The following is a 43,205-nucleotide window of genomic DNA, read 5'->3' on the forward strand; positions in this document are numbered from 1 at the left end:
TGGCCTGTTCTCGTCGCTGCCCTCGACGCTGCACCCCGGCGGCTCGCCGCCCGGCCGGAGCTCGGAAGCGGGGTAGCGGCCGAGCCGCCCCGTCAGGGGCGGCCGGCCGCAAGGCCGGGCGGGAGTCCCCCGCCTTCAGGCGGGGCGCCTTCAATCGGTGTGCTGCTTCTCCCCGAGTACGCCTGTGGCGGGGTTCAGGTGGCGCCTGGCCAACCACACCGCGGAGGCCGAGCCGAGCGCCGTCAGCGCCATCACCACGGTCGGCAGGGGCAGGCTCAGCCCCAGCACCACGCATCCGGCCAGGCCCCCCAGGGCCACCAGCAGCGGCGGGCGGTCCTCGTCGGCGCCCAGGAGCAGGCCCGAGGCGTTGGCCAGCAGGTGGTAGGCGAGCAGGGCGAAGGCGGCGATCCCCACCGCCGTCGCGGGCTCCAGGACCGCGACCGCCGCACCCGCGGCCACCGCCGTGGCCGCCCAGGAGCGCGTCGGGCCCTCCAGCGCCGCGGGCAGCGCGCCCTCCTCCGCCAGGGCCCCGATCGCGCGGGCCGCCGAGGAGATCAGCACCGCTCCGGCTCCCAGGCTCGCCACCGCCGCCGCGGCGGCGACCGCGGCCGCTCCCAGGCCGGGGCGGCCCGATGCCGTGACGGCGTCGACGATGGGGGTCCCGAACCCGGCCTGGTAGGGCCCCAGCACGGCGACGGCCCAGGCTCCGGCGGTCAGGTACAGCAGGGCCACCCCCGCCAGGGCGAACGCGGGGACCACCGGGACCGCGCCCTGGCGGGGCCGCGGGGCGGCCTCGGCGATGCGCACCGTCCCGGCGAAGGCGAGGAAGAGCGTTCCGGCCGCCCCCAGGGCGCCGAAGGAGCCGGGCCAGGCGCCGTCGAGCTGCAGCCGGTCGGGGTCGGCCGAGCCCGCGGTCCAGGCGGCGGCGACCAGGCCGGCCACCGCGAGGACCCCCATGGCCAGGGCCAGGCGTGCGGCCCAGCGGCGCAACCGCCGCCCGCCCCACGCCAGGGCGGCGGCCACGGCCAATGCGGCCATGGCGGCCGAGCGCCCCCGTTCGGGCGCCAGGTTGTCGGCCAGGGCCAGTGCCGTGGCGGCCGCCGCGGCGGTGGCGCCCACGGCCCAAGCCCAGGCGGCGATGGATCCCCAGGGGTCGCCGAGCCGTTCGCGGGCGTAGACGCGCGCGCCGCCGGTGCCCGGGTGGGCGGCGGCCAGGCGCGAGGTCGACACCGCGGTGCACAGGGCGACGGCGGCGGCCAGGGGCACCGCGGCCGTCAGCCAGGCCCCCGCCTCGTCCGCGGCGGGTGCGAGCACGGTGAAGACGCCGACGCCGGCCAGTGCGGCCGCGCCGGTGAGGGCCGTGGAGGCACCCTGCGTGCCGGTTCGGGTGGTCATGAGCGCTGAGTCTGCATCAGATTGATCACGGTGCGGTGGAGAAAACGGGGACAGAGGGCGTCCACATCCGGCCGCGCAGTGGCCGTCCCGGCCGGTCGGGGCGGGGGCGGGTGCTCGGTCGCCGGGCGGTGCAGGGCCGGGCGTCCGGGGCCGGTGGGAGGGGCTGCGGGCGGCCGTCCGGAGCGGTCCGGCGGGGTGCCGGGGCCGCGTCCGGGGGGACCGTTCCGGTGGCGAAGGCCACAGGCCGTTGCGCCGGATTGGACACGTGCCCGTAGCCGTTGGTTCCCGTGCCGGGCGCGGGGCCCGGTCCGGTGCGGGCGCACGGCCGCGGTCCGATGGCGCCCCGTGCCCGGGGCTGTCGGTCGGCTCGCGGAGTGGTCCAGGTGGTCCAGCGGCGGGCGGCAGCCGTGGGCCGCGGCGGGGCACGGCATCATGAATGCGCCCGGCGCCGTGGGGCCGGGCGCTTGTCGGTGTGGTCTCACGGGCGCCAGGGGGCCCCGGTGTTGTCGGAGATGTCCTCGGCGGCGACCTGCCTGAGCTGGCGGGCCAGGTCGGCCAGAGCGCGCGAGACGGCCAGCTCCTCGCCGATCTCCGGTACGTCGGAGTCGGACGGGTGCTTGCGGGCCATCCCCCGGCCGTGCAGGTCGGTGCCGTCCTCGGCGTGCAGTCCGGCGTCGGCCCAGGTGCGGGCCTGCTCGCCCTCGCTCTCCTCGGAGAGCATGATCTCGATGTTCCAGCGCTTCATGGTGTGCATGAAGGCCACCCCCCAGTGTCCTTCCCCGTGTCCTTGTCCGCCCCGGCGGGGCCCGCCTTCACCCGGCGGGCTCCCCGTCGTCGCGGGCGCCCTCGATGTGGGCGTCGGGGCCGGGGTAGACGAGCACGTCCTGGTCCTCGTCCACCCACCGGACCTGGTAGGGCGGAGCCCCCTCCGCCCCTCGGACCTCGGTGACGACCCCCGTCTTGCGGCCGGTGTCCTCGCGCCGGCCCTCAACGACCAGCAGGTCTCCGACGTGTGCTCTCATCGGGTCTCCCAGGTTGCGAGATGTCCGATTAACCCCATCTTCCTTGGAGCGGCGCGCTATTGCAATGCCCGGTCCGGCGCCGACCGGGCCGGTGCGACCTGCGGGTACTCCCGTGCACACGGGGACGCGGGCGCGTTCGGGGGCCGTGTCGGCCGCGCGGGCGGAGTGACGGATGCCTCGTCGACGCCCCGGGCCGGGGGCTGGGGCGCGGGCGGCGCGGGACGGGCCGCCCGCGCCCCGTCGGCGTCGTGCGCGCCCGCGTCGTGTCCTCGTCCGACACTCGGGGGGACGCGTTGGGGGCGGGACGGCGCCCTCGGCCCGTCCCGCCCCCGGCGGCCCGCACACCCTCGGGGCTCACTCCACCCCGGCGCCCAGGGTGCGGCCGCCGTCCAGGGTGATGGTCTGCCCGGTGACCCACGATGCGTCCTCGGAGGCCAGGAAGGCGATGGCGGCGCCCACGTCGGCGGGCACCCCCAGGCGCCCCAGCGGGTAGCCCTTGGTGACCTCCTCCTCGTTGCCGGCGAAGAGGGCCTGGGCGAAGTCGGTCTTGACGACCGCGGGGGCCACGGCGTTCACCCGCACCGCGGGGGCGAGCTCGTAGGCGAACTGGCGGGTCAGGTTGATCAGCGCCGCCTTGCTGGCGCCGTAGGCGGCGATGCCGGGCGAGGGGTGCTGTCCGGCCAGGGAGGCGACGTTGACCACCGCGCCGCCGTGCTCCTTCATCCACGCCGCGTGCGCGGCCGCGGTCCAGGAGGCGGCGGCGGTGACGTTGACCTCGAAGATCTTGGCCATGGTGGCGGGCTCGACGTTGACCAGGGCGTCGAAGACCGGGTTGATGCCGGTGTTGTTGACCAGCACGTCCAGCGACCCGAAGGCCTCCAGGGCGCGGGCCACCGCGTGGTCGCGGTGCGCGGGGTCGTGGGCCTTGCCGGGCACGGCGATCGCGTGCTCGGGGCCGCCGAGCCCGGCCGCGGCCTTCTCCAGCGGCTCGGGGTTGCGGGCCGTGATGACCACGCGGCCGCCCTCTTCGACGATGCGGCGGGCGGCGGCCAGCCCGATGCCGCGGCTGGCGCCGGTGACGACGGCGGTCTTGCCGGTGAATCGCTGCACGTGGGGGTCCTTTCGCACGGCGGGGCCGCGGGGCGCGGCCGGGTCCGCACCAACACTACCGACCGCTCGGTTTGTGACGCGCACCTCCCCCGCCCCCCACCGCTCTGCGGGGCCGTGTCCGCCCTGGTGGTAGCGTCGTCGCGTGTCAGAGCACTACTTCGCCCCCTCCCCGGGCGCGGCGAGCCGCCCCGGAAGCGTCGACCTGGTCCTGCCCGACCTGCACCTGCGGCTGGACACCGACAGCGGGGTCTTCTCCCCCGGCAGGGTCGACCTGGGCACCCGGGTGCTGCTGGAGTCGGTGCCCGCCCCGCCGGCCACCGGGCGCCTGCTGGACCTGGGCTGCGGCTACGGCCCGGTGTCGCTGGCCATGGCCGCCCGCGCGCCGGGCGCCCGCGTGCTGGGGGTCGACGTGAACGCGCGCGCCGTGGAGCTGGCCGCGCGCAACGCCCGCACCGCCGGGCTCGACAACGCCGGGTTCCTCCGGGTCGGGGCGGACGGCACCGCCGCCGACCCCCAGGGCGCCGACGCGGTCTCCGGCGCGGCGCCCGGCCCCGCCCCCGGCGCCGAGCAGGGCCCCTTCGACGCCCTGTGGTCCAACCCGCCCATCCGCATCGGCAAGCCCGCCCTGCACGCCCTGCTGACGTGCTGGCTGTCCCGCCTGGCCCCGGGCGCCTCGGCCCACCTGGTGGTCCAGCGCAACCTGGGCGGCGACTCGCTGCACCGCTGGCTGGAGCAGCAGGGCTGGCCCACCGCCCGCGCCGCCTCCCGGGCCGGATACCGCGTGCTGCGCGTCGACCGCCCCTGAGGCCGGGCCCCACCGCACGGACACCGCCCCGGCACCGCCCCTCCGGCGCGGCCGCCCTCCGACCGGCACCCGCGAGCGGCTATCCTTGCGCCTACCGCACACCCGGGGGCCCACCGGCCGCACCGGACCGCACGACTTCGACGAGGAAACCCGAGCACAGGTGAGCACGCAGCTCCGCCCCACCGACGTCAAGCGCCTCAACCGCCTCTGGCGCCGTCGCACCGAGGGCCGCCTGGCCCTGATCGCCGAGTCCGTCACCCAGCCCTTCAACCTGGGCTCGATCCTGCGCACCGCCGCGGTGTTCGGCGTGGAGGCGGCCTGGCTGGCGGGCAACACCGCCGACCCCTCCCACCCCCAGGTCGGCAAGACCGCCCTGGGCTCGGAGAAGAAGATGCGCCTGGAGCGCACCCGCACCGGAGCCGAGGCGGCGCGCGCCGCCCGCGAGGCCGGGTTCCGCGTCGTCGCCCTGGAGCTGGCCGAGGGCGCCATGGCGCTGCACGAGGCCCCTTTGGAGGGCGACGTGTGCATCGCCCTGGGCGCCGAGGACCACGGCTGCTCCCCCGCCCTGCTGGCCGCCGCCGACGCCGCCGCCTACATCCCGCAGGTGGGCCGGGTGGGCTCGCTCAACGTGGCGGTCGCCGCCTCCATCGCCCTGGCCGAGGCCCGCCGCCGGGAGTGGGCCGCCACCGGCCCCGGCGCCACCGCCGGGCCCAACGCCCAGGCGCCCTCCGCCCGCGACTGAGGCACGGCCCGGCGCACCGGGCGCCCGCCGGCCCCCGCGCAGGTGAAGCCTTCGCAAAATCGGCCGCCCCGCCCCGGTTCAACCGCCCGTGCCAGGGAATTTCTCCGACCCCCTGTTCGTATCCTCGTAGTACACGCGACCGATCAGAGAGAGGACACGTGGACCCGTCCCGAAGTACCGGCAGCGCCCTGCCCCTGACAGGGCGCTGCACCCCCGAATCCGAGGAACCGCCATCACCATCGGGCGCGCGCACCGAGGGCTTTAGCTCCGAGGCGGTGCGTGGCGCCCTGCTCGGCCCCCTCCCCCGCACCCGTGTGGAGCGTGCGCGGTGAGCATCCTGCTGAGCATCCTCCTCGGAGTGCTGGTGATCATGGTGATCACCCTGGCGACGGGATACTTCGTCGCCCAAGAGTTCGGCTACATGGCCGTGGACCGCTCCCGCCTCAAGGCCCGCGCCGCCCAGGGCGACACCGGAGCCAAGCGGGCCCTGGGCATCACCGGCCGCACCTCCTTCATGCTCTCCGGCGCGCAGCTGGGCATCACCGTCACCGGCCTGCTGGTCGGGTCGGTGGCCGAGCCGCTGCTCGGCGCCGGGCTGGGCGAGGCGCTGGGGCTGGCCGGGGTGCCGGCCGGGACCGGCCTGGCGGTCGGCACGGCGGTGGCCCTGCTGTTCTCCACCGTGGTGCAGATGGTCTTCGGCGAGCTGTTCCCCAAGAACCTGGCGATCGCCCGGCCCGAGCCGGTGGCCCGCTGGCTGGCCCTGTCGACCGGCATCTACCTGCGCCTGTTCGGGTGGGTCATCCGCCTGTTCGACCAGGCGGCGGTGGTGCTGCTCAAGGCCGTGCGCATCGAGCCGGTCGAGGACGTGCAGCACGCGGCCACCCCGGCCGACCTGGAGCGGATCGTGGAGGAGTCGCGCGAGAGCGGCGACCTTCCGGCCGAGCTGTCCACGCTGCTGGACCGCACGCTGGACTTCCACGACCGCACCGCCGAGCACGCCATGATCCCCCGCCCGCACGTGAACACCGTCGCCTCCGGCGACCCGGTCAGCCGGGTGGTGGAGCTGATGGCCATGGGCCACTCGCGGTTCCCCGTGATGGGCGGCGACGTCGACGACATCACCGGGGTGGTGTGCCTGCGCGACGTGCTCGCGCTGGGCGGCGCCGACCTGGAGGCGGTGCTCGTCAAGGACGTGGCCCGGCCCGCGGTGCTGGTCCCGGCCTCGCTGCCGCTGCCCGACGTGGTCGACCGGCTGCGCGACGCCGGCGAGGAGTTCGCCTGCGTCGTCGACGAGTACGGCGGCCTGGCCGGGGTGATCACCACCGAGGACCTGGCCGAGGAGCTGGTGGGCGAGATCGCCGACGAGCACGACCCCGAGGACGACGGCGCCGCCCGCGTGGGCGAGGACGGCAGCTGGCTGCTGCCCGGCGCCGAGCACGTCGACGAGGTCGAGCGGCTGCTCGGCCACGACCTGCCGGGCGGGGACTACGAGACCATCGGCGGCCTGGTCATCGCCGAGCTGCGGCGCCTGCCCGAGCCGGGCGACGCGGTCGAGGTGGAGCTGCCGCGCCACCCGGGCGCCGAGGACGGCGAGCCCGAGCGGCGGGTCCGCCTGACCGTGGAGGGCGTGGACCGGCACGTGCCCGAGACGGTCCGCCTGGAGCTGGTGGAGGGCGCGCCCGCCGCCGGTGCCGGGCACCGCGGGGAGGTGAGCGCATGAGCGACATGAACCCGCTGCTGGCCCTGGCGCTGACGGTGGTCATCATCGCGCTCAGCGCGTTCTTCGTGGCCATCGAGTTCGCCCTGGTGGCCGCGCGCCGCTACCGGCTGGAGGAGCAGGCCGAGACCAGCCTGTCGGCGCGGGCGGCGCTGCGCAGCGCCCGGGACCTGTCCCTGCTGCTGGCCGGGTCCCAGCTGGGCATCACGCTGTGCACGCTGGCGCTGGGCGCCATCTCCAAGCCGGCGGTCAAGCACCTGCTGGAGCCGCTGTTCCACGGGTGGATGCCCGACGCGGTGGCCTACACGGCGGCCTACGTGCTCTCCCTGGTCGCGGTGACCTTCCTGCACCTGGTGGTGGGCGAGATGGCGCCCAAGTCCTGGGCGATCTCGCACCCGGAGAAGTCGGCGACGCTGCTGGCGGTCCCGATGCGGGCGTTCATGTGGCTCACCCGCCCGGCGCTGGTGCTGCTCAACGGGATGGCCAACAAGTGCCTGCACCTGGTGGGGGTCTCGGCGGTGGACGAGGTCGCCGCCGGGCACGGCCCGGACGACCTGCGCGAGCTGGTGGACCACTCGGCCAAGGCCGGCGCCCTGGACGAGGAGCGGCGCGAGCAGCTGGCCACCGCCCTGGAGGTCAACTCCCGTCCGCTGGACGAGGTGATGACCCCGCTGGCCGAGATGGCGGCCGTGGGGCCGCGGGCCGGGATCGAGGAGGTCAAGCGGGTCTCCCGGGAGTCGGGCCACCTGCGGCTGGTGGTGCTGGAGGGCGGGCGCCCGCTGGGCGTGGTGCACGTGCGCGACGCGCTGACCAGCCCCGAGCGCACCACCGCGGCGGACCTGATGCGGCCGGTGCCCACGCTGGCGGCGTCCACGCCGATCTACGCGGCGCTGGGCATCATGCGCGAAACCCGCAGCCACCTGGTGCTGGTCGAGGGCGCCGACGCCGCCCCGGGGCCGGCCGAGGCCAAGCGGCCGCGGCCGCGCCTGGTCGGGCTGGTGACGATGCAGGACATGCTGGACCGGCTGCTGCTCCTGGAGCCGCGCGCCTGACCGGGGCGCGGTGATGCGGCGGCGACGGCCGGAGGCAGGCGAAGGGCGGCCGGGGCGAGGCCCCGGCCGCCCTTCGCCATGTGCGGGGGTCAGCCGTCCTCGGGGGTCTCCTGGGTCTCTGCGGACCGCTCGGCCCGGTCCCCTGCCTCCTCGCCCCCGATACAGCGCCTCCAGGGCCCATCGGCGGTGAGCCAGCGAGGGACGAGGCGAAGGGGGAAGGGCACCTCGGTCTCGAACACGTCGGTGTCGAGGACCTCCTGGACGTCCCGGTAGGCACCGTGATCAAGGCGCATCTCGAAAACGGCGGTCCTCTCGGCCGAGGGCGCGATGATCCAGTAGGACTCGATGCCGGACTCGGCGTACTCGGCCCGTTTGCGGTGCGTGTCGCGGATGGTGCTCTCAGGGGAGAGCACTTCGACCGCCAACAGCGGCGGGCGCGCCAGGTAGGGCCCGGTCACGTCGCCGTCCCGGATCACCGCGAGGTCGGGCCGTCGGTGGCGACTCGGGTCGCCGTGGATGTTCACACCCGGGCGGGTGAGGACCTCGAACCCGTCAGGGGCCGCGCGCCCCAGATGCCCAAGCAGGCGCGCTACGACGCGCGCGTGGTCGAAGCCGGGGGTGGGGCTCACGTCGAGCCGCCCGTCGTCCAGCTCGTGGATGCCGTCCTCGTCCGGCATCCTGGCCAAGTCGTCCACGGTGAGCCAGCCCCGGCCCGTGCGCTCGGCACCCATGGTGGCCGCCACCTCCTCCAGCATCGTCCATGGAGACCAGTATTCGCACGCGCGTACGACCGTGTGGCGTCTTCCTCTGAATTCGGCGGCCTTTGCGCGCGGCCACCGCCCGGTCAGTGGGAGGATTCATCCGGATTTCCGACTCTGAGGGAGGAACCGGACGTGATTTCGGCACGGCACGGGGACCGGATGTGGGCGGTGGCCATCGCCGCCGGGCTGTGGGGCACCTCGGCGCTGATGCGCGAACCGCTCTCGGCCGTGCTGCCCGCGCCCACCATCGTCTTCTACGAGCACGCGGTCATCGCGCTGTGCCTGAGCCCCTGGATCCTCCCTGCCTTCCGGGCGCTGGCCGCCGCAGGGCGGCGCACCGTGCTGGCCATGGCGGTGGTCGGCGGCGGGTCCTCGGCGGGCGCCACCACCCTGTTCACTCTGGCGTTCACCACCGGCGACCCCATCACCCCGCAGGTGCTGCAGAAGATGCAGCCGCTGTTCGCCATCGTGCTGGCGGTGCTGGTGCTGGGCGAACGGCTGCGCCCGCGCTTCGCGCTCTACGCCGTTCCCGCCCTGGCCGGGGCGTGGCTGCTGGCCTTCCCCGACCCGCTGGCGGTGTCGGTGTCCAACGCCAAGGGGACCGCGCTGGCCCTGGGGGCGGCGCTGCTGTGGGCCTGCGGCACCGTGCTGGGCCGACTGGCCGGGGCGGCGCTGGCCCCCGTGCACGTGACCACGGTGCGCTTCACCATCGCCCTGCCGGTCGCCCTGGCGATCTGCGGCGCCACCGGCTCCTCTTTGGCCGTGGGCGCCGCCCAGGTGCCGCTGCTGCTGGCGCTCGCGCTCATCCCCGGCCTGGCGGCGCTGTCGCTGTACTACTGGGGTCTGGGCCGCACCGCCGCCAGCCGGGCCACCCTGGCCGAGCTGTCCTTCCCCCTGGTCTCGGCGGTGGTGGGTGTGGCGCTGCTGGGCGCCGAGCCGGCCTGGTCGCAGTGGGCGGGCATGGCCGTCGTGCTGGCGGCGGTCACCGCGATGGCGCTGGCCCGGGGCTCGGCCGCCCCGACGGGGGTGCGCGCCCCCGAACCCGCCCGGCAGCCCGCCGCGCCCTCGGCCTCCTGACCCCTCGCCGCGGGGGGCTGCCCCCCCCGGGACCGGCGAGGGGGCGGGGGCGCGCCCGCCCCGGCCCCCACGCCTCCGCCGCGCCTCAGGCGCCGGCGGCGGTGACCGTCACCTCGATGTTGCCGCGGGTGGCCTTGGAGTAGGGGCACACCTGGTGGGCGGCGTCGGCGAGCTTCTGCGCGCCGGCCCGGTCCTGGCCCGGGATGGTGACCGTGAGCTGCACGGCCAGGCCGAAGCCGTCGTCGCCGCTGCCGATGGCCACCTCCGAGTCGATCGTGGAGCCGTCCACGTTGACCTTGGCCTCGCGGGCGACCTTCTTCAGGGCGCCGTGGAAGCAGGCGGCGTAGCCCACGGCGAAGAGCTGCTCGGGGTTGGTGCCCGGGCCGTCGTCGCCGCCCAGGCCCTTGGGCACCGACAGCTCCACGTCCACGCGCCCGTCGTCGGTCTTCCCGGCGCCCTTGCGGCCCTCGCCGGTGACACTGGCCTTGGCGGTGTACAGCACGTTCATGCTCGATCCTCCTGTGGTGGCGGTTGGCACGCCGACACCGCGCCCTGGGGCGGCGCGTCGGCGCCGAGCGAGGAGGTGAGCCGGTCCAGCAGGGCGCGCAGGGTGCGCGCCTCCTGCCCGTCCAGCCCGGTGGCGCACATCACCCGCCCGGGGATGCGCTCGGCCCGCTCGCGCATGGCGGCGCCCCGCTCGGTGGGCACGGCGCGGACCACCCGCTCGTCGGAGCCCGAGCGCTCCCTGCTCACCAGGCCGGCCGCCTCCAGGCGGCGCAGCAGCGGCGAGAGGGTGCCCGAGTCCAGGCGCAGGGCGGCGCCCAGCTCCTTGACCGGGACTCCGCCGCGCTCCCACAGCACGAGCATCACCAGGTACTGCGGGTAGGTCAGGCCCAGGTCGGCCAGCAGGTCCCGGTACAGGCCGGTCAGGGCCCGCGACGCCGCGTACACGGCGAAGCAGAGCTGGGCGTCCAGCGACAGCGGGTCGCGCGGCTGGTCGTCGGGCATGGTCGGGACCGTCCTCCTCGTTCGGATGCGAATCTACCCATTAAGTTGTGCACAATCAAGTTGTGCGTGACCTTTTTTCGCGGGCCGCCGCCCCCGGCCCCGGGGGCGGCGGGTAGGCGGCGGCGAACAGGTCCGGGATGCGGTCCACGTGCCGAAGGAAGCGGCTGCCCTCGAACCCGGCGTCCGGCTCGTTGCTCAGCTGCATCGACACCATGCCCGCGATCAGCGAGGCCAGCAGGTCCAGCCCCTCCTCCCCGGCGGCCCCCGCGCCCAGCTCGCCCCGCTCCACCGCCGCGCGCACCCGCTCCCCCCAGTCCCGCCGCAGCTCCAGCGCGGGGGCGTAGGCCTGCTCCGTGGGGACGAAGCCCGGCACCGTGCGCCAGAACATGAGCTGGGCCAGCACCGGGTTCTCGGCCGACCAGCGCGCACCGGCCCGCAGCACCGGCGCGAACCCGGCCAGCCCCGGCGGCGCCTGCTCGGCCGCCCGCCGGGCCGTGCGCAGGTAGCGCCGCTGGCCGATGCCGAACAGCGCGTCGTAGAGGGCCGCGCGCGAGTCGAAGTACTTGTACAGCGACGGCGGCTGCACCCCCAGCCGCCGGGCGACCCGCGACATGCTCAGCCCCGCCGCGCCGTGCTCGGCCATCTCCTCCACGGCCAGCCGCAGGATCTCGGCCTTGGTCTCGGCGCGGCGCCGGGAGCGCCGGTCGGCGCCGCCCGCCTCGATGTCATCGGCGAAGGACGTCACGGCGGCAGCTTACTATGGTAGATAGCATTAGCTATAGCTATTAGCCTTAGCTGAAAGGGGGGGCAGGAATGACCGTCCACGTCCACGGACCGGAGCAGGGGAACGGCGCCGCCGGACCGCCCGCCTGGGGCCCACGCGAGCACCTGGAGGCCGTCCTGGTCATCGGCGCGCGCCACAACAACCTCAAAGGCGTGCACGCCCGCGTCCCCAAGGGCGCCGTCACCGCCGTCACCGGGGTGTCCGGGTCGGGCAAGTCCTCCCTCGTGCACGGCGTGATCGCCGCCGAGGCCGGGCGCCGCCTCAACGAGACCTTCCCCGGCTTCCTGCGCAACCGCCTGCCCAAGCACACCCGCCCCGCCGCCGACGCCGTGCGCGGGCTCCCCCCGGCCGTGGTCGTCGACCAGGGCGCCCCCGGGGCCAACTCCCGCTCCACCGTCGGCACCATGACCGGCGTGCACGCCGCCCTGCGCGTGCTCTACTCCCGCTGCGCCACCCCCTCCGCCGGGGAGTCCACCGCCTACTCGTTCAACGACCCCGCCGGGATGTGCCCCGAGTGCCAGGGCCTGGGACGCACCGTGCGCGTCGACCCCGACCGCGTACTCGACCCGGCCCTGTCGCTCAACCAGGGCGCCATCCTGGCCCCCATCGCCGCCGTGGGAACCGCCACCTGGCAGATCTACGCCGAGTCCGGCCTGTTCGACCCCGACAAGCCGGTCGGCGACTTCACCGCCGAGGAGCGCGCGCTGCTGCTCCAAGGCGGCGGCTTCCGCGTCACGCGCCGCGGCCCCAACGGGACCTACCGCAACACCTACGAGGGCCTGGTGCCCATGCTGGAGCGGCGCTACCTCAACCGCGACCTGTCCCGCCTGCGCGGGCGCGACCGCGAGGCCGCCCGCGCCGCCGTCCGCGAGGGGCGGTGCCCCGAGTGCGGCGGCACCCGCCTCAACGCCGCAGCCCGCGCCTCCCGCCTGGCGGGCATGGGCATCGCCGACATGTGCGCCCTGGAGGTGCCCGACCTGGCCGAGGTCCTGGGCGCACTCACCGACCCGGTGGCCGCCGCCGTGGCCGGCGAGGCGCTGGAATCCCTGCGCCGCATCGACCGCGTGGGCCTGGGCTACCTGCGCCTGGACCGGGAGTCGGGCACCCTGTCGGGCGGGGAGGCCCAGCGCCTCAAGGTGGTGCGCCACCTGGGCGCGGGGCTGGCCGGGATGGCCTACGTGTTCGACGAGCCCTCCCGGGGCCTGCACCCGCGCGACGTGCACCGACTGATCGGGCTGCTCTACGAGCTCCGCGAAGAGGGCAACACCGTGCTGGTCGTCGAGCACGACCGGCAGGTGGTGCGCGCCGCCGACCACGTCATCGACATGGGCCCCGGCGCCGGGGCCTCAGGCGGGCGCGTGGTGTTCGCCGGACCGCCCGCGGAGCTGGAGGACGCCCCCACCGCCACCGGCAAGGCGCTGCGCGCGCCCGCCCCGCTCAAGCGCGACGTGCGCACCCCCGCGGGCGCCTACCCCATCGAGGACGCGCGCCTGAACAACCTGGACGGGGTGAGCACCGACCTGCCCGCCGGGGTGCTGACCGCCGTCACCGGCGTGGCCGGGTCGGGCAAGTCGTCGCTGGTGCGCGAGCTGGCCCGGCTCCACCCCGAAGCGGTGGTCGTGGACCAGTCCCCCATCCCCGCCTCGCCCCGCGCCACCGTGGCCACCCACCTGCGGGTGATGGACCGCATCCGGCGCCTGTTCGCCGACGCCTCGGGGGCCGACCCCGCCCTGTTCAGCGCCAACTCGGCGGGCGCCTGCCCCCGCTGCAAGGGGCGCGGCACCGTCAGCACGGACCTGGCGTTCATGGACCCGGTGGTCTCGGTGTGCGAGGCGTGCGGCGGCCTGCGGTTCCGCCCCGAGGCGCTGGAGCACCGGCTCGCCGGGCGCACCGTCGCGCAGATGCTCGGCGCCACTGCGGCCGAGGCGGCGCCGCTCCTGGACGACACGGGCGTGCGGCGCCGCCTGGCGAAGCTGGAGGAGGTCGGGCTGGACCACCTGACGCTGGGCCGGGAGCTGGCGACCCTGTCCGGGGGCGAGCGCCAGCGGCTCAAGCTGGCCCGGCACCTGGGCGAGTCGGGGGCGCTGTACGTGTTCGACGAGCCCACCGCCGGGCTGCACCCGGCCGACGTGGACGGCCTGGCCGCCCTGCTGGACCGGCTGGTGGACGCGGGCAACACCGTCGTGGTGGTCGAACACGACCTGGACCTGGTGCGCCGCGCGGACCACGTGATCGATATGGGCCCCGGGGGCGGCCGCCACGGGGGCCGCGTGGTGTTCGAGGGCCCACCCGCCGCACTCGCGCGAGCGGAGGGGTCCTTCACCGCCGAGTTCCTGCGCAGGGAGGACGAGGAGGCGGGGGCGGTCGGGTAACCCGCACAGAGGACCGCCGGGCACGGCCGCACCGCCGCTCCCTCGTTGATCTCGGGGAAAGCGCCCCTACAAGCGGCCCGGAAGCGTCGTTTCTCCCGAGATCAACGCCGAGCACACCCGCCTGTCCGTACGCCTTCTACGCGGCGTCGGCGCCGTCGCCGGGGTAGCGGGCCAGCTCGCCGCTGCGGACCTTGCGCACCTCCATGTCCACTGCGATGCGCACATCCGGATCGCGGTCCCACTCCACGGTCAGGCCCTGTTCGGTGAGCACGGCGACCACCTCGTCGCCGAGCGCCGTCATCGACTCGTCCGTGCCGTCGGGGGTGTCGTAGGCCAGGTACAGCGGGCGCCGCCTGGTGTCCTGCTGGTGGTAGAAGACGTAGCCCCGCGCCTCCCCCTCGCCGTCGTGGTCCTCGTCGCGGATCTCGCCGAGGCCGCACCGCCGGCAGCACGAGAAGTCCTCGCGCGCGACGATCGCCCGCTCGTTGAGTTCGTCGAACGCGCGGGTCAGGCGGTCGCCGTCGCTCTCGCCCTCCAGGCCCTCCTGCCACGCCAGGTGGGCGGCGAACTCCCGGGTGAGCAGCTCAACGAGCCAGGCCCGCAGGTCGTCCTTGCCGACCCCTTCCAGCTCCTCGTACTCGCCCGCCTTCACCTCGATGGGCAGGTCGATCATCAGACTCCCGTCGATGACGTCCTCGACGATCTCGTCGAAGGTTCCGTCGGCCAGGGCGACAGGGGTGGCGAGTTGGCCGTAGAGGTCGCCGAGGACCTCGCTGCCGTCCAGTTCGGCGAGTCGGTCGTTCATCGGGTGCTCCAGGAGGGTTCGGAGTCGGGGAGTCGGTCCGGGGAGAGGGGGCGGGCCGTCCGCGGCCCGGGGTCGCCCCGCGCATGTGACGCGACGCACCGGAAACCGGTTCCCGCCCGCACCCCCGGCTTCTCCGGCGTACCACGGAGTTCCCGGACGGATCCCGGCCGACGCCGGGTACCCCCTACCCCTCCGCCTGGCCCTGCAGGAGCTTGTCGGCCAGGCCGCGCAGCGTGACCAGCTCCTCCTTGGTCAGCGCGCCGCCCAGGGACTCGGCGATCGCGGCGGCGTGCCTCGGGCCGATGCTGCGCAGCACCGCCCGGCCCCGGTCGGTCAGCCGCACCCGGGTGCCGCGCCGGTCCTCGGGGTCGGGGCCGCGCTCGACCAGCCCGTCGCCGTCCATGCGCTCCACCAGGCGGCTGATGGAGGACTGGTCCAGCAGCACCCTGTCGTTCAGCTCGCACAGCCGCGCCCCGCCGTACGGGCAGCGGGCCAGGGTCAGCAGCACGTCGTACTCGCGCATGCTGACCTCCGCGCCGCGGAAGTCGGCCTGAAAGCGCCGCATGAGCGCCACGTGCGCCCGTGCCAGCGACTCCCAGGCCTGCTCGGCGGTCTTGTCTGCGGCCACGCCCCCCACCTTCCTGCTCCAGCGGGCCCATGCCCTCGCGCACCCCCGATCCTCCCATCACCGCGCGGGGGCGCAGAAGCCGCACCGCCCGGGCGGGCCGCCGACATGGGCCGTGGCCACCACCGGGAATGAAAACGGTTATCATTCGCTTATTAGGAGCGCACCCGATCCGAGGAGGTCCGCCATGGCGCGCAGCGACGCCCGCCCCATCGTCAAGCTCCGCTCGACGGCCGGGACCGGCTACACCTACGTCACCCGCAAGAACCGCCGCAACACGCCCGACCGCCTCGTCCTGCGCAAGTACGACCCGGTCGCCCGGCGGCACACCGAGTTCCGCGAGGACCGCTGAGCGGCCCCGGACTCCCAGCGCCCCGAAGAGCCCCGGCGCCCCGCGGCGCCGCACCGACGAGAGAGGCACACCAGTGAAACCCGGAATCCACCCCGAGTACCGGCCCGTCGTCTTCCGCGACAAGGCGGGGGACATGGCCTTCCTGACCCGCTCGACCATCACCTCCGACCAGGTCGTCACCTGGGAGGACGGCAACACCTACCCGGTGGTCGACGTGGAGATCTCCAGCGCGAGCCACCCCTTCTACACCGGCAAGGGGCGCGTGGTCGACACCGCCGGGCGGGTCGAGCGCTTCAAGCAGCGCTACGGCCGCTCCTGACACGGGCCGTACCGCCCGTACCGCATCCGACCGCCCCGCCCCGCCGCCGGGCCGACCGGCGCCGACCGGCGGGGCCCACACGACACGAAAGGCCGACCGCTTCCCATGGCCGTGCCCAAGCGCAAGATGTCCCGCTCCAACACCCGCAAGCGCCGCTCGCAGTGGCGGGCCTCCGTGCCGGACCTGATCGAGGTCACCGTCAGCGGCCGCACCGCCCTGGTGCCGCGCCGCCAGGCCGCGGCCTACCGGCGAGGGCTCATCCCCCTGCCCTGACCTCGCCCCGGGCCGGCGGCAGCCCCGGATGACCGGCGGAACACCGCCCCATGGACGCCGACGGTGACGCCCACCCCCGTGTGGGCCCACCGTCGGCGCCGCCGTTGTGCCGAGAGCAGCACCCAGTGGACGCCATGGGCATGGCGTCCACTGTGCTTTGCGGGGGCGAGGTGGAGGGTGGTCGGTGCGGCGGAGCCGCTCCGCTGTGTTCGGAGGGATGTGATCTCATCACCCCCGGCTTTATACCGTAGATCTATGCCATGGGGTTCGCGAAGCGCTGGCGAAACTCATCGCGCCTCCGCTCCAAGCGCGCTTGAACGCCGCCCCTGTCACCTCTCAGGAGAGCCCGGCACTGAGTTTCTCCAGTGATCGGCGTCACTCCCCCTCAAGGTCCCACACGAGCACACGGCGGTCATGCCCCGCCGAGACGGCGACCGTGCGCCCGTCCAGGTCAGCGATACGGAAGGCGTTGACCTCGCCCTTGTGCCCGGGGGTGAGCGGCCCGTTGAGGAGCCGCCGCTCATCCAGCGACCACACGCACACCCGGCCCTCCCCCGAACCGGTCACCGCCACCGGGCGGCCGTTCGCGACGCCGACGTCCATGCGGGTGATGGGGTCCTCCGCCTCTTCGTCCTCCTCGCCGAACCCGATCGACCCCCTGTCGACCGGCCCGTCCCACTCCCACTCCCCGGTGTCGGGGTCGCCCAGGACCAGCCGGTCCTCTCCCGCGACCACGATCCGCGTCCGGCCGTCCAGCGTCGCCAGACCGAGGTCCCGCACGGGGACGGGGCACCTGAAGTCGGTGAAGACGCTCCGGGTCTCGACGTCCCACACCAGCACGTCGCCGTCCCAGTCGCCGATGACCACGCTCGGGCGGCCGTCCACTGTTCCGGCCGCGATCCCCGAGACGGTGTCCCGGGATCCGGGGAGTGGGACCGGCTCGGCGTCCGGACGCTCCACATCCCACATGTGCGCGGAGGCGCCGCAGGCGATGAAGTGCGGCCGGCCGTCCAGCCGCACGGTCATCGTCTTCCCCGTCCCGCCGTCGTCGTTCCTCGCGTGCGCGCGGACCGCGCCGGTGGCCAGGTCCCACTGCGCGAAGGGCTCCTCGTAGTTGCCCCCGCCGATCACGATCCTGCCGTCCACCACCGCCGCGCAGACGGAGTAGAGCCGGTACCCGTCGTCGTCCTCGGCGGGAAGGTGCCCGGTCATCGCGCGGAAGTCCTCGGGGCGGTAGGGCAGGTCCAACCGGTGTTCCGTCCACCGGTCCGCGGCCGGGTCCCATGTGCACCCCCCGCTTCCGTCGCCCGCGCACAGCAGGAGGCGGCCGTCGACGGTGACGAGGTCGAAGTCGTCGATCACCCCGGAGGGGATCCGACTGGAGAGGAGGAGTTCTGTCATGGGCACGGAGCGTAGGAGGAAGGTGCGACACGCGGCTCCGCCGGGGCGTCGCCTCAGATCGCCTTCCACTTCTGCAGCAGGTGGAAGGCCCCCCACCCGGGCAGGACCGGGAACCAGAAGGTCAGCACCCGGAACAGCAGCACCGCGGGCAGCCCGACGGCCACCGGCAGGCCCGCCACCGTCGACAGGCCGGTCAGCAGGGCCGCCTCCACCGCGCCCAGGCCGCCGGGGGTCGGGGCGGCCGAGCCCACCGCGTTGCCGGCCAGGAACACCACCGCCACCGCCGCCAGGTCGGCCTGCCCGCCGAAGGCCAGCACGGAGAAGTACAGGCTCAGCACGAACCCCGCCGTCAGCATCAGGGTGCCGCCCACCCCCATGGCCAGCCGCCGGGGCCGCTGCAGCAGGTCGAGCAGCTGCGGCACGACGCCTTGGAAATAGGGCCGCACCCGCTCCATGACCAGCCCGCGCAGCCGCGGGACCAGCAGCACCGCCGCCACCCCGGCGGCCAGCACCAGCACCACGCCGACCAGCGTCGGAGACGGGGAGAAGTCGGTGAACCGGTTGGTGCCGGTGCCCGTGAGGTAGGCGCTGATCAGCAGCAGCGGCACGTGCGTGAGCAGGCCGACCGCCTGGGACAGGCCCACGGCCGAGATCGCCAGCCCCGCCGAGGCGCCCCGGCAGGTGATGTAGCGGGTGTTGATCGCCAGCGACCCCAGCCCCGCGGGGGCGGCGATGCGGATGAACGACCCGGCGTACTGCACCAGCACGGTGGTCCACAGGTTCAGCCGGATCGGGACGAAGCCCATGAGCGCCAGGGCGGCGGCGAGCATGCAGGAGGTCGCGGCGGCGAAGGCCGCCGCCGCCCACCCCGCGTCGGCCGCGGTGACGGTGGTCAGGTCGACCCCGGCGAGCTGGTTGGCCAGGACCAGGCCCACCACGGTGGCCGCGCCGACGCTGACCACGGTGCGCGGGCGCATCCGCTCCAGCCGGGCCGGGCGGGCCGGGGCCTCGGGGGCGAGCCCGGTGATGCGCGAGCGCAGCTCACCGAGCACCCCGGGGTGGTCGCGCAGGCGTCTTCGCAGGCCGTGCGGCATGCCGGCGGGCTGCAGCAGCGGGAGGGCCGCCGCGACCGCCTCCAGGCCCAGCACCGCCACCGCCGCCCGCACCGACCGCTCGGCGCCGGTGCGCAGCGCCAGCACGGTCAGCAGCGCGGCGGTGTCCAGGGAGGTCTTCAGCGGCGCGGCGGCCACCGCTCCCCCGCTCAGGCCGGTGAAGGCGGGGCGACCGCCGGTCCGCCACCCCACGGTGTCCCCGTCGATGGCCCCGTGGGCGATGCGGTTGCGCTGCAGCAGCGCCAGCTCCCGCCACACCCCTTCCAGGGCCGCGTCGGTCAGCTCCTCGTCGGGCACCTCGTCCAGGGTGCGCACGGGGGCGTACTCGCGGATCAGCACCGCCGACCCTGCGCCCAGGTCGCCGATGCCCAGCACGTCGGGCGCGCACGCCCCGGCCTCGCGGGCCGCCCACCCCATCACCGCGGCGTGCTCCAGGCGGCGGGCCAGGCCCAGGCGCACCGGCGGGGCCACCGGGCCGCGCAGCAGCACCATCCCGCCCAGCCGCCTGAGGGCCTGGGCGGTGTCGTCGGCGCGCATCAGCACCAGGTCGAGGCGCCGGGCGGGGGTGTCGGCGGTGAAGCGCCGGTTGCCCTCCCCGTCGGTCCCGGCGGGGGCCAGGGTGAGCGGCTCCAGGCCGAAGCGCCGCAGCTCCTCCACCATCGGCCCGGTCAGCGACTCCGGGCGCGCGGCCCCCACGGCGAACCCGGCCAGGGCCGCGCCGGTGGCGCCCAGCAGCGCGGTCAGGGCCAGCGCGGGGACCGTGGCCACCCCGGCCAGCAGCACGGCGGCGGCGGTGACGGCGATCCCGGCCCACAGCGCGCCGCGCACCCGCGCCAGGCGCACCCGGCCCACCGCACCGGTGTAGGCCATGGCGGCGGCCAGGTAGGCGTGGGCGGGGCCGCCGAGCAGGCCCGTGTGCGCCCCGGCCGACAGCGCCTCGGGCGGCCCGGCGGGCCCGGACAGGGCCAGCACGGCGGCGTTGACCGCCTCGGCGGCGCCGTAGGAGAACGCGGCGGCGGCCAGGCCGCGCACCACGTCGCGCCCGGCGCGGCGGATCAGCCGCTCCACGGCGACCACGGCTGCCAGCACCAGCACCCCGATGTTCGCGGCGGCGGCCACCAGGGCCAGCAGCGAGGGCGGCAGCAGGGCGCGCAGCTCGTCGGGGGCGGTGCCCTGCCCGTCGCCGGCCAGGGAGACCAGCCCGAGCACCGCCGCCACCATCACCACCCCGGCGGCGCCCACCAGCAGGTCGGTGGGGCGCCGCGCGGCCGGCGGAATGGGTCCCAGTACGTCGTCTGCGCCCCGGTCCGGGCGATCGGCTGCCGTTCTCACGCCCCCAAGCCTGCCCCACCCGGCGTCGGACCCGTGTCAGGGGACCGGCGTGTCCGGCGAATGCGCGCGGCCGATGCCCGCGCATATTCGCATTCACCTGCAATTGCAGATGCCTTATTCCCGGGCGGGGCCGCCGGCGCGGTATTCCCCCGGGGATGCGTTCGTGTACCCCGCCGTGGCCGACTCCGGCGCGCCCGCGACGCCGGGCCGCAGGTCAATGCCCGTAATGCCGCCGCCGGGGCCGCGGTAATCCCAGGTGGCAGATTTCGGCCGGTTCTCCCGTCCCGCTTTCGGGGCACACTCACGATCCCGGGGAGCAGCACCCGAAGGAGGCAGGGTGGAGCTGAAAGTCCTGGGCCCGGTCCGGCTGGTGCGCGATGGGCGCGACTTCCCCCTGGGGTCGGGAAAACAACGCGAAATCGCCGTCCTGCTGGCATTGCAAGAAGGGCGGCCGCTCTCTAGAGAATCGATCGTCGACCTCGTTTGGAATGGCGGGCTCGGCGCCCTCTCCACCCTCGACAGCTACATTTCCCGCACGCGCCGCCACCTGGAGGCCGCCGGGGCCGACCGCTCCGCCCTGGTGTGTGAAGGCGGCCACTACCGCCTGGACCTGGGCCCCGACGCCGTCGACTGGCACCGGTTCCAGGGGCTGTGCCGCGCGGCCCGGGCCCGCGAGCGGGCCGGTGAGCGGGATACGGCCCTGGAGCTTCTGGAAGAGGCGCTGGGGCTGTGGCGGGGCACGCCCCTCACCGGCCTCTCGGGCGACTGGGCGGCCCGGCGCCGCGCCGCCATGGCGCTGGCGCGCCGCGACGCCGCCGCCGACCACGGGCGGCTGCTGCTGGAGAGCGGCCGCGACCCGCGCGACCTGCTCGACGCGCTGCACGCCGAGGCCGACCTCCACCCCGGCAGCGAACCCGTCGGCCTCAACCTGGCCACTGCTCTGCTGCGGGCCGGGCACCGCGCAGAGGCGGCGGGGGTGTGCCGCCGCCTGGCCGATCACCTGCGGGAGCAGGGGGTCGGGCCGGGGCCGGCGCTGCGGAACCTGCTGCGGGAGGCCGAGGGCCGCGGGGGCGGCCGGGAGGCGCCCGCGGCGCCGCCGACCGGGGCGCATGCCGCGGCCCCGCCCTCCGGCGGGCCGCCGCCCGCCCCTCCCCCGGACACTCTTCCCCGGGACCTGCACGACTTCCACGGCCGCGCGGCCGAGCTGGAGCGCATCGGCGCCGACCTGCGCGCGGGCGCGGCGGCCGTGGTCGTGGCGGGCATGCCCGGGGTGGGCAAGACCGCCCTGGTGTGCCGGGCCGCGCACGGCCTTCGCCCCGAGTTCCCCGACGGGCGGCTCCTGGTCGACCTGCACGGCTCGGGCACCGACCGGCCGCCGCGGGACCCCGCCGATGCGCTGCACGAGATGCTCGGGCAGCTCGGCGTGCCCGCCGCCGACCTCCCCGAGGGCACCGAGGGGCGGGCCCGGCTGTGGCGCACCCTGACCGCGCCGCTGCGGCTGCTGGTCGTGCTCGACGACGCCGCCGGGCCCGAGCAGGTGCGCCCGCTGCTGCCCGGAGGGCGGCACAGCGCCGCCCTGGTGACCTCGCGCACCCGCATGGCGTCGCTGGAGGGCTCGCGCGCGCTGCGGCTGGTGGCGCCCGCCCCCGAGGAGGCCGTGGGGCTGGTGGCCGCGATCACCGGGTGCGACCCGCGCGCCGACGGGCCGGGGCTGTCGGCGCTGGCGCGGCGGATGGACCGGCTGCCGCACCCGCTGCGGCTGCTGGCGTCCTGGTGGCGGCACGCGCACCCGTCGTGGCCGCTGGCGCACCTGGTCGAGCGGCTCGACGAGGCGGCGCCCCGGTTCACCGGCCCGGTGGCGGCGGCCCTGGGGGCGAGCGCGCAGGGGCTGCCGCCGCCCGCGCGCGCCGCGTTCGTCCGGCTCGGCCTGCTTCCGTCCACCGCGTTCGGCACCCACGCCGCCGCGGCGGCGATCGGCGCGACGGCGCGGGAGGCCGAGCCGGTCCTCGAACTGCTGTCGGAGCGCTCACTGGTGGAGGAGCCGGGGCCGCCGGGGCGCTGGCGGCTGCACGCCCTGACGGCGGACTTCGCCCGGCGCACGGCCAAGGAGGAGCTGGGGGCGCTGGAGGAGCACGCGGTGCTCTCGCGCGTGTTCGACCAGTGGCTGGCGGCGGCCGACGCCGCCGACCGGGCGCGCTTCCCGCACCGCCACCGCCGCCCGGCCCGCCCGGGGGCGCCGGTGGAGGCGCCGGGGTTCGCGGGGCCGGAGGAGGCCGACGCGTGGTTCGCGACCGAGCGGGGGACCCTGCTCGGCCTGCTCCCGGGCTCCGAGGGTGCCCACCCGGCGTCGCAGGGCGAGTCGTTCGCCTGGCACAGGGCGGAGCTGGCCCTGCGCCTGGCGGGCTTCCTGTCCGGCTCGGGCATGCCGGACCGCGAAGCGGCGGCCTTCCAAGGAGCGGCCCAGACCTTCCGCGAGCGGGGGGACGGACCGGGCGCCGCACTGGCATCGAACGAGCTGGCTGCTGTCCTTCTCCGGGCAGGGGCGCTGGAGGAGGCGCGCGTCTCAGCCGAGGAGGCCGCCGGCCTGGCGCGGGCCTGCGACGACGGTGCGGCCCTGGCCCGCGCACTGTGCCTGCGCGGGTGGTGGCTGACCCTGCTGCGCCGTCCCGAGGCCGCGCTCGACCTGCAGATGGAGGCGCTGGCGGCCGCCCGGCGCACCGGACACCGGCCCACCGTCGCCGAGGTGCTCAACGCGACCGCCGTCTGTCATAGCGACATGGGCGAGGCGGGCATGGCGGTGGGGCGGCTGTATGAGGCACTGGGCCTTTTCGAGGAGCTGGGGGATCTGGTGGGCCAGACCCAGGCACGGGGGAACGTCGCGCGTGCCCTGCGGCGCGGCGGCCGCCTGATGGAAGCCCGCCGCGAGGCCGAGGAGGCCCTGCGCTTGGCGCGAGAGATCCACTCGAGCCGGTGGGAGGGGCGGATGGTGGACAACCTGGGCGAGATCGAGGCGGATGCGGGCGAGCACCGCCAGGCGCGCCGCCTCTTCCGGAGCGCCCTGCGCACCGCCCGCGCCGTCGGCGACGTCGAGACCGAGGTGGATGTCCTGGCCAACCTGGGCGCGACGGCCACCACGCTCGGCGATCCGCTGGGGGCGCTGGACTACCTCTCCCAGGCGCTGGGCACCATGCTCGCGGCGGACGCCCCCGGCGATGTGACCCGCATCCTCATCGCCCAGGGAGACGCCCACTTGGAACTGCGTGCAGAGGATGAGGCCGAGAACCGGTACCGGCAGGCGCTGAGGACCGCCCGCACGCCGGGCGACCGCGAACGTGCCGCCGCGGCGCTCGAGAGGATGGGGATCCCGCACGACCCCGCTCCCGACCCGTACGCCCGCGGCTACCGCGCGGGGAGGGAGTCGGGGCTGGCAGGCGGGACGGATCCTCCGTGAAGGCGGCCGCGCCTCACTGCGCGGGTGCCCGCCCCCCGACGGCGCCGGGAACGGGCACCCGCCTCATCGGCCGCAGCCGGGTATCAGGCGTTCTCGAAGATGAACATCTGGCGGTTCTCTCCGCGCCACGGCTGCAGGACGAACTGGGTGCCCTCCCGCTCCTCGGGCAGGGTGACCACGGCGTCCATGTAGAGGAAGTGGATCCGGTACTTGCCCTCGCCCACCGGCTCGATCGACCACGGCTCGGGGAAGGGCTGGGCCGCGATGAGCGGCGGGAAGACCTTCAGGCTGCTCAGCCCGAAGAACGCCTCGCCCACCATGCTGCGGATCGTGAACACGTTGAGGCTCTTCTGCTGCACGTCCCAGCGCTGGTTGGTGCCCTTGTGCAGGTGCCAGCCGATGATCGGCGTCTCCGGGTCGGGGCTGCCGCCGCTGAGGTCGATGTACAGGTCGTTCGCGGCGCACCTGATGAGGTACTCGCCCTGCTGAATCAGTGCCATGATTCCTCCGGTCGCTCGGAAACGACGCCGCCCACCGCATTCATATACGCCCGCACGCGCCATGCAATGGGCCCTTTGAATCAGCGATCCAGAAACGGCAGGACGGGGCGCTGTCCGCAAGAGGACAGCATTTTCTCCCCCGGCCCCACCAGCGAAAACCCCAGCAGCCTCCGCTCCGCGGCCAAAAAAGCACCGCCGATCAGAATCAACACCGGGCGCACCGTCACCGGAAATGCGATGAAATCCCGATGACCGGCGGACGGATCTCTGCAGACCTATTCGAAAACACCGGGGAATGCAGTTCGCCCCCGAGCGGGCGTCCTCCGGCGGGCGTCCGCCCGGCTGTCCCCGGCGCGGGATCACTCCCCCACGGCGTCGGAGGCCCGGGTGAGGGCGTCCATCTCCTGCTCGCCCAGGGACACCCGCGCCGCGTCCATGAGGGCGGGCAGCTGCTCGGCGGTGCGGGCACTGGCGAGCACGCCCGCCATCCCCGGGCGCCCCAGGACCCACGCCAGCGCGACCGTGGCCGGGGCGACGCCGTGGGCGTCGGCGACCTCGACGAGCCGGTCGACGACCGCCAGGCCGTCAGGCCCCATGTGCCGGCCGACCGAACCGGCGCGGGCCCTCCCCTTCAGGTCGGCTTCGGTGCGGTACTTGCCGGTCAGGAACCCGGCCGCCAGCGCCCAGTAGGGCAGTATCCCCATGCCCGCGTCGACCGCGATGCCGCGCAGCTCGGGCTCTACGGTCCTCCGGTGGACCAGGCTGTAGTGCGGCTGCAGGGCCACCGGCGGGGCGGCCCCGGTGTCCTCGGCGATCTCCAGCCAGCGGCGCAGGCGGTCCGGGCCGTAGTTGGAGACGCCGACGTAGCGGACCTTGCCCTCCCTCACCAGAGCGTCGAAGGCGCCGACGGTGTCCTCCAGCGGGGTGTCGGCGTCATCGAAATGCGCGTAGTAGATGTCGATGCGGTCGGTTCCGAGGCGCTTGAGCGAGGCCTCGGCGGCGGCCTTGACATTGGATGCGGAAAGGCCGCGGAACTCGGGGTGCTGACTGGCCTTCGTCGCGATCAGCACGTCGTCCCGGCGGCCGCGACCGGCCAGCCAGGAACCGATGACGTGCTCGGACTCCCCGCCGTGGTTCCCCTCCACCCAGGCGGAGTAGGAGTCGGCGGTGTCGACGAGGGTGCCGCCGGCGTCCAGGAACGCGTCCAGGACGCGGTGGGACTCGCTCTCGTCGCTGGTCCACCCGAAGGTGTTGCCGCCCAGGACGACGGGGTGGATCTCCAGGCCGGAGCTTCCCAGCGTGGTCATGTGGTGGTCTCCTCGCGAACGTTGCGAAAGGTGCGCCCGACACGCCATGGGGCCGCGGGCATCGGCAACCTATACCCGCCCCACCCGGGCCGGTCCAGTGCATTGCCGTCCGCCGCGGGCCCTGAACGCGAGTGACGGCTCCCCTCCAGAGGAGGGGAGCCGTCACTGCGCGGTCCTTCAGACTTCTCCCAGGTGCCGCTCGACGGCGGGCCCGCCCGGCCGCTCGTCGGAGGGGAAGCTGTACAGCCACACGCCGAGCACCCCGAACAGGGCGCAGGTGAGGACCGCGTACGTGGTCAGGCCAGCCTTCATTGGCATGCCTTTCTAACCTGAGTAATTTACGCATAAGAGGCCTTCACCGGCCAACAGCGCATACGTAAGCTTTGCGCCACACGAAGACTAGCGCCTTTCGCGGGCACCATCCACCCCATGGCTAACATGCGGGAAATCGCCATCTATTCACCGCTTGAAAACCCCCCTTAATGGGGACCCACCAGCAAGATCACTCCCATTACGGCACGCAGCGAACAAATATCTCGAAAATCGACATTGTTCACATCGGGAGCGTTTCGAACGACCGCCGCCGACCGGGACCGCCCCACCGGCCCCTCACACCGCCAGGGGCTCGTCCGCCGGGTACGGCGGGGCGGACTCGTACTGTAGGGCGGCACCTGTCCGGCCCCTGGCCGAGTGTGCCCTCCCCCGCCCCTCAGCCTCGGGACAGTGCGGCGATCACGTCGCCCACCGCCACCACGCCCACCGCCTGACCGAAGGCGTTCACCGCCACCAGGTCGTCGTGCACGCGCTCTCCCGAGGCGCCCGCGGCGCGCAGCGCCTCCATGGCGGTGGTGTGCAGCGGCACCGTCTTGGGCGGGTCGGCCAGCCGCCGCGCGGGCCGGGCGGCGTGCAGCGCGTGCCCGTAGGGCCCCGAGACCGACAGCAGGAAGCGCGAGCGGTCCAGCAGGGCGACCGGGCGCTCGCGGTGGTCCAGCAGGATGATCGAGTTGAGCACCGGGTCATTGGTGAAGGCGTCCAGTACCTCCGCCGCGGTCGCGTCCTGCTCGAGGGCGACGGGAGGCCCGATGAAGGTCGACACCGGCGGCCCCTCCTGCCCGCCGCCCTGGGCCGGGGGGATCTCGGGCAGCGGGCGCACCCTGGCACCGGGGGTCCAGTCGTCATCTGCGAACAGGGGCCCATGCCCCAGTCGGACTCCGGCATCGCGCAGCGCCGCGAGCTGGTCGACCGAGGAGATGCCCGGCGCCACCGGGTACACCCCGGCGCTGCGGGCGATGCGCGCCATGCCCTCGACCACGGCCGCGCTGCGCTCGTCGCCCGGCAGCCCGGCGACCAGGTTGCGCGGCAGGCGCATCAGGAAGGGGGCCTGGTCCAGGATGACGTCCACCGGGACGGCGGCGGTGGCGAAGGCGCAGCGGAACCCGGAGTCGCGCACGTGCGCGGCGGCCCGCACCGCGGCGGTGCGGGGCAGCTCGGCCAGGTCGGGGCCGAGCATGACGGTGATGTCGCGCGGGCGGCGGCCGGTGCGCCGCAGCACCAGTTCGAGCTGGCCGGTCACGTCGGGCGAGGCCGCGGCGGCGGCCGCGGGCACGGGCAGGATCAGCGGCAGCAGTGCCTCGTCGGAGGCGACCCGGCGCGCGAGCCGGATGAGCCGCTCGGCGTGGGCGGCGGAGTCGTCGTGCGGCGCCGGCGCCGCGGCGGCCTCCGCCTCCACGGCCAGGACGACTCCGCTTTCGAGGTCGATTACTGGGCGGTACAGGGGTGGGGCCTCGGGTCGGGCGACAGCCTGCTGTGGGCCGGTAATGCGAGCCGAAGTCGGAGAAGGCACACGTTCATCCTGCGCCCCGGGAGGACGGCCGTCAGCCGCTCTGACCGAGAGTTCAGCAGGACTTCGCGCCCAGATCTCCGCGGATTCAGGGAAGGGTGGGGCGTCCGAACCCGGTTCGGGGCGAGAGCGGGCGAGGACACAAGGGATGGGCCCCCACCCAGTGCGCGAATCGGACGCGGAAGGCTAGCACACATGTGCGGAGGGGCGGAAAACGCGCACGGCGGGTCACAGGGGTTCTCGTCGACCCGGAAGTGGGTCGGGAGTTGCGGGCGCTGCCGCCACCCCTCCCCGTGGCCGGATCGGGACAGGGTGCAAGCCCCTCCACCTGCCCTTACACGGGGCCGTCCACCTCCTTGCAGGGCACCTGCAAGGTCCTCCCCCGGCGCTCTGCAGGCGCCGCGTCAAGGGCGCCCCCGCATGCTGGTGCGGTCATCGGATCTGCAGAGAAGCTCGGAGGCCCCATGACGCTCCCCTCTCCGGCCCCTGCTCCCGGACCGTACGCCGCCGACGGCCCCTTCCTGATCAACCAGGCCGACCGCGCCACCTGGTCGCCCCAGCGCTCCGTCCTCGTCCTCGTGCACCACGCCACCGCCGGGAACCGCCTGGCCGACGTCCTGCCCCTGATCGAGACCGACCACCGGGTCCAGGTCTTCTACACCTGCCCGCCGACCTCCCCCTTCGCCGCGACCGGCGCCGAGCACGTCCGGCGCCTCGACGGCATCGCCGTGCCCTGGGACGAGGTCCGCAAGCACCGCTTCGACCTGGCGCTGTCCGCCAACCTCGGCGGACTCCAGGACGTCGCCGCCCCCGTCCTCGCCCTCCCGCACGGCTCGGGCCCCGGCCGCCTGATGCCCCGCGCCGGCGGCCACGGCCCCGCCGCGCCCCGCCCCGCCAGCGGCTCCCCCGCCGGGGGCCTGATCACCCACGGCCGCGTCCTGCCCAGCGTCCTCGGGGTCGCCCACGAGCGCCTGCGGAACCTGTTCGCCTCCGCGGCCCCGGCCGCGGCCGACGTCGTGCGCGTCGTCGGCGACCCCTGCCACGACCGCCTCACCGCCGGGCGCCCCCTGCGCGAGGGCTACCGGCGCGCCCTGGGGGCCTCACCCGGGGACCTGCTGGTCGTGCTGTCGTCCACGCACGGCCCGCACTCCCTGCTCGGCACCCACCCGCGCCTGCCCGAGCGGCTGGCCGCCGAGGCGGCCGCGGCCGGGGTGCGCACCGCCGCCGTCACCCACCCCGCCGTCTTCGCCTGGCACGGGCGCCGGCAGGTGCGCTCCTGGCTGTCGGGGGCCCAGCGGCGCGGCATGGTGCTCCTGCCGCCCGAGCAGGGCTGGCAGGCCGCCGTGATCGCCGCCGACGCGGTCGTGGGCGACTACGGCTCCGTCACCTACTACGCCGCCGCGCAGGGCCGCCCCGTCCTGGTGGCCTCCTACACCGAGGACGAGGTGCTCCCCGGCTCGCACACCGACCTGCTCGGGTGCGCGGCCCCGCGCCTGGACCCGGAGCGCCCGCTCCTGCCGCAGGTGCGGGCGGCGCTCGACGCCCACGCCCCCGAGCGCGGCGGGTGGTACGCCTCCCAGCTCACCTCCGTGCCCGGCCGGGCGGCGGCCCGGTTGCGCACCGCCATGTACCGGCTGCTGGGCCTGGACGAACCCGACTGCCCGCCGCCGACAGCGCCGCCGCCGCTGCCGGTGCCGATGCCGCCGCTGGACGGCCCGCACCCGCCCGGGGGCCTGCGGTGAGCGGGCGGCGGGCGGCGGAGGGCCCGGACGCGGTCGAGATGCGCCGGGTGCGCGGCGTGCTGCTGCCCGCCCCGGCGGCGTCCGCCCCGCGACCGGTCCCGTTCGTCGACGACCACGTGTGGGTGCACGCCGGCCGGTTCGGCCCCGGCCTCCCCCTGGGCACGGGCGACGTGCTCACCTTCATCGAGGGGACGGGACGGGTCGGCGCGCCCGAGCCCGGTGACGTGCTCGAGCGGTGGCCCGGGGCCGCCGTGGCCGCCGCCCCCGCGGACGGCGGCTGGAACGTGGCGCTGCGCGGGCGCCCGCCCGTGCGCATCGAGGGCCGCCTCCGCCTGGGCGAGGCCGCTCCCCTGCTCTCCCTGCTGCACACCTGGCTCGCCTCGGGCCTCGCCCCCGAATCGCCGGGCTGGGCGGTGCCGCCGGGTGGCGGACCTCCTACATGGGTGTTCCGCCCGCTGCTCCCCCGGGCCCAGACCGTTCCCCGTCCCCGTCCTCCTGCCCGGCCCCCTCTGTCCCGTCTGGGCCCCGGCGTTCGAGCCCGGCCAGGCGCTGCTCGACCCCTTCGGCCTCCACGGCCCCGAGCCGCCTATAGATGGTCAGTGCTTCCCTCAGGTGCCGCACCGCCGGTCCCCGCCGGCCGCGCAGATCCTCCAGCCCTCCTCTGAGGGCGTGCACCCGGGCCGCCTCCATCTCGGCCCGGGCCTGCCCTGCCGCGTCGAGCGCCGCGTCCAGCACCCGCTCGGCCTCGTCGAAGTCGCCGGTCTTGATGTGGACCGTGGCCAGCCCCACCAGCACGCGCGTGCGCAGGTAGTGGTCGCCCGCCTCGGTGAAGTGGCCCAGCGCCCAGGTGAAGTGCCCGACGGCCTCCTCCGGCCGCCCGGCGTCGCGCAGGGCCTCGCCCAGGCGGCGCCGCATCAGGGCGATCCCGCGCTCCCTGCCCAGCGAGGTGTGCACGGTGAGCGCGCCCTCGAAGTGGGGCACGGCCTCGCCGGGGGCGTCCCGGGCCAGCTCCACCACGCCGAGCCCCTCCATGGCCGCCGCCCGCCCCAGGTCGTGGTCGGCCTCATCCCAGGCGCGCAGCGCCTCCCGGTGGTGGTGCTCGGCCTCCTCGGTGCGGTGCAGGCTCACGTGGGCGGCGGCCAGGGCGCCGTGCATCCGGCCACGCGCCTCCGGATCGCCCAGCTCGCGGGCGGCGGCCAGTCCGGCCTCGTGGGTGCGGAACCACGAGTCGTGGTGGCGGCGCCTCAGGAACAGGTCCCACAGCGCCTCGCAGAGCTGCCACGCCTCGGCGGGGTGGCCGTCGCGGGCGGCCCACACCACCAGTTCCTCCAGGGTGGGCAGCTCCTCGTCCAGCCAGTGCAGCGCCGCGCCGGCGTCGGGGAAGGCGGGAAGGGACGGGTCGCCGACGCGCCCGTACAGCGGTCCCACGTGCCAGCGGCCGGGGTTGAGCGCGGTGTCGGCGGCGACGGCGGTGCGCAGGTACCCGTGCAGCAGCCGCTCCACCGCGGCCCGGCGCTCGCGTTCGGGCTCCTCGGCCTCGGCGCGTTCGCGGGCGTGCAGCCGCACCAGGTCGTGGAAGGCGAAGCGGCCGTGGTGCTCGTGCAGCAGGCTCGCCGCGACGAGCCGTTCGGCCCCGGCCTCGGCGGTGTACCGGTCGGTGCCGGTGAGCAGCGCCGCCGCCTCCGGGGAGGCGTCCGGTCCCGGGTGCAGGCCCAGCAGGCGGTACAGGCGGGCCGTCGGCGGGTCCAGTCCGGCGTAGGACACGTCCAGGGCCGAGCGCACGGACACCTCCTCGTCGCCGCTCAGTGCCGACAGGCGCCGCCGCTCGCCTTCGAGCTCCTCGACCATGCGCGCGGCGGGCCGGTCGGGCCGCAGGACCAGGCGCCCGGCGACCGCGCACAGCGCCAGCGGCAGGTGCCCGCACAGCTCGGCCAGGCGCTCGGCCTCCCCGGGCCCGCCGAGCGGCGCCGGCGCGCGCCCGCAGGTGGAGGCGCCGGTGGTGGCGCCGGGTGCTCCGGCCAAGCCCCCGCCGACGAGCCCGCGCAGCAGCCCGGCGGCGTGGTCGGCGGGCAGCGGGCGCACCCGGGTGATGCGGGCGCCTCGCGCGAGCAGCGCGGCCGGGTGCAGGCGGGTGGTGACGACGGTCAGGTGGGCGCCGCCGCCGGGCAGGAGGGCGGCCGCCTGGGCGGCGCTCGCGGCGTCGTCGAGCAGCAGCGCGATGCTGCGCCCCTCGGTGCGGGCCTGGAAGAGGCGGGCCCGGCCGGGGAGGTCGGCGGGGACCTCCTCGGGGCGCACGCCCAGGGCGCGCAGGAGGTGGGCGAGGACGGCGGCGGGGTCGGCGGGTCCGGAGTGCGCGAATGCGGCCAGGTCGGCGGTGAGGCGGCCGTCGGCGAAGCGCTCCCCGTCGGTCTCCAGGAAGCGGGCGGCGACGGCGGTCTTGCCCACGCCGCCGGTTCCGGTGAGGACGACGATGCGGGGCGTGCGGGTGGTGAGCGCCTCGTGGGCCTCGCGGCGCAGGAGGGACAGCTCGCGGAGGCGGTCGGCCATGCGGGCGGGCGCCCGGGGCGCCCGGAGCGGACCGGCGGGGGCGGGCGCCGGCCCGGCGCCGAGGTGGATGCCGCCGTGGACGGTCCCGGCCTGCACCACCACGCCGTGGCGGCCGCCGGAGGCCGTATTGCCCGGCGTGCCCGGTGTGCCCTCTTCGCGTGAGGTCATCGCCCACCTGTGATCATCAGGCTACTTTGCGTATTTTCGTCACGCTAACATCCGGCCTTGGGACCTCACCCGGCGGGGGTGCGACGCCAGGGCCGACCTGGGCGGGCGCAAGGAGCCGGCCGGCGGGGCCCATGCCTCGTTCGCCTCGCCGGAGAAGGCCGAGGCTCTGGCGGGAAGCTCCAGCGGCACCATCCTGCCGTTCAGCTTCCACCCGGACCTGGAGCCCGTCGTCGACCCCAGGGTGCTGGCCCACCCCGGGATCAACTTCAACGCCGCCCGGCTGGACCGCTCCCTCGCCCTGGACATCCGGGACCACCGGGCCCACCTCGACCGCACCGGCGCCCGCATCCACCACGTCGCCGCCAGGGCGGAGTGACGGAGCGCCAGGGAGCGTCCGCGCGGCAGGAGAACCGCTCGCCGCACGCCGTGAGCGCCTGTACCGCGCACCGGGCGAATCGGGACGGGCGGCCTCCGGGCGGGCCGCGGAGGCGGGACCCGGCAGCCGAAGCCTGACAGTACCTGTCAGGAACCGGTCCCATACTGGTGCCATGCGCGCCGACCGTCTGCTCTCCCTGCTCCTGCTGCTGCAGAACCGCGGCCGGATGACCGCCGCCGAGCTCGCCGAGGAACTGGAGTGCTCCGAGCGCACCGTCTACCGGGACGCCGAGGCCCTGAGCGCCGCCGGGGTACCGATCTACGCCGAGCGCGGCACGGGAGGCGGGTACCGCTTGATGGAGGGCTACCGAACCCGCCTGACCGGGCTCACCGAGGGGGAGGCGCACTCCCTGGCCTTCACCGGCATGCCCGGCCCCGCAGGCGACCTGGGACTCGGCTCGGACCTGGCGCTGGCCCAGCTCAAACTGCACGCGGCCATGCCCGACGCGCTGCGCGAGCGCGCCGAGCGGGTGTCCTCCCGGTTCCACCTGGACACCACCGCCTGGTGGCGCCGCCCCGCCGCCACCCCGTTCCTGGCGCCCCTGGCCGAAGCGGTCTGGGAGTCGCGCACCGTGCGGGTCTCCTACCGGCGCTTCGACGACACCCGCGTCGAGCGCTCCCTGGACCCGCTGGGGCTGGTGCTCAAGGGCGACACCTGGTACTTCGTGGCCCGGCCGACGCCGGAGCCCGGCGGGGCGGAGAAGCCCCCGCGCACCTACCGGGTCGAGCGCATCGGCGCGCTGGAGGACACCGGGCGCCCCTTCACCAGACCTGAGGGCTTCGACCTGCCCGCCGCCTGGAGCTCCTGGGCCGAGGAGTTCGAGAGCTCCCGCTACACCCTGCGCACCCGGGTGCTGCTCACCGACCAGGGCGCCGAGCTGGTGCCGGTGCTGTGCTCGCCGCGCACCGCCGCCCAGGCCGAGTACGGGCCGGTCCGGGCCGACGGCCGCCGGGAGGCGCTCCTGACCACCGAGTCGGTGCCGGTCGCGGTGCACGAGTTCTCCCGGTTCGGCCCCGACATCGAGGTCCTCGGCCCCCCGGAGCTGCGGCGGGCCATGGCCCGCCACATGGAGGGGGCCGCCGCGCTGTACCGCGGCGACCCCGGGGACCGACCCGCCCCAGGGCCCTGAGGGGCGCCGGGGCCCGCCGGCCCGGCGCGCTCAGAACGCGCCGAAGAAGCCGAAGGAGGCCAGGGCCGCGTTGGTCGCCACCAGCGCCACCGCCGACAGCAGGATGCCGGCCACGAACCCGCTGCGCAGCGACCGGACCAGGTACTCCAGCGACACCACGTTGTTCAGCAGGAAGTAGCCGAGCTGCATCGCCAGCACGAACCCGTCGTAGTTGAACCCGCTGAGCAGGGACTCGCCCCACATGCCCTGGTAGTACCACGGCTGCCCCCACCAGGCGTCGGTGGAGGTGATCCACTGCCAGGCGTGCGCGGCGCCCCACCCCAGCGGGATCTGCAGGATCGGGATGATCAGCAGCGGCACCAGCTTGATGAAGCTCCACAGGCTCGGCTGAGAGGCCTTGCGCGCCTGGTCCTGGGCCCGCCGGGCGGCCCGCTCCTCGGCGCGCAGCCGCTCCCGGTGCGCCCGCTCGGCCTCCTGGCGGCGCCGCTGCTCCTCCTGCTGCTGCTCCTGCCGGCGGCGCTCCTCCTGCATCTGCTGGGTCCGCTGCGCCTCGCGCCGGTGCCCGCCGGCCGAGTCCCGGTACAGGTCGCTGTAGGCGTCGCCGCCCTGCTGCCCGGCGGGCGGCGCGGCCGCGGCCGCTCCCGGCCCCTCGGGGTGGTACGGCGGCGGCTGGGTGCCCGGCACCTGCCCGTACTGTGCGGTCTGCGGGTAGCCGGCGGTCTGGCCGAACTGCGCCGTCGGCTGCGCCTGTCCGGCCTGCCCGAATTGGGCGGTCCGGTCCGGCGCGCCCGGGTACTGCGCCGTGGCCGGGTCGGCCCCGGCCTGGAGCCCCTGCGTGCCCTGCTGGAAGCGGGCGGTCGCGTCCGCGCCCCCTTCCGGCTCGTAGCGGGCGGTCGCGCCGTCGGCCGCCGCGTACCCGGCGGCCGCCCCGCCGAGCGCACCGGCCGCGGCCCCCGCGGCCGCCGCGCCCATGACGGAGGTGCGCCCGGCGGCCCCCGCCCCCGGGGAGGTGGCCCCCGACACGGTGTCCGGCGCCGCCCCCAGGGCCGCGTTCACCTTCTCCACCTGGTCGCGCACGCCCTGCTGGAAGGAGGGGGGCAGCCAGGACCCCCCGGCCGGCACGTCCCCGAGGTGGTCGAGGAGCTGCCCGGTCCCGGGGCGGTTGCGCGGGTCCTTCTCCAGGCAGGCGGCGACCACCCGCTGCAGCGACGGCGGGACGGCGGCGATGTCGGGGCGCTCCTGGATGATGCGCATCACCATGGTGGGCATGGCGCCCTCGCCGAAGGGCCCCGTGCCCGAGGCGGCGTAGACCAGCACCGCGCCGTAGGCGAACAGGTCGCTGGCCGGGGTCATGTGCTCGCCCTGCACCTGCTCGGGCGACATGAACCCGGGGGTGCCGATGATCGACTGGGTGGCCGCGGCGCCCTCGGTGGCGCGCGCGATGCCGAAGTCGATCACCCGCGGCCCGTCCTCGGCCAGCAGCACGTTGCCGGGCTTGAGGTCGCGGTGGATCAGCCCCACCCGGTGGATCTCGGCCAGCGCCTCGGCCAGGCCGGTGGCCAGCACCCGCAGCGAGGCCTCCGGCAGCGGCCCGTGCGCCTGCACGCCCTCGTCCAGCGGCAGCGAGGGGACGTAGGAGGTCACCAGCCAGGGCACCTCCCCGTCGGGGTCGGCGTCGATCACCGGCGCGGTGAAGGCGCCGCTGACCTGGCGGGCGGCGGTGACCTCGCGGGCGAAGCGCTCCCGGAAGGAGGGGTCGGCGGCCAGGTGCGGGTGGATCCGCTTGACCGCCACGGCCCGCCCCCCGGAGGAGCGGCCGAAGAAGACCTGGCCCATGCCCCCCGCGCCCAGGCGCCCGATGAGGCGGTAGCGCCCGATGCGGTCCGGGTCGCCGTGCTCCAGTGGGCCCACGTTTCCAACCTCCGTCGCTCGCCGCTGCGCCGGTGCCGCCCTGTGGGCCCACACCGCTCCGTGACTCTTGGAAGACGCCCAGTCTAGGCGCTGGGAGTACCCGCCGACCCCGGGTGTGGGCGCCGTCTCCGGGGGCGGGCCGGGCGCCCCGGCCCACGGGGCGCGCACCGCGCGTCTAGCCTGGGTCACATGTCACTCCAGCTTCCTCCAGAGCAGTGGTTCGCCTCCCTCCCGACCTCCTACCTCGCCTCGTCCGGGCTGATCACCGACCCCGGCGGCCGGGTGCTGCTGGTCGACCCCAACTACCGCGAGCACTGGACCCTGCCCGGCGGTGTCGTCGAGCAGGACGAGCCGCCGCACGTGGCCTGCGAGCGCGAGGTCGCCGAGGAGGTCGGGCTGAAGGTGGACCCGGGCGCGCTGCTGGCGGTGCAGTGGAGCGCGCCCCGCGGGGAGCGGCCGCGGCCGTTCTGCTCGTTCGTGTTCGACTGCGGACAGGTGCCCGCGGACACGGCCATCGCCCTGCAGGCCGAGGAGCTGGACGACTACGCGTTCCTCGACCCGGAGGAGGCGCTGGCGCGCATGCATCCGGCGATCGCCCCACGCCTGGAGGCGGCCCTGGAGGGCAAGCGGAAGGGGCGGGCGGTGTACGTGGCCTCGTGACGGCCCGGTCTCACCCGGCCAGCACCATCAGCGGCACGAGCACCAGCATCAGCAGCCCGAACGCGAAGGCGGCGCAGACCACGGCCACGGCGCCGCGCGGGACCGGCTCCGTCCGGGGCCCATCGCCGCCCTGGGCCTCAAGGCGTCTGGCCCCGGCGTCGAACCGTGCGGCGTACCCGGGATCCTCGGCGCGCAGCTGCGCTTCGAGGGCCCACAGCTCTCTTTCGTCCCGGCCGGCCCCCATGGCGACCTCCCGATCCCGTTCGCCCAAGGTCCCGGCGTCCTGCGCCGGAGGCCCCCCGGTAGCCCTCCGCTACCCGATCCGGCCGGGGGCAAACCGGGCCCGGGGCAGGAGCTCCCCGCCCGTGGGCGACGGGGTCGCGCCGGTGCGACAGGAGGAGGGGCGCGGACGGCGCAGACGCGGTCCGGGGGCTTCACAGGTCCACGTGTCGCGCCTGCCGGGCCCGCCGCCCGCGCGTGCGCTCCGCGGCCCGGCCGCCCGGGCCGCGGAGCGCAGCCGTTCCCGGTGGCGGCGCACCGCCCCCGCTCAGTCGGCGACCGCCAGGTCCTTGCGCAGCTCCTTGAGCGTGGTGCTCAGGAGCCGGGACACGTGCATCTGGGAGAGTCCGACCGCGTCGGCGATCTGGGTCTGCGTCCGGTTGCCGTAAAACCGCATCTGCACGATGCGCCTCTCCCGCTCGGGCAGCCTGGCCAGGGCCTCCCGGACGGCCTCGTGGTCCTCGACCCCCTCCGCGGCGCCGTCGCCCTCGCCGATGGTGTCCCCCAGGCTCGGCGCATCGTCCTCCCCCGTCCCGCAGGGGGCGTCCAGGGACAGCGCCGAATAGGCGCGCGAGGCGTTCAGCAGGTCGTCGGCGGTCCGCTCGTCCAGGTCCAGGGCCTCGGCGATCTCGGCCGTGGTGGGTCCGCGCCCGTGCTCCTGGGCGAACTCCCCGGTGAACCGGTTGAGCTCGCCCCGCTTCTCCTGGTGCTTGCGCGGCACCCGCACGTCCCAGGTGTTGTCCCGGAAGTGCCGCTTGAGCTCGCCGGTGACGGTCGGCAGCAGATAGGACAGGAAGGGCTTGCCATAGTCGGGGTCGTAGTAGGCCACGGCGCGGGTGAGTCCGAGCATGGCGACCTGTTCGAGGTCGTCCATGGGCTCGCCGCGCCCCCGGTACCGGCGGGCCTCCCGACGCGCCACGGGGGCGTACATCCGCACCACCGTCTCGCCGAGCTCCTCGGCCGCCGCCGACCGCGGCGGCAGGACCGCGCGGGCCCTCAGCAGCTCTTCGGCGGTGGTGCCGTCCCGGCCGCGGCGCTCCGATCCGGCGCCGGTCACTGCCTCGTTCGTGCTCGGAGCGGCCATCTCGCATTCCTCCCCTGCGTGGTCGGCCGTTCGCCTGCACGGGGAGCCGGCGACCGCCGTGCCTCCCTTCCCCCTGGGGGGTGGCGGCCGCAGCGTCGACCCGTCGGGCGTGTGTCCCCGCTCCCAGGGGGACGCCCTCTAGGGCCCACTGTGCCCGGGTCACGGAACGATAAACGCCCGGGAGGGGCTCACCCGGAACCGGGCCGGAACTCCTGCACCTTGGAGCGGACGCCCCGCGCCAGCACCGACCATGCCTCCGGGTCGCCCTTGGCCAGCGCGGCCGTCATCGACTCCATCTGGTCCCAGGTGGCGCTCGGCGGGATCGGCGGCACCGACGGGTCGGTGGCGAACTCCACGACCACCGGCCCCTGGGCGGCCAGCGCCTCGTCCCAGGCGGTGCCGACCCGGTCGGGGTCCTCCACGCGGATGCCGGTCAGCCCCAGGCTGCGCGCGTACTCGGCGAAGGAGGCCTCCGGGAGCCGCTGCGAGGGCACGAACCGCGGCGTCGCGCCCATGGCGCGCAGCTCCCAGGTCACCTGGTTGAGGTCGCCGTTGTCGAACACGGCCACCACCAGGCGCGGGTCGCTCCACTCGCGGGCGTAGCGCACGGCGGTGATCAGCTCGTTCATGCCGTTCATCTGCATGGCGCCGTCGCCCGCCAGCGCCACCACCGGGCGGTCGGGATGGGCGAACTTGGCGCCGACCGCGTAGGGCACGGCGCAGCCCATCGTGGCCAGGCCGCCCGAGAGCGAGCCGCGCATGGTGCCGCGGAAGCGCAGGTGCCGGGCGTACCAGTTGGTGGCCGACCCGGAGTCGGCCGTGACGATCGCGTCGTCGGGCAGCCGGGGCGAGAGCTCGTGCGCCACCAGTTCGGGGTTGACGGGGTCGGCGGGCACCTCGGCGCGGCGCCGCTGCACCTGCCACCACCGCTCGACGCCCTGCTCGATGGTCCGCCTCCAGCCGCGGTCCTCCTTGCGCTCCAGCAGCGGGAGCAGCGCGCGCAGGGTCTCCCGGGCGTCGCCCAGCAGCGGCACCTCGAAGGGGTAGCGCAGGCCGAGCATGGACGGGTCGGTGTCGATCTGCACGCCGCGCGCCTGCCCGTACTCGGGAAGGTACTGGCTGTAGGGGAACCCGGAGCCGACCATGAGCAGGGTGTCGCAGTCGCGCATCATCTCCCAGGACGGCCGGGTGCCCAGCAGGCCCGCCGCGCCGGTGACGTAGGGCTCCTCGTCGGAGACCACGTCCTTGCCCAGCAGCGCCTTGGCCACACCGGCGCCGAGCACGTCGGCGGTCTCGGCGACCTCCTCGCGCGCGCCGCGCGCCCCCTGGCCGACCATGATGGCCACCCGGTGCCCGGAGTTGAGGACCTCGGCCGCCCGCCGCAGTTCGCCGTGGTCGGGCACGGTGGCCGACTCCGGGGCGCCCAGCGTGCCGGGGACCGCCTTGAACGCGTGCGCGGGCGGCTCGTAGTCCAGCTCCTGGACGTCGGCGGGGATGATCACCGCGGTGACCGTGCGGCGGGTGGAGGCGATGCGCATGGCGCGGTCGAGGACGTTCGGGAGCTGCTGGGGGACGTTGACCTCGGCGAGGTAGTGGGCGGCCACGTCCTTGTACAGCGCGTGCAGGTCGACCTCCTGCTGCATGGAGCCGCCCATGGACTCCCGGTGGGTCTGGCCGACGATCGCGACGACGGGCACGTGGTCGAGCTTGGCGTCGTAGAGGCCGTTCAGCAGGTGGACGGCCCCGGGGCCGGACGTGGCCGCGCACACGCCCACACGGTCGGAGAACTTGGCGTACCCGACCGCCTCGAAGGCGGCCAGCTCCTCGTGCCGGGCCTGGATGAACCGGGGGTGGTCGTCGGCCCGGTCCCAGGCCGCCAGCAGTCCGTTGATGCCGTCGCCGGGGTAGCCGAACACGCGCTCGACGCCCCATTCGCGCAGGCGTTCCAAGAGGTGGTCGGAGACCTTCCGTGCCATCGTGAACAACTCCTCGGTGCGTTCGGGGTCTCGGTGCTTCCGGGGGCGTCGACGGGCGGGGCGGTCCGGACCCGCTCCTGGTCAGCCCTGGTCGGCGCTCGCGCGTGGGCCCTGTCGGCGGACCGCTTCGTTCGGCGCCCCCTGGTCGCCCTTGGGGGCTCGGCCCCCTCTTCCAGGGCTTCGAGCCGCGCCGTCAGCACCTCCAGGACACCGGTGCGCCCGGCGTGCCGCCGCTCGTAGGCGATCAGCCGCCGCAGCTCCTCCTCCCTCAGGGAGCGGATGCGGCGGCGGAGCGAGGCCAGCGGCGTTCCCTCGTATCGGGCCGACGGAGGCGCGTTGTCATCGGACATCGGCTCTCTCCCCCCAAGCGGGTCGCCCCTGGCGGCTACCCCGGCCCGGGCCCACCATGCGCGCATTCGTCCCGGCCGTTGCAGGCGGGAGCAGGACGAACGATGGGGCGGTGCCGCCCGGCCGGGCGGCACCGCCCCATCGTTCCCACCGGACCGGACACGCCGGTCGGCTACCGCTCGCGCGCCTCGCGGGTGCGGATACGGCTCTCCTTCTCCAGGGCGGCGACGAGCTCGTCCTTGTCCATCTTGGAACGGCCCTCGACGCCGAGCTTCTGCGCGCGCTCGTAGAGGTGGCGCTTGGGGGCCGAGGCGTCGACGCCGCCCGCGGTCTCCTCGCTCCCCTCCTTGTGCTTGGCCCGCGGGTCGGCGGCGCGCTCGTCCGAGGGCCCTCTGCCGCTCTTCTTGCGCTCCCAGTGGTCGCCGACCTTCTCGTAGGTGTGCTTGAGCGCGGCGAAGGCGACCCGGTGCGCCTGTTCACCCTCCCCGTACTGCTCCACCGCCGAGTCGTGCGCCTTGATCCAGGTGTCCTGGGCCTTGCGCGGCGAGCGCTGCAGCGTGCTGGGAAGTTCCTGGCGTCCTGGCATGGTGTCCTCCTCTCCGGCTCATGTGGCCGGTTCCCCGACAAGGGCCCACTACCTGGGAGGACGGCGAGTAAACGCCGCGCGGGGCGCCCCCGCGGCCCCGCGCGCACACCGACGCCGTCCGGCGCGGCCCCCTCGTGGTCTCCGCGCCGGACGGCGTCCGCCCCGGAGGGGAATCCGCGCCCCGCGCTACTCGACCTTCCCAGGCGCGGTGTCGGGGTCGCCGTCGAGGAGCGCGGCGATGGCGTCGGGGAGCACGTCCAGGGCGTAGTGCAGGCTCAGGACCGACCCGAAGGACAGGGCGCCGTTCAGGCGGCTCATCTCGGGCATCTCCAGGACGCGCCCCTCCTTGGCCGCGTCGAGCTCCTTGAACACCTTCTTCCCGGTGACCGAGGCTTCCGGGTCGCCGTAGACGCCGACCAGCAGGGCGTCCGCCTCGAGGAGTTCGAGCTCTTCGAGACTGACCTCCTTGGGGGCGCGCTCCTCGTCGGTGAACAGCGCCTCGGCCTCCTCCGGCATCTTCATCCCGAGCTGGGTGAGGAAGCCCGGGGCGGGCCCCTCGGCGTAGGCCCAGGCGGCGCCGTCGATGGAGGAGGCGAGGAGCGCGGTGGCCTCGGCGAACTCGGGGTGGTCGTCCCGGGCGTCCTTGAAGCGCTCCTCGATGTCGGCGATCAGCGCCTCGGCGTCGTCCTCGCGGTCCAGGGCGGTGCCGACCACCCGGGCGATCTCCTGCCAGGGCACCCCGAAGTCGGGGTGGTCCGGGTGCTGGGCGATGGTGGGCGCGATGCCGTCGAGGGTGTCGTACTCGTCCTGGGTGAGGCCGGAGTTGATCCCGATGACCAGGTCGGGGGCCAGGGTGCCGATCTGCTCGAAGTCGAGCTCCTCGACGGGCAGGACCTCGGGCAGGTCGGCGTCGCCGAGGGCCTCCTTCGCCCAGGGCCACAGGGCCCCGGGGTGCCCGCCGAACCATTCGCGCACCCCGACCGGGGCGACGTTCAGGGCCAGGAGGTAGTCCTGCTCGGTGAGCCCGACGGTGACGATCCGCTCGGGGGTCCCGGAGACCTCGGTGGTGCCGTACTTGTGCTCGATCGTGCGCACGGGGCCGTCCGCGGTGCCGCGCCCGCTCCCGCTTCCGCAGCCGGCGGCGCCGAGGGCGGCCAGGCCGCCCATCCCGAGCAGGGCCCCGCGGCGGGTGATGGCGGGGCCGCGCCCCGCACCGCGCCTGGCCGTGCCGCGCGCCCGAAGTCTGCTGCTGTCCACCGTGCCGTTCTCCTGACATGTCCCGACTGCGGCCGCATCACGGCCCTGCACGGCGACTTAGGCTAGCCTAGCCTAGGCAGGTTGCGCACGGGGTAGAACACAACATTTCGGACACCCGCCGGTCGGGCGGCCGGGGCGGGCGGCCGCTCACCGCGCCGGGGCGGGGGCGACGGCACCGGCCGCCGCCGACCGCCCCGGCGCGCACGGCCCCCGGGCACGGGACACCGGGACCCGGCGTCAGGCCGGCCCGTGCGCCCGTGCCGCCACGAGGGCGCCCTGCCGCTCCACCACCGGCTCCGGCTCGCGCCCGCGCACCCTGAGCACGCGCTCATAGCAGCGCTCCATACGCGCCGCGACCGTCTCCCAGCCGTAGCGGGCCGCGACCCGGTCGGCCGCGGCGAACCCGTACCCTTCGCGGGTCACGGGGTCGGCCAGCAGCTGGCGCATGCGGAAGGCGAGGGCGCGCGGCCGCGCCGGGGGCAGCAGCCGCCCGGTGACGTCGTTGACGACGGTGTCCAGGTGGCCGCCGACCGCCGAGGCGATCACCGCCGCCCCGCACCCCATCGCCTCCACCGTGGTGATCCCGAACGGCTCGTACCAGGGCATGTTCACCACGAGGTCGGCCGCGCGGAAGTGCTCCGGGACCTCCTCGCGCGGGACCGCGCCCAGGAACCGGACCCGGTCGGCCACCCCCGCCTCCTCGGCGACGGCGTGCAGGCGCTCGGCCTCGTCCCCGTCGTCGGGGCCGTCCGGCCCGGGGCCCCCGGCCACGGCCAGCTCGGCCTCGGGAACCCCCGCCATTGCGCGTACGACGGTGTCGACGCCCTTGCGGCGGACCAGCCGCCCCAGGAACAGGACCTGCGGGGCGTCGCCTCGGGGAGCGGTGGGCCCCTCGGGGCGGAAGCGCTCCGGATCGACCCCGGAGGGCACGACCGCGACGCGGTCCGGCTCGACACCGCGCTCCCGGAGGACGCGCTGCTCCTGGGTGGAGGTGGCGACCACCAGGTCGGCGCGGCGGGCGATCATGGTCTCCACGCGGCCGCGCTCGGGGGGACCGGTGTCGGGCGCCCCGTCGCGCAGGCGCTTGAGCGCCAGCAGGGCGTGGAAGGTCTGCACGACCGGCAGGCCGGCGGCCGCGGCCGCGCCGAGCGCCGCGCGGCCGCTCGTCCAGTAGTGCGCGTGGACCAGGTCGGGAGGATCCTGCACCCACCTGCGGGCCAGGTTCTCGGCGAACGCGTCGGTGTACGGCGGGGGGTCGTCACCGAGGGGCTCGGGCGGGCCCGCGTCCACGTGGCGGACATGGGCGCCCGGACAGAGTTCGACCTCTTCGGGCAGGTCCGGTGAGGTGCGGCGGGTGTGGACGACGACGCTGTGCCCCCGCGCCGCCAGTGCCTGGGACAGCTCCGCCACATGCACGTTCCGGCCGCTTGCGTCGGCCCCCTTCACCACCGCCAGCGGCGATGCGTGCTCGGAGACCATGTCTATCCTCATCGCACGTCCTCCTTGCTCAGCCGGCCCCACCCACCGTGCAGGCGGACGCCGGGCCAGGGCCGCCTTCCCAGCGGCCCGCAATGCCTCCTGGTTTCTCGTCCCTGCTCCGGGCCTTCCCCGGACCTTCCGAGGGCCCCTGGACGTCCCGCCCCAGGTTCCCGGCCCTCTACGCCGTCATGCCCTCTTCCCAAACCCTTCCCCCTCATGGCCGCCGCTCCCCTACCGTCCACTCGCTCCGGGGTTCAGGGCACGGACGGGCGCCCTTCCCGGATCCGTCCCAGGCCACGCGCCTTCCCGGTGCCTGTGGCGGTGGCGTCGGGAAGGGAGGTGGACGGACCCGGAAGGCATGCATGCACTGACCGCTACCAGTGCTCCGCTCCGCCAAACACTCACGCAACCGGAGCCTTGCCCGTCGGACCGCGGCACCCC

The 43,205-nt window shown here is 75.4% G+C and carries 38 protein-coding genes; 14 read left to right on the forward strand and 24 right to left on the reverse strand.

Annotated features, from left to right (window positions below):
- Window positions 1-150 precede the first annotated feature (150 nt).
- The 4 genes from O4J56_RS19400 to O4J56_RS19415 all read right to left on the reverse strand — a co-directional run bounded on the left by O4J56_RS19400 (window position 151) and on the right by O4J56_RS19415 (window position 3,527).
- The gene (locus O4J56_RS19400) at window positions 151-1,395 is read right to left on the reverse strand and encodes an amino acid permease (RefSeq protein ID WP_270687513.1); all 1,245 of its coding nucleotides are present in this window, start codon (window positions 1,393-1,395) and stop codon (window positions 151-153) included.
- Between the two features lie 478 nt (window positions 1,396-1,873).
- Complete coding sequence (locus O4J56_RS32210) at window positions 1,874-2,149, reverse strand: DUF1876 domain-containing protein (RefSeq protein WP_270687559.1); 276 nt, start codon at window positions 2,147-2,149, stop codon at window positions 1,874-1,876.
- A gap of 58 nt (window positions 2,150-2,207) precedes the next feature.
- Window positions 2,208-2,417, reverse strand: coding sequence for a DUF1918 domain-containing protein (locus tag O4J56_RS32215; protein ID WP_270687515.1), 210 nt, complete (start codon window positions 2,415-2,417; stop codon window positions 2,208-2,210).
- A 354-nt stretch (window positions 2,418-2,771) separates the two neighbouring features.
- On the reverse strand, window positions 2,772-3,527 hold the full coding sequence (locus O4J56_RS19415; RefSeq protein WP_270687517.1) for an SDR family oxidoreductase: 756 nt from the start codon (window positions 3,525-3,527) through the stop codon (window positions 2,772-2,774).
- Window positions 3,528-3,669: 142 nt separating this feature from the next.
- Here O4J56_RS19415 and O4J56_RS19420 point away from each other — a divergent pair, with 142 nt between their 5' ends.
- The 4 genes from O4J56_RS19420 (at window position 3,670) to O4J56_RS19435 (ending at window position 7,843) form a co-directional block, all read left to right on the forward strand.
- Complete coding sequence (locus O4J56_RS19420) at window positions 3,670-4,332, forward strand: class I SAM-dependent methyltransferase (RefSeq protein WP_270687519.1); 663 nt, start codon at window positions 3,670-3,672, stop codon at window positions 4,330-4,332.
- Between the two features lie 160 nt (window positions 4,333-4,492).
- Window positions 4,493-5,074: a TrmH family RNA methyltransferase gene (locus O4J56_RS19425; RefSeq protein ID WP_270687520.1), complete on the forward strand. Its 582-nt coding sequence runs from the start codon at window positions 4,493-4,495 to the stop codon at window positions 5,072-5,074.
- Window positions 5,075-5,402: 328 nt separating this feature from the next.
- Window positions 5,403-6,794, forward strand: coding sequence for a hemolysin family protein (locus O4J56_RS19430; protein ID WP_270687521.1), 1,392 nt, complete (start codon window positions 5,403-5,405; stop codon window positions 6,792-6,794).
- Entirely contained in the window at window positions 6,791-7,843 is a 1,053-nt protein-coding gene (locus O4J56_RS19435; protein WP_270687522.1) for a hemolysin family protein, read from the forward strand. Before O4J56_RS19430 ends, O4J56_RS19435 begins: the two co-directional genes overlap by 4 nt.
- 89 nt (window positions 7,844-7,932) lie before the next feature.
- Here the strand turns inward: O4J56_RS19435 and O4J56_RS19440 are convergent, their stop codons facing one another.
- Window positions 7,933-8,598, reverse strand: coding sequence for a Uma2 family endonuclease (locus tag O4J56_RS19440; protein WP_270687523.1), 666 nt, complete (start codon window positions 8,596-8,598; stop codon window positions 7,933-7,935).
- A 138-nt stretch (window positions 8,599-8,736) separates the two neighbouring features.
- Between O4J56_RS19440 and O4J56_RS19445 the strand changes: the two genes are divergently transcribed.
- Window positions 8,737-9,681, forward strand: a complete 945-nt coding sequence (locus tag O4J56_RS19445; protein ID WP_270687525.1) for a DMT family transporter — start codon at window positions 8,737-8,739, stop codon at window positions 9,679-9,681.
- 85 nt (window positions 9,682-9,766) lie between these two features.
- Here O4J56_RS19445 and O4J56_RS19450 read toward each other — a convergent pair whose 3' ends face one another.
- Genes O4J56_RS19450 through O4J56_RS19460 form a run of 3 tightly spaced genes read right to left on the reverse strand, consistent with a single transcriptional unit; the run spans window position 9,767 to window position 11,434 of the window.
- Window positions 9,767-10,189 carry an organic hydroperoxide resistance protein gene (locus tag O4J56_RS19450; RefSeq protein ID WP_270687527.1) on the reverse strand — a complete coding sequence of 141 codons (423 nt, stop codon included), beginning with the start codon at window positions 10,187-10,189 and terminating at the stop codon, window positions 9,767-9,769.
- Window positions 10,186-10,689 (reverse strand): MarR family winged helix-turn-helix transcriptional regulator, encoded by a 504-nt coding sequence (locus tag O4J56_RS19455; RefSeq protein ID WP_270687529.1) that lies wholly within the window; start codon window positions 10,687-10,689, stop codon window positions 10,186-10,188. The genes O4J56_RS19450 and O4J56_RS19455 overlap by 4 nt, the downstream gene beginning before the upstream one ends.
- Before the next feature lie 55 nt (window positions 10,690-10,744).
- Complete coding sequence (locus O4J56_RS19460) at window positions 10,745-11,434, reverse strand: TetR/AcrR family transcriptional regulator (protein WP_270687530.1); 690 nt, start codon at window positions 11,432-11,434, stop codon at window positions 10,745-10,747.
- Between the two features lie 68 nt (window positions 11,435-11,502).
- Here O4J56_RS19460 and O4J56_RS19465 point away from each other — a divergent pair, with 68 nt between their 5' ends.
- Complete coding sequence (locus tag O4J56_RS19465; protein ID WP_270687532.1) at window positions 11,503-13,845, forward strand: ATP-binding cassette domain-containing protein; 2,343 nt, start codon at window positions 11,503-11,505, stop codon at window positions 13,843-13,845.
- A gap of 136 nt (window positions 13,846-13,981) precedes the next feature.
- On the opposite strand, the gene O4J56_RS19470 is transcribed toward O4J56_RS19465, so the two are convergent.
- A complete protein-coding gene (locus tag O4J56_RS19470) occupies window positions 13,982-14,650 on the reverse strand; it encodes a DUF6891 domain-containing protein (RefSeq protein ID WP_270687534.1) in 669 nt (222 codons plus the stop codon).
- Window positions 14,651-14,834: 184 nt separating this feature from the next.
- Window positions 14,835-15,278, reverse strand: coding sequence for a MarR family winged helix-turn-helix transcriptional regulator (locus O4J56_RS19475; protein ID WP_270687535.1), 444 nt, complete (start codon window positions 15,276-15,278; stop codon window positions 14,835-14,837).
- A gap of 184 nt (window positions 15,279-15,462) precedes the next feature.
- On the opposite strand from O4J56_RS19475, the gene rpmG reads away from it, so the two are divergent.
- The 3 genes from rpmG to rpmF all read left to right on the forward strand — a co-directional run bounded on the left by rpmG (window position 15,463) and on the right by rpmF (window position 16,219).
- Complete coding sequence (gene rpmG, locus O4J56_RS19480; RefSeq protein WP_270687536.1) at window positions 15,463-15,627, forward strand: 50S ribosomal protein L33; 165 nt, start codon at window positions 15,463-15,465, stop codon at window positions 15,625-15,627.
- Window positions 15,628-15,700: 73 nt separating this feature from the next.
- Window positions 15,701-15,946, forward strand: coding sequence for a type B 50S ribosomal protein L31 (locus tag O4J56_RS19485; RefSeq protein WP_270687537.1), 246 nt, complete (start codon window positions 15,701-15,703; stop codon window positions 15,944-15,946).
- Window positions 15,947-16,051: 105 nt separating this feature from the next.
- A complete protein-coding gene (rpmF, locus tag O4J56_RS19490; RefSeq protein ID WP_270687538.1) occupies window positions 16,052-16,219 on the forward strand; it encodes a 50S ribosomal protein L32 in 168 nt (55 codons plus the stop codon).
- A 375-nt stretch (window positions 16,220-16,594) separates the two neighbouring features.
- On the opposite strand, the gene O4J56_RS19495 is transcribed toward rpmF, so the two are convergent.
- Window positions 16,595-17,620 (reverse strand): WD40 repeat domain-containing protein, encoded by a 1,026-nt coding sequence (locus O4J56_RS19495; RefSeq protein ID WP_270687539.1) that lies wholly within the window; start codon window positions 17,618-17,620, stop codon window positions 16,595-16,597.
- Window positions 17,621-17,673: 53 nt separating this feature from the next.
- On the reverse strand, window positions 17,674-19,956 hold the full coding sequence (locus O4J56_RS19500) for a lysylphosphatidylglycerol synthase transmembrane domain-containing protein (protein ID WP_270687561.1): 2,283 nt from the start codon (window positions 19,954-19,956) through the stop codon (window positions 17,674-17,676).
- A 445-nt stretch (window positions 19,957-20,401) separates the two neighbouring features.
- Here O4J56_RS19500 and O4J56_RS19505 point away from each other — a divergent pair, with 445 nt between their 5' ends.
- Window positions 20,402-23,515: an AfsR/SARP family transcriptional regulator gene (locus O4J56_RS19505; protein WP_270687540.1), complete on the forward strand. Its 3,114-nt coding sequence runs from the start codon at window positions 20,402-20,404 to the stop codon at window positions 23,513-23,515.
- Between the two features lie 83 nt (window positions 23,516-23,598).
- Here O4J56_RS19505 and O4J56_RS19510 read toward each other — a convergent pair whose 3' ends face one another.
- The 4 genes from O4J56_RS19510 to O4J56_RS19525 form a co-directional block, all read right to left on the reverse strand.
- Window positions 23,599-24,015: an RICIN domain-containing protein gene (locus O4J56_RS19510; RefSeq protein WP_270687542.1), complete on the reverse strand. Its 417-nt coding sequence runs from the start codon at window positions 24,013-24,015 to the stop codon at window positions 23,599-23,601.
- Window positions 24,016-24,374: 359 nt separating this feature from the next.
- Window positions 24,375-25,322 carry an aldo/keto reductase gene (locus O4J56_RS19515; RefSeq protein ID WP_270687543.1) on the reverse strand — a complete coding sequence of 316 codons (948 nt, stop codon included), beginning with the start codon at window positions 25,320-25,322 and terminating at the stop codon, window positions 24,375-24,377.
- 177 nt (window positions 25,323-25,499) lie between these two features.
- Window positions 25,500-25,640 carry a hypothetical protein gene (locus O4J56_RS19520; RefSeq protein WP_270687544.1) on the reverse strand — a complete coding sequence of 47 codons (141 nt, stop codon included), beginning with the start codon at window positions 25,638-25,640 and terminating at the stop codon, window positions 25,500-25,502.
- A gap of 391 nt (window positions 25,641-26,031) precedes the next feature.
- Complete coding sequence (locus O4J56_RS19525; protein ID WP_270687545.1) at window positions 26,032-27,165, reverse strand: EAL domain-containing protein; 1,134 nt, start codon at window positions 27,163-27,165, stop codon at window positions 26,032-26,034.
- A 461-nt stretch (window positions 27,166-27,626) separates the two neighbouring features.
- Between O4J56_RS19525 and O4J56_RS19530 the strand changes: the two genes are divergently transcribed.
- A complete protein-coding gene (locus tag O4J56_RS19530; protein WP_270687546.1) occupies window positions 27,627-28,904 on the forward strand; it encodes a hypothetical protein in 1,278 nt (425 codons plus the stop codon).
- A 435-nt stretch (window positions 28,905-29,339) separates the two neighbouring features.
- Here O4J56_RS19530 and O4J56_RS19535 read toward each other — a convergent pair whose 3' ends face one another.
- Window positions 29,340-31,619 carry a tetratricopeptide repeat protein gene (locus O4J56_RS19535; RefSeq protein ID WP_270687547.1) on the reverse strand — a complete coding sequence of 760 codons (2,280 nt, stop codon included), beginning with the start codon at window positions 31,617-31,619 and terminating at the stop codon, window positions 29,340-29,342.
- 49 nt (window positions 31,620-31,668) lie between these two features.
- Between O4J56_RS19535 and O4J56_RS19540 the strand changes: the two genes are divergently transcribed.
- Both O4J56_RS19540 and O4J56_RS19545 read left to right on the forward strand, forming a co-directional pair.
- Window positions 31,669-31,995, forward strand: a complete 327-nt coding sequence (locus O4J56_RS19540) for a YbaK/EbsC family protein (protein ID WP_270687563.1) — start codon at window positions 31,669-31,671, stop codon at window positions 31,993-31,995.
- Window positions 31,996-32,167: 172 nt separating this feature from the next.
- Window positions 32,168-33,184 (forward strand): helix-turn-helix transcriptional regulator, encoded by a 1,017-nt coding sequence (locus O4J56_RS19545; protein ID WP_270687548.1) that lies wholly within the window; start codon window positions 32,168-32,170, stop codon window positions 33,182-33,184.
- Window positions 33,185-33,214: 30 nt separating this feature from the next.
- Here O4J56_RS19545 and O4J56_RS19550 read toward each other — a convergent pair whose 3' ends face one another.
- On the reverse strand, window positions 33,215-35,095 hold the full coding sequence (locus O4J56_RS19550; protein ID WP_270687549.1) for a serine/threonine protein kinase: 1,881 nt from the start codon (window positions 35,093-35,095) through the stop codon (window positions 33,215-33,217).
- Between the two features lie 189 nt (window positions 35,096-35,284).
- Here O4J56_RS19550 and O4J56_RS19555 point away from each other — a divergent pair, with 189 nt between their 5' ends.
- Window positions 35,285-35,755: an NUDIX domain-containing protein gene (locus tag O4J56_RS19555; protein ID WP_270687550.1), complete on the forward strand. Its 471-nt coding sequence runs from the start codon at window positions 35,285-35,287 to the stop codon at window positions 35,753-35,755.
- A 10-nt stretch (window positions 35,756-35,765) separates the two neighbouring features.
- Here the strand turns inward: O4J56_RS19555 and O4J56_RS19560 are convergent, their stop codons facing one another.
- The 6 genes from O4J56_RS19560 to O4J56_RS19585 form a co-directional block, all read right to left on the reverse strand.
- Window positions 35,766-36,026 carry a DUF3040 domain-containing protein gene (locus tag O4J56_RS19560; RefSeq protein ID WP_270687551.1) on the reverse strand — a complete coding sequence of 87 codons (261 nt, stop codon included), beginning with the start codon at window positions 36,024-36,026 and terminating at the stop codon, window positions 35,766-35,768.
- Between the two features lie 276 nt (window positions 36,027-36,302).
- A complete protein-coding gene (locus O4J56_RS19565; protein ID WP_270687552.1) occupies window positions 36,303-37,118 on the reverse strand; it encodes a SigB/SigF/SigG family RNA polymerase sigma factor in 816 nt (271 codons plus the stop codon).
- A gap of 188 nt (window positions 37,119-37,306) precedes the next feature.
- Window positions 37,307-39,094 (reverse strand): thiamine pyrophosphate-requiring protein, encoded by a 1,788-nt coding sequence (locus O4J56_RS19570; RefSeq protein ID WP_270687553.1) that lies wholly within the window; start codon window positions 39,092-39,094, stop codon window positions 37,307-37,309.
- Window positions 39,095-39,614: 520 nt separating this feature from the next.
- Window positions 39,615-40,028: a ChaB family protein gene (locus tag O4J56_RS19575; RefSeq protein WP_270687554.1), complete on the reverse strand. Its 414-nt coding sequence runs from the start codon at window positions 40,026-40,028 to the stop codon at window positions 39,615-39,617.
- 186 nt (window positions 40,029-40,214) lie between these two features.
- The gene (locus O4J56_RS19580; protein WP_270687556.1) at window positions 40,215-41,285 is read right to left on the reverse strand and encodes an ABC transporter substrate-binding protein; all 1,071 of its coding nucleotides are present in this window, start codon (window positions 41,283-41,285) and stop codon (window positions 40,215-40,217) included.
- Window positions 41,286-41,522: 237 nt separating this feature from the next.
- Complete coding sequence (locus O4J56_RS19585) at window positions 41,523-42,776, reverse strand: glycosyltransferase (RefSeq protein WP_270687557.1); 1,254 nt, start codon at window positions 42,774-42,776, stop codon at window positions 41,523-41,525.
- Window positions 42,777-43,205: the final 429 nt, after the last annotated feature.

It is taken from the genome of Nocardiopsis endophytica (assembly GCF_027706725.1).
GTDB lineage: Bacteria > Actinomycetota > Actinomycetes > Streptosporangiales > Streptosporangiaceae > Nocardiopsis_A > Nocardiopsis_A endophytica.

What these genes read in the sequence shown, in the direction of transcription:
- O4J56_RS19400 (WP_270687513.1), bottom strand. Translation starts at nt 1,395, where the DNA reads ATGACCACCCGAACCGGCACGCAGGGTGCCTCCACGGCCCTCACCGGC.
- O4J56_RS32210 (WP_270687559.1), bottom strand. Translation starts at nt 2,149, where the DNA reads ATGCACACCATGAAGCGCTGGAACATCGAGATCATGCTCTCCGAGGAG.
- O4J56_RS32215 (WP_270687515.1), bottom strand. Translation starts at nt 2,417, where the DNA reads ATGAGAGCACACGTCGGAGACCTGCTGGTCGTTGAGGGCCGGCGCGAG.
- O4J56_RS19435 (WP_270687522.1), top strand. Translation starts at nt 6,791, where the DNA reads ATGAGCGACATGAACCCGCTGCTGGCCCTGGCGCTGACGGTGGTCATC.
- O4J56_RS19440 (WP_270687523.1), bottom strand. Translation starts at nt 8,598, where the DNA reads ATGCTGGAGGAGGTGGCGGCCACCATGGGTGCCGAGCGCACGGGCCGG.
- O4J56_RS19450 (WP_270687527.1), bottom strand. Translation starts at nt 10,189, where the DNA reads ATGAACGTGCTGTACACCGCCAAGGCCAGTGTCACCGGCGAGGGCCGC.
- O4J56_RS19455 (WP_270687529.1), bottom strand. Translation starts at nt 10,689, where the DNA reads ATGCCCGACGACCAGCCGCGCGACCCGCTGTCGCTGGACGCCCAGCTC.
- O4J56_RS19465 (WP_270687532.1), top strand. Translation starts at nt 11,503, where the DNA reads ATGACCGTCCACGTCCACGGACCGGAGCAGGGGAACGGCGCCGCCGGA.
- O4J56_RS19470 (WP_270687534.1), bottom strand. Translation starts at nt 14,650, where the DNA reads ATGAACGACCGACTCGCCGAACTGGACGGCAGCGAGGTCCTCGGCGAC.
- rpmG (WP_270687536.1), top strand. Translation starts at nt 15,463, where the DNA reads ATGGCGCGCAGCGACGCCCGCCCCATCGTCAAGCTCCGCTCGACGGCC.
- rpmF (WP_270687538.1), top strand. Translation starts at nt 16,052, where the DNA reads ATGGCCGTGCCCAAGCGCAAGATGTCCCGCTCCAACACCCGCAAGCGC.
- O4J56_RS19495 (WP_270687539.1), bottom strand. Translation starts at nt 17,620, where the DNA reads ATGACAGAACTCCTCCTCTCCAGTCGGATCCCCTCCGGGGTGATCGAC.
- O4J56_RS19510 (WP_270687542.1), bottom strand. Translation starts at nt 24,015, where the DNA reads ATGGCACTGATTCAGCAGGGCGAGTACCTCATCAGGTGCGCCGCGAAC.
- O4J56_RS19515 (WP_270687543.1), bottom strand. Translation starts at nt 25,322, where the DNA reads ATGACCACGCTGGGAAGCTCCGGCCTGGAGATCCACCCCGTCGTCCTG.
- O4J56_RS19520 (WP_270687544.1), bottom strand. Translation starts at nt 25,640, where the DNA reads ATGCCAATGAAGGCTGGCCTGACCACGTACGCGGTCCTCACCTGCGCC.
- O4J56_RS19530 (WP_270687546.1), top strand. Translation starts at nt 27,627, where the DNA reads ATGACGCTCCCCTCTCCGGCCCCTGCTCCCGGACCGTACGCCGCCGAC.
- O4J56_RS19535 (WP_270687547.1), bottom strand. Translation starts at nt 31,619, where the DNA reads ATGACCTCACGCGAAGAGGGCACACCGGGCACGCCGGGCAATACGGCC.
- O4J56_RS19545 (WP_270687548.1), top strand. Translation starts at nt 32,168, where the DNA reads ATGCGCGCCGACCGTCTGCTCTCCCTGCTCCTGCTGCTGCAGAACCGC.
- O4J56_RS19555 (WP_270687550.1), top strand. Translation starts at nt 35,285, where the DNA reads ATGTCACTCCAGCTTCCTCCAGAGCAGTGGTTCGCCTCCCTCCCGACC.
- O4J56_RS19565 (WP_270687552.1), bottom strand. Translation starts at nt 37,118, where the DNA reads ATGGCCGCTCCGAGCACGAACGAGGCAGTGACCGGCGCCGGATCGGAG.
- O4J56_RS19570 (WP_270687553.1), bottom strand. Translation starts at nt 39,094, where the DNA reads ATGGCACGGAAGGTCTCCGACCACCTCTTGGAACGCCTGCGCGAATGG.
- O4J56_RS19575 (WP_270687554.1), bottom strand. Translation starts at nt 40,028, where the DNA reads ATGCCAGGACGCCAGGAACTTCCCAGCACGCTGCAGCGCTCGCCGCGC.
- O4J56_RS19585 (WP_270687557.1), bottom strand. Translation starts at nt 42,776, where the DNA reads ATGAGGATAGACATGGTCTCCGAGCACGCATCGCCGCTGGCGGTGGTG.